Here is a 57,671-nt window from a genome sequence, read left to right as displayed (position 1 = left end):
TCTTTACATAACAAAATCTATCAAAAATTCATTGTATCAGCAAAATTAATGTCGTTTCCTGCGCTTTCCCGGGAAAGTTTTTTACAGCAAGTCCGACGAATCGTCGTAATCGAACCTTAATTCATCACGATCCACCGTCAATGTAGTATGTTTGCTCATTGCTTCCTCTGCTTTGCTCTGCAGCTTGCCCAGCACTTCCCGGTATTGCTTGACGTTTGAATCTTTGGCCTCCGCTTGAATCGCTAATTGCAAAGCTTGCTCGATCACGGCAATATCCTGACTTGTGAAGTTCATGCTGGCATCCCCCCTGAGCATCGTTTTTCACACCCAACTAGTATATCCCATATTGAGGATATTCATACAAAGAAAAGGCCGAATTACGGCCTCTTAGCCTCATTTTCTTTTAAACAAACGGCGGATCCCACACTTTTTTTCGCCATCCTAGGGATTGATCGACGACATTCAAATTACGGTCCAAGTATACATCGACTCCGAAAGGGAGCTGGTGATTATGCCAAAAGCGGACATCGCGCCACTTAACGACATATCCGTCGTTTTGCTCCGTACTGATGACATACACCCTCTGGGCAAAATGCAAAAAAGCTCTGACTCCGTCCGTCGACATCGTTGCCTGAACAATCGAATCCGCCGCATCTTTGCGATACACATCCTTGATCGACACAACACCCCGATGCAGCGTTCCTGTTGTAAAATGGCTCTCCGTTTCCACTACGAACTGCCACCGGTACCACAACATTCCGGGCAATACATGGCATACTCCGTCGAAGCCTACATGCCGGCGAACGACCGCCACCGCCTGACGATGCTGTAGCGTGCGCACCCCGATATACATGAAGGTCGCCGCATAAATCCCTGCAAACATCCAGCCGAATGGAATTCCCGGCACATTCAACAGCCACAGCAGCAGCCCTGCGAAGTGAAGCAGGAACAGCCCCGGCTCGAACAAAGAGAGCACGTCAAGATGGTGCCATTTTTGCGAAAAAGGCCGAAAGCACTGGACCCCGTAAGCGTTAAACCAATCCAGAAATACATGAAACACGACCGCGATAAAAGCCCAAAGCCAAACCAAATGAGCATGCTCCCATACCCCGAACACCGCAGTCACGGGAATGGAGAGGACAACAGGCCATATCAAAAGCGCGGGCAGCGAGTGGGTTATTCCGCGATGAATTCGTATATAGGCGGAATATCCTTTCAGACGGGCAATGGTATCGAAATCCGGAGCATGCGAGCCGATTAAGGTTGCCGCCATAATAGCATGACTGAGCTCGGGCTGATGGGCTATGACCGGATGAAGCGCAGCCAAGCCGGCCAGAGTCGCACCGAACAGCAAATGACTTCCCGTATCCATTGTCTTCCCTCCTAAGCTGAATGGGATGCTTGCTTGCCTTCCGTCCGGCTTTGCGTATTTCCCGGGGAGTTCCCGTTCGAATTATGGGCCGTTGGATCTTCCTGCCATCGCTCCTCCGCATTGAACCAATAAAACCATTGCGCCGGATAGCTGCGTATCACCTGCTCCATGAATCGGTTCAACAGCTTGGTAGCTTCCCTTCTCTGAGTCTTCTGGTAGGAAGCATACAGATGCAGCGGCTGCTCGAAGGTCAGACGATGGACGAACCCTTTCTCCCTCCTGCCGTAAAAAGGGATTACAGGCACTTCGTCGCCGATCGCCAGCAAAGCAGCGCCCTCCGGTGTTCGTGTCACCCGTCCGAAAAACCGGGAAATCGGAAACGACTCGCGGTAAAAATCACCCAAAATAAAAACGACACCGTTGGCCGCTATATGTTGTCGAAGCTTTCGTACAAGCTCCAGCGGAGGCGTGCTGTCATAGTCCAGCCCGTCACAGCCCATATCCCGAAAGTGGAAATACAACGGACGCAGCTCAGGACTCCCGGCCGTTGCAATCGTTAATCCTGGATATTTTTGGCATAAATACCAATAGTAATAAAAGAAATTCCCTTCGTGAGGTGTATACACAATAGCACCGCGCCCCAGACGCAGCGCTTCCTCCAAATGAGCCTCGCCGTCGACGCGAAACCGCCAATCTTCACTGCCGCTGAGCCTGTGGGAATCGATGATGATTTCATAGAGCGTGATAACGAGATTTTGATAAAATTGAAACCGGCAGCTCGCGATTTCCTTCCTGGACCGATCTGGGAGCATATCCATCATGTTGCGTAAAATATTATCGCGAAGCCCTTTTCCCGCAGCCACAAACAGCATTATACCTACACAGCGGCACAGCAGCAGGATGACCGGACGCGGAATCAAGCGGCTCCAAGAAGCCATAGTTTGCAGCGCTTTTCGATTTCCGGTTATAGCTCCAATCCACTCGTACAAAGTCACCCTCCCCTTTTTCGAACATGGTATACGTTCATTGCCCGGTTTATCGCTTCAAAAAATGCTTCTTATATTTGCGGGTAACGCGATCCTTTTCCAAAACGATAAAAAAGTCAACCGTATCAAAAATAGCGTCGTAAGCCGGATCTCCGCCGATTTCAGCTCCAAGCCACTGATAGCCCTTCATAAGCGGGGGCAGCTTGCGAAACAGCTCTTTTTCATTCAAATCGCATTCCAATTGCTGTAACCCCTGGATCTGGTGTGTCGGATGCGGGTGGATCCCAAAACGATCTGTAATCACTTGTTTATGCTTAAGCAGGCTGTAGATGAAGTTCACTTCTTCCATAGACTGCATATGAACGCTGGCGCAGCCGATCAGGAACCGGTAATCATACTCGGTAATATAAGAAGCTATTCCTTCCCACAGCATCTGGATCGCTTTTCCGCCCCGGTACGCCGGATCGATACAGCTCCTCCCCAGCTCCAATGCATGTCTTTTCCATTCTTGAATGCCGGATAAATCAAATTCCGTCTCCGAATAAAAGCCAATGTTGCTGATAGCCCGCTCGCCTGGCAGCAAACGATAAGTCCCTACCACATGATCACTATCCAGATCTTTCACTATCAAATGATCGCAATAGGTATCGTACGGATCCTGCTCCAAGCCGTTCTCGTTCAGCAGCATCATGTTCCGTTCCTCTTCGACAAAAACTTGATACCTTAAGCGCATGGCCTGCTCTATTTCTTCCGAATTGGCAGCCAGCCTCACGCACAGGTTAGACTGCGAATGGCTTGCTTGAGTAGCCGTTTGAATCATCATCAACACGCCTTTCTCAGGGAAAGTGGAGTGGAATACCTTGTAAGCGTAGCAAATGATTATTATGATAACGTTTACGCGTTGTTAATGTTTTGTAAGGATTACGGCTGCTTGTCCAATCGGAAAATAGAAAAAACAGAGCGCCATGCACTCTGCTTTGAATAGTAATCATGTTATATTTGTAAACTGGCTTTAGAGTTCAATCCGATCGGTTAACGGAACAACGAGTAAAGCGGGATGAACAAAATGGATGTGATGATGGCGGCCGCTCCCATCGCAAACCCGCTGACACTGCCCTGAAGCTCCGAATCGCGTATGATTCTGGCCGTCCCGATTCCATGCGCCGCGGTGCCGATAGCCGTACCAATCGATATGTCGTCACGTACACCGCTCAGCCTTAATAACGCGGGGCCGAACATGCTTCCAATTAAGCCGGTTAACACGGTCAGCACGGCTGTTAATTCGGGAATTCCCCCGGACTGTCGGGATATTTCCAAAGCGATCGGTGACGACACCGATTTGGGCATCATCGTAAGCATCAATTCTTTGGAGCCGCCGAGACTCCATACGAACGCCGCAGACAGAATAAGCGCGCTGACGGATCCGACGGTGATGCCGCCCAAGATGGCAGCCAAATTGGTTTGGATGCGCCGGGCATTTTTATACAGAGGGATTCCAAGCGCAACCGTTGCTGGCCCCAGGAAGAAGATCAGCATGTCTCCTCCGACCCGATAAGCTTCATATGGGATGTCCCCTGCCAGCAAGAACGCGATCACAAGCCCTGAGCTTAAAAATAACGGATGCAGCCACCGCCGTTTGCGATTGACAATCAGCGCTATAGAATAGCAGATCACGGATAGTGCAATTCCGAACAAAGGCTGTGCGACAAATTCATCGGGACTCATGCTGCTCGCCTCCTTTTCGTTTCCACAGCTTCACCGACCAGCCGGTGACTAGGAGTACTCCCGCTGTGCTGGCAAACAAACTGACAAGCAGCTGCACGGCATAGACGCCTATGTAATGAAAAAAAACCATCGTGCCCACGACAAAAGGAATAAAGAAGAGCAGCATATGCTTAATCAGAAATTGTCCCGCATCCTCCACCCATTCGAGCTTCACCAGCTTCAAAAACAAGCTCGCGGTAAATAAAATCAGTCCGATCACATTGGCCGGAAGCGGGATATGAGCTGCTTCGTGCAGAATTGATCCGAGCAAATAAAACCCGATCAATATGGATAAACCGATCATTCGTTCCCCATCCTTCGAAAGATTATGATCCATCATGAATAATTTCACTTCCCGTGAGGGATTGTAAACCTTGGCGAACGGCATATAGCCGTGTGTCCGATGACTTACTATATGAATTAAAGGAGCTGTTAACCACCATGGCCAAACCGGACAATCGTGCAGACAATGTAGAGCATTTGCAAAAAAGCATCGACAACACCATTGAAAACATGGAAGAGGCTGAACAATACTTAGCCGAGCATGCCGACGAAATCAGCCCTCAAGAGAAGCAAGACATTGAAACGAAAAATGAACGCAGAGAAAAAAGCCTAGATTCCTTCCGTCATGAGATTAAGGACGAAGCTAATCAACAAGAGTAGCCTTAGTTGTATCATAACGAAGCCGCCCCGTCCTTAAACAGAACGGGGCTTTTTCCTGCAAGCACTTAGTTTTCAAGTACAGCATGTCTCTTCCTTGGTACTTCAAATGACCATAAATCCCGCGCCAAATAGGTTTCGGCATGGATCTCTTTCGCCTCATCCACCAGCAGCTCCGCCTCATCCTTCTGATAACGCGAGCTGATATGCGTAAGGATTAATGCTCCAACACCGGCTTCATTGGCGGTTCGCGCCGCATCCTTCGCCGTAGAATGGTCGTACGCCACGGCCAGATCTTTTTTCTGTTCCGCAAAAGTTGCCTCATGCACGAGAACGTCGGCATCTACCGACAGCTTCAATGAATACTCGCACGGCTGCGTATCGCCAAGTATCGTCACGATTCTGCCGGGGTAAGACGGACCGATAAACTCGCTCGCCTTAAGCTCTCTTCCGTCGTCCAGCACGACATCGATCCCTTGCTTGATCAAGCCGAATACAGGTCCGGAAGCGAGCCCCAGCTCCTTGAGTCTCTCTACCTGAAGTCTGCCGGTTTGCGACTTCTCCGCGATCCGGTACCCGTAGCTCTCGACCCTATGGACCAGAGGTGCAGCCGTGACGATAAACTGCTCGTCTTCGAACAGCAGAGACTCCTCCTGGACGCTGAATTCTACGATTTCAAGCTCATATCCGAGATGAGCCTGGCTTACCTCTAACGCGGTCCGTACAAAGCGCTCCGTCCCTTTGGGGCCGTAGATCGTGAAAGGAGTTCCTGTATCACCACCCTGATAAGAGCGGCTCGTCAGCAAGCCGGGCAAGCCGTACAAATGGTCGCCATGCAAATGCGTAATAAACAGCTTCTCCAGCTTGCCTATTCTGATAGGCGACCGCAATACTTGATGCTGCGTCCCTTCGCCGCAATCGAACATCCAGTACGAGTTCCGTTCGGACAACAAGTTCAGGACGACGGATGTAACGTTTCTTTCTTTGGAAGGCATGCCTGCCCCCGTACCGAGAAAATATAGCTCCACTACCGCTTCTCCGTTTCATCACATTCTAAGTTTATAGGGAAAGAGCGGAGTCCGATAGGAACTCCACTCTAATAAGATGCCTAACTTTTATCAACATTAAAATAACGTGCCTGCGGATGGGCAAATACGATGGCCGAAACCGATGCTTCCGGCTCCATCATGCTGCCTTCCGTTAGATGGACTCCGATATCTTCCGGGTTCATTAAGGCAAACAGCTGCTGCTGATCGTCCAGATTCGGACATGCCGGATAACCGAAGGAGAAACGCTGTCCGCGATATTTCGCGCCGAAACGCTCCTGCATGGTCATCTCCGCTGGATCCGGGAAGCCCCATGTGTCGCGCATCATTTCGTGTACTCGCTCAGCCAGCGCTTCAGCTGTTTCAAGAGCTGTTGCCTGCAGAGCATGCGAGCGAAGATAATCGCCTTTCTCGCGCCATTCGGCCGCTTTCTCGCTGATTCCATGGCCTGCCGTTACAACCAGGAAGCCGATATAATCCATCTCTCCGCTGTCGGTCGATTTCAAGTAATCCGCAAGACACAAATACGGTTCTGTGGTTTGCCGCGGGAAGGAGAACTTCTGGAGCGCCTTGGTGACATCATTCGGGTCATACACGATAACATCGTTGCCTGACGATTGCGCCGGGAAGAAACGATACATACCATGCGCTTTGATGATGCCTTCCTTTTGGGCTTCGGCCAAGATTTGATCGACCGTTTCCTTCAATTGTACGGCTTTCGGATCCTTGTCCGCCAACAGCTTCTCGACTTTGCCTTTCAAGCCGAGATGGTGTCCGAGCAGCATTTGCATGTTGATGTAAGGCATCACATGGCTGATCGGATAGTCGCGGATTACACGGCGCTCCAGATCCGGAGGAACCTGAACCGGCAGCGTACGGTCGACAGTCGAGGTTCTGACACGGGTCAGCTCCGGCATTGAATCTTCTTTCTTGCCGGCCTCCATCACGTCGGATTCCATGCTTTCACGCAATTCCCTCACAAGCTGCTCCCTCTGTTTAGGGTCGCTCAGCTTATTCGCGATATCCAGCCCGTCCATCGCATCTTTTGCATATAATACAAGGCCTTCATACTCAGGGGCAATCCGTGTTTTCGTAAATTTACGGGTAAGCGCCGCTCCGCCAACCAGAATCGGCACGTCGATGCCGGCATTTTTCAAATCCTGAGCCGTCACGACCATTTGCTGAGCGGATTTTACGAGCAGACCGGACAATCCAATAGCATCTGCCTTCTCCTTGCGGTACGCCTCGATCAGCTGCTCCGGCGGTACTTTGATACCCAGGTTAATAATTTTGTAGCCGTTATTGGACAAAATGATTTCCACCAGGTTTTTACCGATGTCGTGAACATCGCCCTTAACGGTGGCGAGAATGATTTTACCTTTCACGGCGCTCTCCGACTTCTCCATGAATTGCTCCAGATGAGCAACCGACGCTTTCATTACTTCAGCGCTTTGCAGAACCTCGGCGACAATCAGCTCGTTGTTATTGAACAAGCGGCCGACCTCTTCCATCCCTTTCATCAACGGTCCGTTGATAATATCGAGAGGAGCATACTTCTTCAATGCTTCGTCCAGATCCGGAATGAGACCTTCCTTCGTTCCCTCGACTACATAGGACCCGAGACGTTCTTCCAAGGTCAAATTCGAGATGACTTCCTTTTTCTCCACCTTCTTCTCGCGGAAGTGGGCTACGAATTCGGCCAAAGTCTCGTCGTTCGTATTGAAAATCAGCCTTTCGGCAAGCTCTCTCTCGTGCTCCGGAATGGAGGCATAGCGCTCGAGGTTTTGCGTGTTGACGATCGCATAATCCAAGCCGACCTTCGTACAATGATACAAGTAAACCGAGTTCAGAACTTCGCGTCCTGCTGGCGGCAAGCCGAAAGATATGTTACTTAAGCCGAGAATGGTCTTACATTCAGGATATTTCTCCTTAATCATCCGAATGCCTTCAATCGTTTCGACAGCCGATCCGATATATTGAGGGTCACCGGAGCCAACCGGGAACATATTCGGGTCAAAAATGATGTCCGACGGATTCAAGCCGTGCTTCTTGGTAAGAAGCTCATACGCCCGGTCCGCCACTTCCATCTTGGCCTGCCGCGAAACCGCCTGGCCCCGCTCGTCGATCAAGATCATGACTACCGCTGCGCCATATTTATGAATAAGCGGTACGATGTTGTCGAACTTCGTTTCTCCGTCCTCAAGGTTAATGGAGTTAATAATCGCTTTCCCTTGGGAATATTTCAATCCAAGCTCGATGATATGATCGTAGGTCGAGTCAATCATCAGCGGAACCTTTACTTTTTTGACGACTTCCTTCAAAAAGTTTTCCATGGTATACGCTTCATCGATATCCGTATCCTGTACGTTAATATCGATAACCGCCGCACCGTTCTTCACCTGAGCTCGGGCAATTTCTGAGCCCTCTTCGAATTTGCCTTCCTTCATCAGCCGCTTGAACATCCGGGAACCGGAAATGTTCGTACGCTCCCCGACCATGTATGGGCGGTTGGCATCTTCGAGATATACCGTTTCAATACCGGAGACGGCCGGCAAATGGCCTTCGGACTTGACTCTCGGCTTGTACTCAGATAATGTCTCAGCCATTGCCCGAATGTGATCCGGCGTCGTTCCGCAGCATCCGCCCGCAATGTTAAGCCAGCCTTGCTCTGCGAAGCCGGCCAGCTTCTTGGCAAGCGATTCCGGCGATTCGTGGTATTTCCCGTTCTCATCCGGAAGTCCGGCGTTCGGATAACAGCTTACCGCTGTTGTAGCTAGCTCGGACAAAGTACGGATATGATCGCGCATAAATTCCGGCCCTGTAGCACAGTTAAGACCGATGGAAATCGGCTTCAAATGCTCCAAAGAAATATAGAACGATTCGATATTTTGCCCTGCGAGCGTCGTTCCCATAGGCTCAATCGTGCCGGAAATCATGATCGGAAGCTGAATTCCCAGCGTGTCCATAGCTTTACGGACACCAATACTGCCTGCTTTAACATTCAACGTATCTTGGGAAGTCTCCAGCAAAATGGCATCTACCCCGGACTCAATCAATGCCAAGGTTTGCTCGTAATAGCTGTCGACCAGCTCGTCAAACGTTACACCACCTGTAACCGAAAGCGTCTTCGTTGTAGGACCCAAAGCACCGGCAACATAACGCGGCCATTCCGGCGTGCTGAATTTTTTCGCAGCATCTACAGCCAATTTGGCAGCCAGCAGGTTGATTTCACGTGCGCGATCTTGTAGATCGTATTCAGCCAATACTACGCTTGTTGCTCCGAACGTGTTCGTCTCAATAATATCGGCGCCCGCGGCAAAATACGCCTCGTGAATCTTGGATATAACATCGGGCCGAGTGACAACAAGGTATTCGTTACAGCCGTCCAGATCCTCTCCGCCAAAATCTTCGGCGGTCAAATTTTCCTGTTGGATCATCGTACCCATAGCGCCGTCCAAAATCATAATTTTCTTCTCTAACTGTTCCTGCAATGATGTTTTACTCATCCCAATCTTCCTTTCACCGACGCCCTTCCAATGAATATCTTGGATGTATGGCCCATTTTCCTATATATACACCACAAAAAGTCGAATATTGTAAGCTTAAGTTTACCAGAAACATTACCTATTGAAAAGCAATTCCAACCGTTTTCCTTTGAATAATCTTTATAATTCCTATTGGTTTTGTCGTGAATAGGCCATCGACAGAAGCTGTTATTTCATCTATAATAAAAGAAGCAACTATTTTTATTCGAAAGAGGGATTAGCATGGCAGAAATTCGCATTCGCAACACCAACGAGCGCATCTCCGGCGAACAAAATGTAAAAGCATTTTTGGACAAACAAGAAGTATTGTATGAGCACTGGGATGCCAACAAGCTTCCTGCATCGCTGCAAAATAAATTCACATTGTCTGACGAAGAAAAAGCGGAAATTTTGGCAACCTTCGAACCGGAAATCAAAGATTTGGCAAGCCGCCGCGGCTACTTGACTTGGGATCTGATTGCCTTGTCCGATGCTACTCCTAACTTGGATGAACTGTTGAAAAAATTCGAACAGGTTCATACCCACACTGAAGATGAAGTTCGCGCAATTACGGCTGGTAAAGGCATTTTCATCATCAAAGGTACGGACGATGTTGGATACTTTGATGTTGAGCTGGAAGCCGGCGATGTGATCTCCGTTCCGGAACATAAACCGCACTTTTTCACACTTATGGAAAATCGTCAAATCGTTGCCGTTCGTTTGTTCATCGAAACCGAAGGCTGGATCGCTCATCCTTTCGCGGATCCAAACTTCCAACAAGCCTAATCGTACAAAAGACCCTCTGCTTAGTCGTAAAGCGGAAGGGTCTTTTTCTTAATCTTGTTAGCTTAAATCTATTATTTAACTGTATTAATAGAATGATTAATAGTATCAATAACACCTTGGATTTCTCTAAGGTTCGTTATTTCATAAGCCGGAACGATTTCATCCGTCCGGGATACAGCATGACGATTGATCCACATGTTAGGCATGCCTACTCGTCCGGAGCCCAGTATATCCGTTGTCAGCTTATCCCCAATCATAACCCCTTGCTCAGGAGTAATACCGAGAAGATCCATAGCATGATGGAAAATCGACGAAGCAGGCTTTCCTTCACCAAAGTTCCCTGAAATAACAATATGATCAAAATAAGGAGCAAGATCCGGAACTCCAGCCAATTTTTCCTTTTGCAGGTCAGGTGAACCGTTCGTGAGCAGAAGCAGCTTGTAGTTCCCCTTCAGCTGCTTCAACACCTCGAATGTCTCCTCATATACAAAAGGGCGCTTCCGGCGTTCTGCCGGGAACAACTCACCGAGCTTGTAGCCGAGCTCCGCATCGTCGATCCCTAGCGCTTTAAGACCTAGAGTCCAGGATTGCGTCCGATATCCTGGCGCAAGCTGCTCGAGCTTGCGGAAATTGTCATTCTCCCCTTCGGTGAAGTTAGCCCAAAGGCCTTCAAAAGGGTTAATTCCGATCATTTGGGTGAACGGAAACGTTTCATATGACTCATACAGCGCGCGAGCTTCTATGCGTACCGCCGTTTCCAGCTCCGACGGGTCAATATCGTAATATTTTGCAGCTTCTTCGCAAGTAGCCTGAAACGCTTCCTTCACACTGCGGTCATCCCACAGCAATGTATCGTCCAAATCAAAAAGTACCGCTTGTATGCTCATTCTCATTCCATCCTTTTCCCATGAAGTATGATACGGCCATGTTGTCCGATCTTTAACTTATCTTTAGCTTTACGGCATTATGTTCAGCGAATTCCTGCAGATGCTCTGTCAGTGCTGCCATATCGAATCGGTGATACAATTTCGTGAATACCCATCGGGTTTTATTGGTTGAAATGACAACCGCGTCTTTCAATATCTCAATCTCTTGAATGTGTGCGGCATCGACTCTTTTATCCCCTGAGAATCTGCGCGACACTAAATAGTTTTTCCCGATTCTTAAGAATGGGCGGCGAACAAAAAAGATGAACAAACCTAGAGCCATGTAACTGCCCCCGGTTACCCAATACAAATTATCGCTCTGGTAAGTGTCCCTGAATGCAATGTAACAAAAAATCCCTATGCAAAACAGTACGATCGGCATTACCCAGCTTCGTCCGCGGATAGTCACCGTGCCGTCGGATGCCGTTTCGTTTACCAGCGGCTTGCCCTGCTTCGTTCTTACTTTATTGGCAGCTTTGGAGTTTTTCTGAACCATTCGTTCCCACTTTCGAGACATGCTTGTTATCTCCTTATAGAAGTCTTTACGACCCTCATTATACTCGACGTGCGAATTTCTCAATAAAACGGTAAGGGTAATCGTCTTCCAACGCGCTGACCCGGTCGAGTCTTGTCCAATGTTCGTCCGTGAGTCTCCAGCCTACGGACCCCATATTCTCCTCGAATTGCTCGAGTGTGCGGGCGCCAAAGATCGGGGATGTTATGCCGTTCTTATTAATCAGCCAGTTCAGCGCCACTTGAGCGGGAGTTTTGCCGATTTCATCGGCAATAGCGGTCACCTCGTCCAGGATGCGGAAGTTTTTATCCGTATTTCGGAGCTCCCATCGGCTCTCCCCGGCCTTAGAAGATAACCTTCCCTCAACCGGCTCCTGGCCTCTTACATATCTTCCGGTTAGAAATCCGCCGCCGAGCGGTGCCCATGGAATGACACCAACCTGTTCCTCAAGACAGAGCGGAATGACTTCACGGTCCATTTGACGGCTAACCAAACTATATTGCGGCTGAATGGATATGAATCTGGCATATCTTGCAAAATCACTATAGCTTAATGATTTCATCAGCTGATACGCCAAAAAGTTGGAGCAACCGATGTATCTGACTTTACCAGATGTCACCAGGTCATCCAACGTTCGAAGCGTTTCTTCAATCGGTGTAATTTGGTCCCATACATGCAGCTGATACAAATCGATGTAATCCGTATTTAAACGCCGCAGGCTCGCTTCTACACCATCCATAATATGTTTGCGCGATAAACCGACATGGTTCACATTGTCACCGGTAGCAAACCGAACCTTTGTAGCCAATATAACATCGGAACGGCGCTCCTTTATCACTTTGCCAACAATGACTTCCGATTGACCGGAAACGTAAACGTCTGCAGTATCTATGAAGTTCCCTCCGGCATCCAGAAACCGATGAATCATCTGAATGGAGTCGGACTCGTTCGTGGTATTACCGAAAGTCATTGTCCCCAAGCACAGCTCGGAGACGGCAATGCCGCTTCTCCCCAAAACCCGATACTGCATTATACTCTTCTCCCCCGATTACTGCTTGTTCTCATCGTCCACAAATTTAATATTATCCAGCTGATTGCGGAGATTGCTCTTGAAAGCTTCTATATAACGCTTTCTTAATGTGTTGCGCTCTTCAATCTCTTCTTCAGTCAGTTCAGACGACTTCGCTTTTCGTGCCAGTTCATTAATTCGCTTGATGTATTGATCGTGTTCTGATTCGTTCATTCCAATCCTCCTGGTTATCGCGTGTCTGGTACATGAAAGCACAAGAACAGACAGCGCCAAATGCATCAAATTATACTTTGACATTACAGGATTCGATTGTCAAGAGCAGGAACAGATCCGTACTCAAACGTTAGGGTAAGACGAGAATTTGTCCTTCATGCAGCACATTCGATTTAAGCTGATTCACTCGCTTCAATTCATATATGTATTCCGAAACATTCTGCCCTTGCTCAAGGTGCTCGTTCGCGATGCTCCAGAGCGTGTCGCCTCTATCGACTTCTACCGTCGACTTCAACGCGCTTCCGTTAGCCGCGGCTAACGCGTCTTGATCTCCACCGAACAGGGAGATAAAAAGACTTAGTATGATTATCAACAGCCCTGCGGCCAGCAAAGCGCCTAGCCTGGCTAGCTTTACTTTATTCATAGACTTCTTATTTGCCTTATGGTTGCGGTTGTGAGTAGATACCGTGCTGCGGATTAATTGTTCATTCATATACATGTTCAACGACCCCCAAACATTTGTTCTGGTATTAAATTAACACGAACAAATGTTTGTGTCAACCGTTTTTTTCGAACTTATGTTTGTACGAACTCCGGTTCTGTGTTATACTTTGGATAATAATTACCAATACTGGAGTGATCGTGATGAGCAAACTATCCAATCGGCAGCTGGCGATACTGGAATTTATAAAGAATGAAGTAAAAGATAAAGGATATCCGCCTTCCGTTCGAGAAATCGGTGAAGCCGTCGGACTTGCTTCCAGTTCTACTGTGCACGGACATCTGGAGCGTCTTGAGAAGAAGGGCCTCATCCGCCGCGATCCAACTAAACCGAGAGCCATAGAGATCACTGACGGCTCCTCTACCGAAGGCAGCCAGTTCGACCTGTCCGTTGCCCGGGTGCCATTGATCGGACGCGTCACGGCCGGTGTACCGATTACAGCTACGGAGAACATCGAGGACTACTTCCCTCTGCCAAGCCACTACGTCGGCGACCACAATGTGTTCATGCTCAGCGTTATCGGCGATAGTATGATTGAAGCCGGGATCCATAACGGAGACTACGTGATCGTGCGCCAGCAGCAATCTGCGAACAACGGTGACATTGTAGTAGCCATGACGGAGGATGATGAAGCAACCGTGAAACGGTTCTACAAGGAGAAGGATCATTTCCGTTTGCAGCCGGAGAATCCTACCATGGAACCGATTCGCTTGAATCAAGTTACCATACTGGGACGAGTTGTCGGAGTATTTCGCGACATCCATTAACATCAAACAGCCGGGATTCACGGAGCCTTCGCTCCTGATCCCGGCTGTTTTTTCTTCTTTCATAAGCATTACCGTTGCTGCATCCTGCTTATTAACACACTCAACCTTTAGACAAAAAGAAAACCCGGCGCCATCCGGCACCGGGTCGTTCCTTATTAATACAGAGTCAAATACTGCTCGCGCTCCCAAGCATGGACTTGCGTGCGGTAAATGTCCCACTCGATTTCTTTAAGCTCTACGAAATGCGCCAGAGCATGATCGCCCAAAGCATCGCAGATCACATCGTCTCGCAGAAGCTCATCCAGGGCCTGCTTCAAATCAACAGGCAAGCTAGGAATGCCTTGCTCCTCGCGCTCTTCCTCGGACATCACATAGATGTTTCTGTCTGTAGGAGGAGGAAGCTGCATTTTATTCTTAATGCCGTCCAATCCCGCTTTCAGCATAACGGCCAGAGCCAGATAGGGGTTCGCCGCCGGATCCGGGTTCCGCACTTCTACACGCGTGCTCAATCCGCGGGAAGCAGGAATACGGATCATCGGGCTGCGGTTGCTCGCAGACCATGCAACGTAGCATGGAGCTTCGTAGCCTGGAACCAGACGCTTGTAAGAGTTGACCGTCGGGTTCGTAATCGCTGCGAATGCGCGGGCGTGACGCAAAATACCGGCCATATATTGTCTTGCTGTTGCGCTTAGGCCCAGCTTGTCGCTTTCGTCATAGAACACGTTCGTTTTGCCGTTGAACAGCGATTGGTGGCAGTGCATACCCGAACCGTTCACGCCGAACAAAGGCTTCGGCATAAAGCTCGCATGAAGACCGTGCTGTCTGGCTACCGTCTTAACGACCAGCTTGAACGTCTGGATTTGGTCAGCCGCTTTGATCGCACTCTCGTATTTGAAATCGATCTCGTGCTGACCTGGAGCTACCTCGTGATGGGAAGCCTCGATCTCGAAGCCCATTTCCTCCAAAGTCAATACGATTTCGCGGCGGCAGTTCTCGCCCAAGTCCATTGGAGCCAGGTCGAAATATCCGCCTTGGTCGTTCAATTCCATTGTCGGATTGCCGTTCTCGTCGGTCTTGAACAAGAAAAACTCCGGCTCCGGTCCGACATTCATATCGGTAAAGCCCATTTCCTCGGCTTCCTTCAGCGCAGCTTTCAGAATGCCGCGCGGGTCCCCAGGGAACGGACGGCCGTCCGGCAAGTAAATATCGCAGATCAGACGGGCTACGCGATCCTCTGTTACCCATGGGAATACGACCCATGTGCTCAGATCCGGATACAAGTACATGTCGGATTCTTCAATACGAACGTAGCCTTCGATGGAGGAGCCGTCGAACATCATTTTGTTATCCAATGCTTTCTCCAGCTGGCTTACCGGAATTTCCACGTTTTTGATCGTGCCCAGCAAGTCGGTAAACTGAAGTCGGATAAAGCGTACATTTTCTTCCTTCGCAATGCGTAAAATGTCCTCTTTTGTGTATGTTTTATCTGTCACGGTCGATTTCTCCTCCTTGGTATCACTAAAATGACAGAGCATGTTCGAAAGACGAACTTAACCCTTGCTCTGATGAAGCCTTTTCATTTCTTGAAGAAACGTGAAAGCTCTCCTTGAATCAAAGATACTTGCCCCCGCTTACCTCCGCCCAGCAGCTGCTGTTTCAGCATACGGTGAAGTTGGGAATCAGTCATCTCTCTTCGCTTCACTTCCGATTGCTCGTTGAGGACCGTTGCTTCCTCGGAGTCTTTGGAAACCGGCAGCAGCACTTGCTTGATGCCCGCTATGTTAACTCCCTTTTCGATCAAATCTTTAATCTCCAGCAGCCGTTCCACATCGTTAAACGAATAGAGCCGCTGATTCCCGCCGGTTCGGGCCGGAATAATAAGTTCATGCTGTTCATAATACCGGATCTGTCTTGCCGTCAAATCGGTAAGTTTCATTACAATCCCAATCGGAAACAGTGCCATATTGCGGCGAATATCATCACTCATGACCTTTTCACCCCTGTTAACAGAAAACCTAACCCCATTGTAACCTCGCTACATAAACGTGTCAAGTTATGTTAGGTTTATGCGATGTATAGGGTGCTACAGCAAACCGCGATCGATCATGTTCTGCAGTGCTGTCAGCACGCCTAACTTGCAGTGGGAATACGTTAATCCGCCTTGCATATAGGCGATATAAGGCTCGCGGATCGGCGCATCGGCAGACAGCTCCAGGCTTCCGCCTTGAATAAACGTCCCTGCCGCCATGATGACCGGATGCTCGTATCCCGGCATATCCCACGGCTCGGGAACCACATGAGAATCAACCGCGGCCGCCTGCTGGATACCCTGTACGAATGCAATCAGATGCTTATCGCTCGTGAAGCGGATCGCCTGAATCAGATCGGTTCTCGGATCGTTCCAGTGCGGATGGGTGACGAAGCCCAGCTCTTCGAATACCGCAGCGGCAAAAATCGAGCCTTTGACTGCTTGTCCGACGAGATGGGGCGCCAGAAACAACCCCTGATAAATGCTGCGAGTCGTACCGAGCATGGCGCCTACTTCCCCGCCGATCCCCGGTGCGGTCAACCGGTACGAAGCGAGCTCGACGTATTCGCTTTTTCCAGCAATGTATCCGCCCGTGGCAGCAAGGCCGCCTCCCGGATTTTTGATCAGGGAGCCCGCCATCAAATCGACGCCGACCTGAGTCGGCTCTATAAGCTCAGTAAATTCGCCATAGCAGTTATCTACGAAGACGATGGCATCCGGCTTGATTTCCTTGACGAATCGGACCATCTCCCCGATCTGCTCGACCGTAAAGGAAGGTCTCCACGAGTAGCCGCGGGAGCGCTGGATACCGATAACCTTCGTCTTCTCGTTAATTCGTGAGCGGATCGCTTCATAGTCCGGCGCCCCGTCTTCTAGCAAGGCAACCTCGCCATAGGCGATGCCCCAATCCTGCAGCGAGCCCTTCCCGTCTCCAGGCTTGCCGATTACCTTGTGTAGCGTGTCGTAAGGCCTTCCCGTAATCATCAACAGCTCGTCCATCGGTCTTAGTACGCCGAAAAGCGCCGTTCCAATCGTATGAGTCCCAGACACAAAATGCGGCCGCACCAAGGCGGCCTCCGCTCCAAACACTTCTGCATACACCAGATCCAATACTTCCCGGCCCCGGTCGTTATAGCCGTAACCCGTAGAGCCCGAGAAATGATAGTCACTTACTTTATGATTTTGGAAGGCCCTAATGACCTTCCATTGATTTTGGTCGATAATGCGGTCGATTTCTTTGATTTTCCCCTCAATAACCTGCTCGGCACGCTCCATCCATGCCGTAATGCGTTCATTAAACATGCTCCGAATTCTCTCCCTTGATTTGTGCCTGATCCATGGCGTAAGCAGCCAGCAAATAGCCCAGTTTATCGTATTCCTTATTGTTTACTCTGACCTGAAGCAGCATATCGTCGCCGTCCACTTCGTTTTCCAGCACTTCGCCTACTCTGTAGACAAGCGATATGACATCGCCTTTTTCCGCCGGAATGCGGAACGTCTTGCAGTCCCCCATCAGCCGCGATTCGATAACCTCGCGAATTTTTTGCAGATCCTCTTCCCGGTAAGCGGAGATTTTCAAATAGTCCCCTTCGACAGTCAGCATCTCGATCTGTTCCTGAGAACACAAATCGATTTTGTTGAATAAAGTAATCTGCTCCTTCTGATGAGCTCCAAGCTCCTCCAGCACCTCGTCGACGACCTTCATTTGCGTTACCATCATCTCAGAGGAGCTGTCCACTACGTGCAAAATAAGATCCGCTTCGTTAGCCTCTTCTAGCGTGGCGCGGAACGCGGCGACCAGATCATGCGGGAGGTTTTGGATGAATCCTACCGTATCCGTCAACACGATCTCCTTGCCGCTTGGCAGCTCCAGCGTGCGGGAAGTCGGGTCTAAGGTGGCGAACAGCTGGTTCTCGACATACACATCGGCTTGCGTCATCTGTTTGAGCAGAGTCGATTTGCCAGCGTTCGTATAGCCTACCAGCGCGACCTGGAACACGCCTGTTTTTTTCCGGCGCTCTCTATGCAGATTGCGGTGACGGACAACCTCTAGCAGCTGCTGCTTCAGTTCGTTGATCCGGTTGCGGATGTGACGGCGGTCCGTCTCCAGCTTCGTTTCCCCCGGACCGCGGGTACCGATGCCTCCGCCGAGTCGGGATAAGTTTTTGCCCTGCCCCGACAATCTCGGCAGTAAATAGCTCAGCTGAGCGAGCTCGACTTGAATAATCCCTTCGCGCGTTTTGGCGCGTCCGGCAAAAATATCGAGAATCAGCTGTGTGCGGTCGATAATTTTTACATCGAGAAACTGCTCCAGATTGCGAACCTGCGCACCGGACAATTCCTGATCGAATATCGCCGTATTCGCATCATGCTGCTCGAGCAGCTGCTTCAGCTCCTCTGCCTTGCCTTTTCCTATAAACCATTTGGAATCTACGTTTTCTTTATTCTGCGTTAACGTATCCAATACCTCTACACCGGCCGTTTCGGCCAAGCTTACGAGCTCGGATAACGAATATTCCGGAGAATAGGCATCCTGCCTTTTTTGCAGAGGGGTAACAAGGCTGACTAATACAGCCCGCTCCTGCTCGTGTTCAATCGTGTGCGTCGTTGGTTTCATAAAGTTTTGTATATCTCCTTTGCAGGTTTTCGCTCCAGCTTTACATCCTCGGGACGAAGGTTCATCAAATCCTGTTTGCTCGGCTGCTGCGTATGCTGATTTAATAGACGAACCGCATGGTTGCGCATCGCCTTTTCGATGAGATTACGGACATAGCGCGCATTGCTGAACGCCGTTTCCGGATCGCTCTGCTGCTTCTCCGTCATAATTTGCTGTCTGATTTTCATCTCTGTCTGAGGCATCAGAGCGTATTCCCGTTCCTTAATCATGATTTCCGCTATTTGCATCAATTGATCGACCGTATAGTCCGGAAAGTCGAGCTGAATGGGAAAACGGGACGGCAAGCCCGGATTCGTATGGAGAAACAGCTCCATCTCCTGTGAATATCCCGCCAGGATAAGGATGAACTGATTCTTGTGGTCCTCCATCGCCTTCACCAGCGTATCGATCGCTTCCTTGCCGAAATCTTTCTCGCCGCCGCGCGCCAAGCTGTAAGCCTCGTCGATAAACAGCACGCCTCCCAGTGCTTTTTTCACAAGCTCTCGCGTCTTCAATGCCGTATGACCTATGTATTCGCCTACCAGATCGGCACGCTCGACTTCAATCAAATGACCTTTACTTAGCACACCCATCGTCTGCAGCAGCTTCGCGATGATTCGTGCTACCGTGGTTTTGCCCGTACCCGGGTTGCCCTTGAACACCATATGATACACCTGACTATTGGCCATTAAGCCAACTTCAGCCCGGAATCCGCCGATGCGCAGCAGCGCATAAATCTCGAATACGAGCTCCTTCACGTTGTCCAAACCGACCATCCGATCGAGCTCCTTCATGATTTCCCCGAATTGTCCTTGCTGGGACAACGGTTTGCCGCGATAATGGGGCTCCGCCTCGGCGCTCATGCTTACCGGATCCGGATTACGCAATACCACGTTCAATTGGTTGGCATTTTTCGTAATCTGTATCTGATCTGTCGGTACGACACGTCCACTCATGCGTATCACCTCTTTACTTGGTGTTAGCAGTATACGCAAGTGCCCAGTCGAATGTGCTCTTTTTCTTATCTTATTGTATAGCCATTTCATGAAATTTCAAAATCAGCTTCGTAAAGTGGGAGGTATGGGCGCTCATTGCGCAGGAACTAAGACGACCTTGTGTCTTATTATAAAGGAGTTATGAGAATTAGTAGAGGTAGAAAATAACTGTAAGGCAATATTTCTAAGGAGAAAACGGGCAGCATCATAATAATGCGATGCCGTTTCATAGGAGCTATCCCCGGCTACCCGCAATCCGCTCGAACACGGTATCCAACGGCATATCGGCCATGGAATCGAGCCGCAAATCGAACTCGCCGAACTTGAGCTGACGAGTAACGGAATTTGGAACAATGACGCAATGCATACCCGCCCGTTTGGCCGCCAGCGCACCGTTCGGCGAATCCTCGAAGGCTACCGCTTCATGAGGCTGCGCTCCAAGCGTTTCAAGAACGCGCAAATACAGCTCCGGATCCGGCTTCGTCTTGGCTACATCATCCCGGGTACGGACACAGTGAAAAGAATCGGTAAGCCGATGCTCCGTTAAATAGCCGGTAACCCACGCTCTAGAGGAACTGGATGCGAGTCCGATGCCGATATTCAACGCCTTGCCTCGTACCAAGTAATCGGCGACGCCCGGGCGAGGAAGCTCTCCTCGCATCCGCTCGGCATACCTTTCTCTGCGCAGCAAGCGAGCGCTCTCCCGGTCAATCGGCTTGCCGATACATTTCTCCAGATATTGATAGGGCTCGAATAAGGAGCCGTCCGTTCCGATATGTCTTCCCCATACCTCTAGCGGCAATTGGGCACCATGCTCTTGATACATGGCCTGAAACGATTCATACTCCGGTGTCTCCGTATCTAGAATCAATCCGTCAAAGTCAAACACAATCGCTTTGATCAACCCGTATTCCCCCATCCGAAAATCATTCATATCCTTAATCATTAGCGGCATTGAGCATGAACGAAGACAAGCCCCTTTTCGCTCAAGCGGCTTAGACTAATTGCAGCTGCTCGAGCAAAAGGAGCCTATTCAGCTTAACCGTCTGCGAATTTACACAGCAGCAGAACCATCCGCTTCCATATTATACCACGGCCGGTTCGTAATTGGGGAGTCCATCTTGGAATGAGCTCCAGTCTGCCGTCATTTCAGCCTCAGTAAGAAGACAGTCATCTAGCGAAGCGATCAGCTGCTCTTTCTCCATGTCTATTCCGATAAACACAATTTTATTGATCCTATCACCAAACTGCTCGTCGTATTCGGACCTAAGCGCAGGATCCTCCTCAAGCAAAGCACTGCGCTCTTCTTCGCTTAACGCGGCTACCCAATATCCTGCCGGCCCGAACTGAATGGACGGTCCCGCTTGACTAATGCTCTGGGCAAACGTGTTGCGGGTAGCCAGCCATACGATGCCTTTGGCACGTACAATTTCCGCAGGCCACATTTCCATCCACTCTTTAATCCGGCCCGGATGAAACGGACGCTTCCGCTCATAGACGAACGAGGAAATACCGTACTCCTCCGTTTCCGGAGTGTGTTGCGCGCTTTGCAGCTCTTGTATCCAACCGGGGGAATGGCTCGCTTCGTCGAAGTTGAACAGGTTCGTATTCAAGATATCGCGAGGGTTTACTTTGCCTTCCGTTGTACGGATCAGCCTGGCTCTAGGCTGCAGTTTGCGCAGCACCTGCTCCAACTGGGCGAGCTCCTCTTCGTCAACAAGATCGCATTTATTGAGCAGAAGCACGTCGCAAAACTCAATCTGACTGATCAGCAAATCTACAACATCGCGAGTATCGTCTACTCCAACCGCCTGCTGCCTCTCGAGAAGGGTCTCTCCCGAGCTGTAGTCATGCCAGAAACGATTGGCGTCTACAACAGTAACCATGCAGTCCAACCGGCAAAAAGCGGACAAATCTATTCCATGCTCCTCATCGATATAAGTAAATGTCTGAGCAACTGGCACCGGCTCTCCAACCCCAGTAGACTCGATGAGGATATAGTCAAATCGTCCATCCAGCGCAAGACGCTCTACTTCCTTCAACAAATCCTCACGAAGCGTACAGCAAATGCAGCCGTTGGACATTTCTACAAGCTTCTCCTCCGTACGAGACAAACCGCCGCCATTCCGTACAAGCTCCGCATCAATGTTCACTTCACTCAAGTCGTTAACGATAACGGCGACTCTCAACCCGTCCCTGTTCGACAGGACATGGTTCAGAACGGTTGTTTTCCCCGCTCCCAAATAACCGCTTAATACAGTGACAGGAATTTTGATCTTGCTTTGAAGCTGATTCATTAAAAAGCCCTCCATTTTATATGTAATTTTTACGATAAAACAACTTATCTAACCGTAATCATTACGCTTTTATTCCGTAGTCTATCCAGTTTGGTTTAATGGATAGCTCCTTTTAATTGTAATAATTACGTTTAATCAGTTTACTACTCCGTTTCCCCCTTGTCAACCACATTGTGAAATGCTGTAACAGGAGGCGGTTTAAATAATCTTCATAATTCGGCGGATAAAAAACGATTGACCGTAGAGCCAAAATGATGTATTTTTATTCATAAATTTGGTTATTTATTCGTAAGTAAGAAAGGATGTCCCGCGTATGCCAAAAGAACAAGATACTCCATTGACAACCGATTCGTGGAATCTCATCAAGCTGATTGAGCGTCTCGCTTTCCGCACTTGGCCTGCCGAAAAAACCATCGAGTGCGGAGACTTTGTATTTCGCGCCTCGCAAGGGATAACGAAGAGGGCCAACAGCGTATGGACATCTACCGGCAGCCCGTTTCCCGAAAGCAATTGGCTGGAACAAGCGAAACACTTTTATGAACGGCACACTCTCCCTTTGCTATTCCATATTAGCAACGTATCCCCGCCGGGGCTGGATAAGCAGCTGGCCGATGCAGGATATATAGTGGAAGCCCCCTGTTCGGTACTTACCGGTGAGACGGCTATAGTCATCGCAAATACGCCGGACCGTGACTCTTCCGATGACGAATGGGAAATCACGGTCACGCCTCATGCCAATTCCGCTTGGATCGACGAGTTTCTTCTTGCAGAACAATTCGACGCATCCAAACGGGCGTTTTATGAAAAGGTGTTAAACCGCATTCAGCCGCTCAAGGGCTTCTTCTCCTTCAAAATCAACGGTCAATGCGCCGCTGTTGCAACCGTCGTACTGGAAGAAGGCTGGGCGGGCATTACCAATGTCGCTGTAGTTCCCGAACGGCGCGGTCAAGGAATCGGACGCGTGCTGCTGCATGAGTTAGCACTTTGGTGCAAGGATCAAGGCGCGCATCACCTGTATCTGCAAGTTGTTCAAGATAACATTCCGGCGTGGAGGCTGTATACGAAGGCCGGTTTTACTCCCTTGTACGAATATCATTACCGGCGTGAACCATTGCAGAGCTGAACAGTCTCAACCTTCACTGCGTGTTCGCGTAAGAAAAAAAAAAGCCGGTGAAGCTCTCCAATGAGGAGCTTCGCCAGCCATTTTATCCTTTGAATTCCACCGTCAACAGAAGCTTATCGAGCGTCCATTTGGTCCATGCCAATGTCTCCCGGCTCTTATGCCATGACATCATAAGCACCTTACTCGTTACAGGAGCCGCTGCAGGATGCTCGTAACCGAGAAATTCAGCCATATCCAAAGCACGTGCAGCATGATATTGATGCGTAATTATGACCACTTTCCTCCAATGATGTTCTTGAACGATGGACTTGCTGAACAATAAGTTTTCGTAGGTATCGGTCGACTGATTTTCCATCCAAATGACATCGCGCGGAATCCCTTGCTCCAGCAAATAATTTCTCATTCCTTCGGCTTCCGTTAGCCTGGATTCTCCAATCTCTTGAGCGGACCCGGCTCCTCCGGAAACGATCAGACCGGGAATACGTCCCGTCCGGTACAGCTCTACCGCCTTGTCCAACCGTTCCCGTAAGCCGGGGCTCGGCTTATCCCCCCACAAAGCGGCGCCAAGCACGATACCGACATCCCCTTTTGTTTCCGGATTGTCAGTCAGCGAGCCCATCAGCCATAGCAAATAGCCGATCCATAGCAATGCTGCGCAGCATAAGGCGATCACGATTCGCGCTAGCGTCCGTTTCGCGCTTTTTCGCTTCATCGTTATGTCCACACCTTCATTCTTTCAGCCAATGAGCCGGTAAACAGCTCCAGCTCGATTCCGTCAGGATCAAGGAAATTGATGCTCCAGCCGCCCCCGCGATATACAGGGCCTCGGACAACAGAAACTCCGGCATCCAGCAGCTTCTTGGACGCTTCATGGAAATCCGCTTCTTCTATGGAAAAGGCCATATGATCCATTCCGGCCGTATTAACCGATTCAGCCGAGCGCGGTGAAACAGGGCGTTCCAGCAAGCAGATCCATGCGCTTCCCCATACCAGATATACATCCTTGCTGCCGCGATGAACTAGGGACATACCGAGAAAGTCCACATAAAAGGGCAGCGAACGCTCCAAGCTGGCTACCCGTAAAGTGGCGTGGTTTAATCCTTTTACCTTTATCATCGCAGTTCTTGCCCTTTCGAGAGACGATCGGAAGCCTGCAAAAGCCGTGCAGCCGTATCTTCTATATAGCTTCTCATCATAATAGGCCTGCGCCATGGTTCAGGAATCCCGTTAACCCCGTAGTAGGCACCCGCCAGCTGACCGTATATCGCACCGGTCGTATCCGCATCGTCTCCGAGATTGACCGCCATCAGACATCCTTCCTCAAAACTGCTGCTGTTGTAAAACGCCCACAGCGCAGCCTCCAGCGATCGCACTACATAACCGGACCCCTGGATTTCCGGAGGCTGCTTTGATTTGAACGAGCCATCGGCCACTTCACTGATTTCGGGTACAAGCCTTCTTCGCTTCCATAGGTCCGGAACAGGTGAATATAAGCTGGAGAGCAGCTCCTCCTTGCCTGCTCCTTGCAGAGCGCCGGCCAGCAGTCCTCCGAAGTAACGGCATGCATCTACGGCGATTATAGAGCCGTGGGTTGTCAAAGAGCTGTCGCCTGAGCGGGTGATAGCTTCCTGAGCATTCGCCGCGTAGTACATTGGGACCGGCGCCAGCCGCATTAAGGAACCGTTGCCGGAAGCCGCTCGCTTCAAGGAGCCGCTGAACGGCTCACCCGACTGCTCGAATCGTTCGAGCGCCATGCGCACCGTATTGCCGATATCAAAGCAAACGCCGGTAGAGCTCAAGTACCCTTCACGGTACCACTTGACGTACCGCTGTATTTGATCGAGCGGATGAAACGATTCGCAGGTCAGAAGACTTTCCGCCAAGCAAAGGGCCATCGACGTATCGTCGGTCCACTCGCCCGGCTCCAGCTGAAAAGGACCGCCCCCCTCCATATCCCGCAAAGGCTCGAACGAGCCCGGAGTCTTGAATTCCAGTGTTGTTCCCAATGCATCCCCGACGGCAAGTCCGAGCAAACATCCTTGATATCTATCCAATCTCGTAACATTCATCGTCATGCGAAATCTCCCCTTTCCCGCTATGCGATTGTATTCCTTCCCCAAATTCCCCTGCATCAGCCATACGAAAACCTTGCTCGTGAGAAAACCTCTATCGAGGCCTTTCAAAGATGAGCGACCGCGTTCAATGGTAGGTTTTATCGCCAATAGGAAAGATCTTTGATGCACTTTATCGCTTTACCGATCTTAAACTTTCCTATGTGGTCAATGAAAACAGCGTGGAATTACCACGCTGTCCGTCATCATTAAAATGTATGCTTAATCTTCGCAAGTCTTACGGCAAATTGCTCGCGTTTGCAGAAAATTATTTCTCTGTAATCGTCACGGACTGGATCGTTACCTTCTCCGTAGGGGAGCTCTTCTCTCCGGAGGCTCCTACGCTAACCGGCGTTGCAGCGATCTTGTTCACCACATCCATGCCTTCGGAAATTTTTCCGAAAATCGTATAGTTCGGCTGGCGATTTAAGCCCTTGCTGTCTTCACCGGTACAGATGAAAAACTGGCTGCCGTTCGTGTTAGGACCGGAATTGGCCATGGCAACGATTCCCGGCTCGTAGCTGTACGTTTTCTTCAGCTCGTCCTCGAATTTGTATCCCGGACCTCCGCGGCCCGTCCCTTCCGGGTCACCGGTTTGGACCATGAACGATTGGATAATGCGGTGGAACACGACATTGTTATAGAATCCTTCCTTAGCCAGGAACACGAAGTTGTTAACCGTTTTCGGAGCATCCTTGGCGAACAGGTCGATTTTGAACGTTCCCTTCGAGGTCGTCACCGTAGCTTGATATGTTTTGTTTTGGTCGATTTTCATTTCAGGCGGTGCAGACCAGCTCTTCTTGGCTTGCGGGCTGCTGGTAGGCGCCGGAGTTTGTTGGGATGCGGGAGGCTGACTTCCTCCTGCCGCATTGCTGTTTTCAGCGGGCTTGGTGCCGCAAGCGGAAAGCAGGAGCGTGCATACTACGGCTACGGCAGTCCATTTGGCGGTCAATGCTGCGAATGATGCTTTCATGATTATTACTTCAACTCCATTGTTCGTAATTTATGGACAAGTCCATATGAAGTATTATACTACGACAGGGGAAAAATTAACAAAACCTGCCTCAGCATCCGGCGATGGAACAACGCAAGAACATGCGCTGCGGATGGCCATATGCGGCCAGTGAGGTGCATGCATAAGCTTGCGCAGCTGACTGATAGCGCAGCTGCAAAAGCAAACAGGGCGGCGGGGATCGATCATGATCCCCGCCGCCCTGCCATAACCGACGCGCTGAGCGCTCCGCTAGCGCGTACCGGCAGCACCGCCGTCTGCGGGTTTCCCCGCAGACGTATCGGTGCTGCCCGGCACGGCGCCCGCTCCGGCGCCGCTGCCGCCTCTAGGCGGGGGCGTACTGCCGGCCGCCCCCGTGCCTTGCTGGCCATTACCAGGCGTTGCTCCGCCTGGTAATGGCGTGCCGCCGCTGCCCGTGCCCGGGGCAGCGGGGTTGGTTCCGGTACCGCCGTCAGGCGCTCCGGTACCGCTGCCGTTGCCCGTGCCGGCGTTATTGCCGGCACCCGTGTTTCCGGTGCCTGTGCCGGCACCGCCGGTGCTGCCGTTGTTACCCGGCTGGCCATTGCCTTGCCCCGGCAGGCTGCCGTTGCCCGTGCCGCCGTTGCCAGTCCCGGTACCATTGCTTCCGGTACCGTTCCCGCTGCCGTTGCCGCTGCCTCCGGCTCCGGTACCGCCATTTCCCGGCTTGCCGTTATTCGATCCGTTGCCGCTGCCATTCTGGCCCTGCCCTTGGCCCTGACCCTGTCCTTGACCTTGGCCCGGCTGCTGGCCAGAACCATTTTCCTCCGATGGTACGGTTACCGTGGCAACGTTCGACTGCGCGCCGGCGTTTCCGCTATCGGAGTTGACGGGAACAACCATATAGCTGTACGTTCCCGGAGCTACAATATCCTGCGTCTCCGTTCCCGCCGACATGAAGGTCGGCTCCGCCGGGAAGTCTTTATCCTGCTCTCCCTTACGGAATACCTGGTAGGAGACATTGTCGCCTGCCCCGGTCCATTTCAGCACTACGGAACGTTTCTCTTTCACGTATTCCGCCTTCAAATCGGCGATCCCCTTCGGAGGCGCTCCGAGCTCCGGAACATTGTCCGGCTTCTTGAACTGCGTCATCGGCTTTTTCGCTAGAGCTTTTTGCATAACCTCTTTGAAAATAACCGCCGGCGCACCGCTGCTCATGGTCACATAATGCTTCGCGTCATTTTTATCGAATCCAAGCCAGACCGCCGCGCTCCATTCCGGCGTGTACCCGGTGAACCATAGGTCGCGGTTATATTTCTCCAGCCCTTTGATGACGTTCTGTGTCGATCCGGTTTTCCCGGCGACCGGCCGGTCGAATCGGGCCGCCGCCCCTGTACCGCCAGGTTCTACGACGCCTTGCATCAGCTTTGTCATGTAGTATGCCGTTTTCGGGCTCATGACCGATTTCGTTTCCGGCTTGAACGTATGAATGTCCTCGCCCTTGCCGTTTTGGATTTTCACGATCGAATGCGTTTTGTTCAAATTCCCGTTGTTGGCGAAAGCGGCATACGCCGTTGCCATCTGTACGGGACTCGCTCCGCGAGTCAATCCGCCAAGAGCGATAGCCAGGTTCCGGTCCTTTTGCGGATCCAGAGGAATGCCCATATTGATGGCAAAGTCCATTGCTTTCTTAATGCCGATATCGTTCAAGAGCCAAATGGCCGGAGCGTTGATCGACAGCTTGACAGCCTCGAGCATGCTCACCTGACCGCGGTAGACGCCATCGTAGTTTCGAGGAGAATACCCGCTGTATGATGTTTCCTTATCCTGCAGCATGCTGTATGGCGTTAAATTTTTGTACTCGATACCTGGTGCGTACGAAATGATCGGCTTCATCGAAGAACCGGGCTGCTGCGGCACCGTAGCTCGGTTCAAGCCCCGTGCGACATAATCCCGCCCGCCTATAATCCCGACGAGACCGCCATCCTCATTATTGATGATCGCCATGGCCCCCTGCATTTTTTGCTCGGGACCGTCCTTCTGGAACAGCTTGTCGTTGGCAAACGTCTGCTCCATTATTTTTTGCGCGTTGGCATCCATCGTCGTATAGATCTTGTATCCGTTGGTAAGCACATCGTCTTCCGTTAAACCATACATGTCGTTGGCTTCGTCCAACACATAATCGATAAAGGCCAAATAATCGTTATTGCTTCCCGTCGGCGCCTTCGGCGGCACATAATCTACAGCTTCAGCCTGAGCGCGCTCGGCTTCGGTAATATAGCCTTGATCCAGCATCAGCTTCAATACGACGCTTCGCCGTTCCTTCGATTTCTCCGGATTCGATATCGGATTATAAGTGCTTGGCGCTTTCGGTATAGCCGCAAGAGTCGCCATCTGCCATACTTCCAGCTTGTTCAGATCGGATACGTTGAAATATTTTTTGGCCGCCACCTTCACGCCGAAGGCACGATTACCGAAAAAGATCCGATTCATATACATCGTCAAAATCTGGTCTTTCGTATAATTGTTCTCCAAAGCCACCGCTATCGACATTTCCGTCGCTTTGCGGAAGAACGTTTTGTTGCTGGACAAGAAGACGTTTTTCGCCAGCTGCTGGGTTATCGTACTGCCGCCTTCAACAGCGCTTCGCGCGATAACATCCTTAACCAGCGCCCGGCCGATGCCGAGGAAATCAATCCCGGAGTGCTGTCCGAACCGGCGGTCCTCCGTCGCGATGAACGCTTCTTTAAGCTTTTGCGGTATGTCCTCCGGCTGAACCACCTCGCGGTTTTCGCGGGATAAGGTCGTGATTTCATTACCCGCCGCATCGTAAATATGGGAGGCTTCGAACATATCGAGCTTGTTGATGTTTTCCTTCAGCAGCTTTTCACCGTTAATGATAATAAAAATGTAAACGCCCATTGCACATATCAGAGCCATTACGGCTGCTATAAAGACGAACATAAACGCTTTTCCGGCACTAAATTTGCTCTTCTTCTTTTTCTTCGGTTTCCCCGAGGTCGGTTTCTTCGCAGTAGACATTCTCATCTGTCACCCCTTTACTCTCTCTAGAACGCTTACGGCCAGTGCATGTTCAGGTTTCAAATGGAGCAGCGCTAACGAGAAAACCTCTCACGTCTGCCAGATGCTTCTCTCTAAGTACTTCTACAAAAAGAACAACCCTAAGGGAACGGGTTGCTCTTATGGACGTTATTTAATTAGACGGGAGATGGAGCCAAAATGTTGCGGTCAGAGCCCGGCTCCTTCCGTCAAGATATTAACCTTCCGAGCTGTTATCCTGCATTAATGAAACGGCCCGCTGCGGCGTAAAGGTCGAAATCGCATGCTTGTAAACCATTTGCTGACGGCCTTCGCTATCGATGATGATTGTAAAATTATCGAACGCACGGATGACTCCGCGGATTTGAAACCCATTGGTCAGATAGACGGTTACCGGAATGGTTTCCTTGCGCAGCTGGTTCAAAAATGTGTCTTGAATATTGATGGTTTTATTCATCATGGGCCCCCTCAATGATATTGACGTTCGATTTTTAGCTTATCTGCTATTATAGCATGAATCTGGTCCAAGTGGGCAGAAAAATTTCCCAAATCGGTGACATCCACCCACTCAATATCTTTCATGTGGCGAAACCACGAGAGCTGGCGTTTGGCAAATCGCCGCGTATCCTGTTTAAGCTGTACAATCGCTTCTTCCAAGGTCAGAGCTCCGTCCAAATAGCCCAAAATCTCCTTGTAGCCCAGCCCTTGCATGGATATGTGCTGCAACCCGTAGCCCATTTCCTTCAGACGGCGGACTTCCTCTACAAGGCCCTGCTCGACCATGAGATCGATACGCTCTTCAATACGTTTATATAGTAAAGCTCTGTCCATTGTCAACCCGACGATACATAGTTCGTACGGGGACTGTTTTTTTTGTACCTTCAGCTGCTCGGAGAGCCGCTGTCCGGATAAATGGTATACTTCCAATGCCCTAATAATTCGGCGTTGATCGTTCGCATGCAGTCTGTCGCCCATCTCCGGATCTACCTCGCGCAGCCGCTCCAGCAGCGCTTCGTTCCCATGAAGCTCGGCATACTGGCGCATCTCTTCCCGGAAAGCCTCGTCCGACCCATGCTCGCTGAATTGAAAATCGTAGCATAGCGACTCAACGTAAAGTCCGGTGCCTCCCACGAGAAACGGCAAATGGCCGCGGTCATGAATTTCCGTTATCAGAGAACGCGAACGCTCTTGAAATTCAGCAACCGAAAACGGGTGATCCGGCTCGTGGATGTCGATCAGATGATGAGGGATGGCCTCCCTCTCCTCCAAAGTCGCCTTAGCCGTGCCAACATCCATCCCGCGGTAAACCTGCATGGAGTCTCCCGAAATAATTTCGGCGCCGTATTCCGCCGCCAAGCTTAGGCTAAGCTTCGTCTTGCCGACCGCCGTCGGTCCGATCAGGACGAGCAGCTTCGGCTTACTTAAAGCTTGAGTCACAATCTTATCACTCCGTAAGCAATTTTCGTTGTAGATCGGTGAACCTCGTGAAAGCCTAACCGTTCGAATTCTCCGCTGTCCCTGTGCTCCTTCATCACTACGGCGCGCCGGGCTATCTTCTGAGCCAGCTTGACCGCTTCCTCCGTTAATGCCCTGGAGTCGGCAAGCCCCCGAATCGAACGAATCGAGCTGGATTCGTGGATCGGCTTGCGGAACATCGGGTCGAAATATACGACATCGAACGATCCCGGCTCCTGCTGACGCAAATACGTCAGATGATCCTGATGCAGCACACGGATTCGCCGCATAGCGGCTTCCAATCCGGGAATATCCGATTCATAGCTGCGCAATCCGTTATGAAGCAGCATATACGGGATGGAACTTGTTTCCAAAGCGGTTACACTTCCGGCTTCACCCGTAGCAAAAGAGAACACGATGGAGTCGGATCCTAGACCCGCCGTACAATCCAGTACGGAATCCCCGGCTTCCAAGCCGGCAAACTCAAGCAGTGTATCCTTCTCGCCGTTTATCAATCGTTTGACGCGAATAGCCGCCGTGCTTGGATGGAAGAACAATGCAGGCTGCTGTTCATGATAATACTCTATTCGCTCCCTGGATACAAGCAGGATCTGTGAGTCCCCGTATCGATCGCGAAGCTGGGGCAGCGACAATTTCCCCCGCCTTACAATTCGTGCCGGCGTCTCCATTTCCTCCAGCGACTGAACCTGCTCCATGAGTGTCGAAGCAAGCTCGAGCTGCCAGGAAAGCGGTTCATAGGAGGTCGTTATCAGCAACTACATCACCCGCTTAAACATTTTTTCCAGCTCGTAGGTGGAGAAGCTGATGACAATCGGCCGCCCATGCGGGCACGTGTACGGGTTACGGCATGCCGCCAGCCGGTCCAGCAGCCCTTCCATCTCAAGCGTACTTAGGCTTTGATTGGCTTTGATCGAGGCTTTACAGGAGCACATGATCGCCGCCTTCTCGCGCATTTTTCCGAGATCGATGCTTTTGCGCTCGGACAGAAGCCATTCGGTCATTTCTTCCACCAGCGCTTTCTCTTCCCCTTGGGGGAACCAGTGCGGATATGCTCTGACCAAATAAGCATTGCCACCAAACGGTTCCATATATACCCCAGCTTGCTCCAGCAGAGGCACCTTCTCCTTCAATCTCTCCGACTCGGAAGGAGTAAATTCCAGCGTTATCGGAACGAGCAGCTCCTGGCTGGCCTCGGCAGGCTTGCCGAACTTCTCGTAGTAATATTCATAATTAATGCGCTCATGAGCCGCATGCTGATCGATTAAGAACAAGCCCTCTTCATTCTGGGCGACGATGTACGTGCCGTGCATTTGTCCGATCGGAAACAGCTTCGGGAACGCGGGCAACGAAGGAGGAGCTTCCTCTTCGTCAGGAATAGCCGAACGGAGAAAGGCGGCATTCGAAGCGGCCTGCTCTTTAGGCGATTTCTCCCGCTGGCGGTAGTCTAAGCTATCCGCCCGCTTGGACGAATTGCTTGCCGGCGGCCCGGAGGCACGCGTCTGTCCAAATTCGGCGCCGTCCGGAGGCTGCTGCTGCGGCGGCTGATAAGAATCCATAGAGCCTATGGAATCGTATAAGCTTCGGAGTGCCCTATCATCGCTGTACGAGGACTCACGCTGTTGTTCATAGGAGCGAGCCGTAGCTTGCGACGGTTCATTCCGCACAGCATTGTCCCCTGCCGATGCGGATAATTCGTCACTATCTCCGTACGAGCCCACTCTATGCGAATTGGAAGGCGAAGCTTGATCCCGCTGCGGCTCCGCTGCCTGCGCTGCGGGACGGTACAGCTCCAGCTGCTCTTGGATCAGCGCCTCTTTCTTGGGCTTCGCCTGCGCCGCCGACGGAATCAGAATCTGACGGTTCAGCACTTGACGAACCTGCTGCTCAACGAACTGGATGAGCTCCTGCTCCTTGCTGAATCGTACTTCCAGCTTGGCCGGATGCACATTCACGTCTATCAGCGTAGGATCCGTCTGAATATGAAATGCCGCGATCGGATATCGGTTGATCGGCAGCAGTGTATGATACCCCTGAAGGAGGGCATGGATAAGAGTGTAATTGCGGATATACCGCCCGTTGATAACCGTGGATATCGCGTTGCGGTTCGCACGTGTCGTCTCCGGTTTGCCGATATAGCCGCGGATCGTATAATCCAGATGCTCTCCTTCGATAGGAAGCATGCCCTTGGCGACAGCCGTACCGTAGATTGCCGCGATGACCTGCAGCATATCTCCGTTGCCGAGCGTCTGAAAGAGCTGGCTTCCGTTATGCTTGAGCGTAAACGCGATTTCCGGGTGCGCCAGGCTGAGACGATACATATAATCCGAGACGTGGCCAAGCTCCGTCTGAATCGTCTTCATATACTTTAAACGCGCCGGAGTATTATAAAACAGCTCCCTTACCTGGACGTCCGTTCCACGGGGAGAAGCCGTGTCCTCAAACGTCTTGACGGTGCCGCCTTCAATGACCATTTTGTAGCCTAGACCGGTCTGCTCGGTAGAAGTGACGCAGGTCACCTTGGAGACGGCGGCAATACTCGGCAGCGCCTCTCCGCGAAAGCCGAGCGTCCGGATAGAGAACAGATCCTGACTGCTTGCGATCTTGCTCGTAGCATGACGGAAAAATGCAACCTCGCAATCGTCCCGCTCCATGCCTGAGCCGTTATCCGTAACGCGTATGAGCTCGAGCCCGCCCTCTTCAATCGCAACGTCGATGCGCGTGCTCCCGGCGTCGATCGCATTTTCCACCAGCTCCTTGACAACCGAAGAAGGGCGTTCCACCACTTCCCCCGCTGCGATCTGGTTCGCTATATGCTCATCCAATATTTTGATTCTGCCCATCGTTCATTACCCCTTTGAAGCGCTCAAATCGACCTCTACTCCGTTGTCCGACCATTTCAGCTGCGGGAAGGCTTCCTTAAACTTGCTTATGTTCAAATAGCTTGTACCGTTTTTCAGTAAGACACTGCCGTCGGAGGTCCGGTAAGTATGAGTCTCCCCGGCAGCGGTCACTTCAATGGCTTCAGCCTCGCCATTCCAGCGGATAAGTCCGTCCACAAGCGTGCTCAGCAGTCTTGACGGCACATAGAGATCGCCTTGATCGCGAATGACATCGAAATAGTCCTCAACATACATTTGGTTGACGGATACCCCTTGCCGGTCCAATCCTACCTTGATTTCTTTGATCCCCGCTTCATGGAGCGCCGTTATGAGCTGCGACAGCTCCCCTTCCACCTCGATATCGGGCTTCAAGCCGATATGGTTCACTTTGCGCAGCTTCGGCGTCAAATACTCCTCAATCGTAACCTTCAACGCTCCGCCGCTGGACAAAGGAATGAGGGATTGCACGCTGCCCTTGCCGTATGTATTGGTCCCGATGACCTTGGTAGCGACGTTGTAATCCTGAAGCGCTCCGGTCAATACCTCGGATGCGCTGGCACTGTATTCATTTACCAAAATATACAGAGGGAACGGCTGCGTCGTACCGCCCGAAAATTTGACCGGTACATCAACATTGTTCTTGTCCTTCGTATGAATAAGGATGCCTTGCTTGACAAACAGCTTCGCCATATTGATTGCCGTTTCATTCAGACCTCCGGGATTGTAGCGCAAGTCCAATACGAGACTTCCGATCCCCTGCTGCTTCAGCTCAGCCAGCTGCGCAGCCGTCTGTTCGTCCGCTTCGCTGGAGAAGCTGGTTACCCGGATGTACCCTACGTCTTTGCCGAACAGCTTGTGAGTGACTACAGGAGCCTGATACGTTTGTCTCGACATGCTCAATACGACGTTCTGTCCGTCGCGTTCAACCGTGACGGATACTTTCGTTCCTTCGGGACCGATGATTTTTCGGGATATCTCATCAATGGTGAGCCCTTCCGTCGACTCTCCGTTCACCTCGATAATACGATCGCCCGGCAGCATCCCCGCTTTTTTGGCCGGACCGTCGAACACTTCGTTGATATAAGCGCCGTTGTTGAAGGCTCTTACCCGTACACCGATGCCGACGTAATAATTTTCAAGACTGTTGGAAAATTTCTTGTAATCCTCCGGCGTAAAATAGACGGTGTACGGATCGTCTAGCGAGCGGACCATCGATTGGATGGCAATATCCGTCAGGCTTTCCCTCGACGGAGCGCTGACATGATATTGCTCGATCAAATCAAGAACCTCGTTCATCCTAGCCGAATCGGCGTCCGGCTTATCGGCGGCCAGAACGGCAGTAGCCGCCGGAAACAATAAAGAAAGAGATAGTAGAGCGGAAGCGGTTTGCCGGATCACTGCACGGTAGCCGTTCTTTTTCATCGAAGGTTCATCCTTTCGCATTTGGAAGCTATCCTAATTGCTTTTTCAATTCAAATAAAAAGTTCATCGCCATCATCGGCGTCATATTCATTAGATCGGCGGATTTCACCTGCTCTGCTAGCTGCTCCAGCCGAGGATCTGATTTCTTCTTCGACCGGTCGGATGCAGGCTCGGCTTCCTGGAACAAGCTCAGCTGAACGTAGGCCGCCGTTTCCTTGACTTGATCCGGCTGACGCTGCTCCGATGACCGGCTGTTCATAACCGGCTGAGGCTCCTGCTTCGATTCTTCGGTCTCCGGAGCGTTAGCCTGTGTGACCGGGGGCTGGGCTTCATCTACATTGTTCGAAGCTGCAGGCCGCTCCTGAACCGGTGAAGCTTGTCCGGCTCCTGCCGGTCCGCTGCCGGCTGCAATCTGATCCGTGCCCTGCAGCAGCTCGGCCCGCGCTTCAAATGCGCTCAGCAAATCGTAGGAGCGGTCGATGATGTCTCCCGGCAGACCTGCGATTTGCGCGCAGTAAATCCCGTAGCTGGTGCTCGCTGCACCAGGTATCAGCTTGCGCAAAAACGTCACCTGGCGGCCGCTTTCCTTGACCGCCATGCAGCAGTTGCGCAGGCCGGAGAGCGTCTCTTCCAGATGCGCCAGCTCGTGAAAATGCGTCGAGACCAGCGTTTTGCAGCCGATCCGGTCATGGAGAAACTCGATAACCGCCTGAGCGATCGCCATCCCTTCGCCGGTGGACGTACCGCGTCCCAGTTCATCGATGATGACCAGACTCCTGTCCGTCGCTTTCTCGGTCATGACCTGAATGTCCATCATTTCGACCATGAAGGTGCTTTGTCCACCGATCAAATCGTCGGCTGCACCGATTCGCGTAAAGATCCGGTCGAGGATAGGCACCTTCGCCGACTGCGCAGGCACGAAGCAGCCGATTTGCGCCATAAGGCAAATGATGGCTACTTGCCGCATGTAGGTGCTTTTTCCGGCCATGTTAGGCCCGGTTATAAGCAGCATGCTGCCTTCCTCTGCACTCAGCTTCGTATCGTTAGCGATGAAGACTCCATCGAGCATCACCGCCTCCACAACGGGATGGCGGCCTTCCTCGATCATCAGCTCGTAGAACTCTCCGATCTGAGGGCGCGTATAGCGGTTTGCCGCACTGACGGCCGCCAGCGACTGATAGACGTCGATGGTTGCGATCAGCTCGGCCAGCTGCTGCAGCCGGGAAATATGCACGGACAGCTTCTCGCGCAGCTGCATGAACAGCTCATACTCCAGATCGACCATCTTCTCCTGAGCCTCGAGAATCAAGCCTTCCTTCTCCTTCAGCTCCGGCGTGACGAACCGCTCGGCATTGGCGAGCGTCTGCTTGCGCTCATAGCGGCCTTCCTCCAGAGAAGGAAGATTCGCTTTGGTCACTTCAATATAGTAGCCGAACACTTTGTTATAGCCGATTTTCAGCGACTTGACGCCGGTTCGCTCCCGCTCCTGCCTCTCCAGCTCGGCAATCCACTGTTTGCCGTTCGTGCTGGCTTCGCGCAGCTGGTCGAGGTAATCGTGGTAGCCCGCCTTAATCATCCCGCCGTCGCGAATCGAGACGGGCGGCTCCTCCGTAATGGCGTCCTCGATCCACGCCATAATATCCTGGCACGGGTCGATCCGTGCCGTAAGAGCCGACAGCGTCGCGGAGCCCGACGCCTCGCATATTTGCTTCAGCTGCGGCACCTGCTGCAGCGACGCCTTCAACGCGACCAGGTCGCGGGCATTGGCGTTGCCGTAGGCAATACGCGCCACGAGCCGCTCCAGGTCGTAGACTTCCTTCAGCGACTGCTTCAGCTCGTCGCGTACGATCAATTGATGGTACAGCCGCTCCACGGCTTCCAGACGCTCTTGAATCGCCGTCTCGCTCATCAGCGGCTTCTCAATCCACCGGCGCAGCAGACGTCCGCCCATGGCGGTAACCGTCTTGTCCAACAGCCACAAGAGCGAGCCCTTCTTGGCTCTGTCGCGCACGGTTTCCACCAGTTCCAGGTTGCGGCGCGTGAACGGGTCCATAATCATATACTGGTTCTGCTCATATACGCGTATATGCTTAATGTGGGACAGCGAACGCTTTTGCGTCTCCTGCAGGTACGACATCAGCTGCTGTACGCACTCCTTGCCCTCACCGTGCAGAGCGGCCAGCTCCGTCTCCGCAAAATAATCTCCAAGCTTCACGTTCGTATGTACGTTGCGATCGGACCGCGGCGTCACCACAATGGTACCGGACCACGCGGCTGCCGTATGCTCTTGAAGCTTGCTCAGCAGCTCAGGTGCGGCCAGAAGCTCCGACGGATGATACACGTTCATCTCGTCGATCACTAGCGCCAGCGTTCCTTCGAGACGGGTGACGAACAGCTCCCCCGTCGAGATGTCACATGCGGCGAAGCCGTAGGTGCCGCGTCCGGTATCCGTCACCGATACCATATAATTGTTGCTGGTCTCTCCGAGCGACCTGGCATCCATAACGGTTCCGGGTGTAATAATCCGGACGATTTCCCTCCGGACGACGCCCTTGGCCTGCGCCGGATCCTCCACCTGCTCGCAGATGGCCACCTTGAACCCTTTTTCTATTAAACGGGCAATATAGTTATCTGCCGAATGATAGGGTATTCCGCACATCGGAATCCGCTCCTCGGCTCCCCCTTCGCGTCCGGTCAGCGTTATTTCCAATTCCCGCGAAGCGTTGATTGCATCTTCAAAGAACATTTCGTAGAAATCGCCCAAGCGGAAAAATAAAAAAGCGTCCTGCACCTCCGCCTTGATGGCAAGGTATTGCTCTATCATCGGCGTATATTTGGCCATGCTTGCTCCTCCATGCTAATTCGTATATGCCTGTGAGGAAAAAAAACGCGAACCTTCAAGCAGAGGAATGAACCGCAGCGTTTTGCTATCCGTTATCGACTGTAGGAGCCGGGATCCTCTGACCCTCTGCGTCCAAGCCAATATCCGGCGACGGGTCCATTCCTTGCTTGCCAGCCGCAACTATGATTTCCTCTATCATTTTGTCTATTATATCACGAATTAACAGGCGATTCTTCTTTTCTATGAAAAGGCCCTATTTTCCAATTGCGGCGTATATCTTCCTGTTCGTTCCAGGATTCCATGCGGAGCAGCCGGTTTTTGAGCGGAATCAAATAGGGCTCGTATTGGCGAAAATCACGGAGCCTTACGAGGTCTCCCCACAGGCTCGGAACCAGGGGGCGTATCGCTTTCTTATCTCCAGCATAATAAGCCTCCTGCATATCCTGCTCATCGAGCGGTCTTGCCGGCAGGTGGCGGTAATGATCGGCGATCAGCTTCGCCATTGTAAGCACGCCTCTGGCAATGGAGGGAGAGATCATCCAGCTCGGCAGTACGCGGTATTCGAAGCCGCCGTGACGCTGCCTCCGAAAGTCGCCCAGGAAGCCGTATTGGGGCTTGCGGTTACCTGTCGTCGCATCCTCCAGCAGCACCAGCGGAAGCGCCAAGTAATTGTCCAGCACCCGCAGCAGCTCGCCGCTTAGCGGGATTCCGCTGAAATGAATATGCCCGCCGAGCGGAAAGCCTCTGACCGGCATGCCTCCCGCAATCCATTCCAGCGAGCCGTCCGTAATGCGGCGCGAGGCCATTTGCATCGTCCGGTGCAGATTGATGATCATCTGCTTAATGTCTTTGCTCGGTTCCGGGCGAAGCTCGGCCAACGGATAAATTTTGCGAAAGCTCGGGAGTACGATCGCATCGCAGCCGATCGGCCCTTCCTTTTCCATATAATTGGAAGCAAAGACCACTTTTCCTCTTTCGTTGCGAAGCAAAAATTCAGGATCCGCCCCAAGCATCGCTTCCTGCCGTGACTCCGGATCGTCATGGGCCAGCTCCTGCTCCAGCTGATGCATCGCTTCGGCAAACAGCTCCGCAAGCCGGTCGGTAAGCTTCGGCACGGCATTCACCTCAAGAACGACGAGCTCGCCGTTCGGGAGCACTCCAACCTTCACAACGCCGTAATCCAGCCCAAGCGCATAGATGGCCTTAACTGCCTCACGCTTTGCCCGAACGGCATGATAAGACGGCGTTTCCGCCAATACTTCCGTAAAATCGGGCTCCTCGGCCTTTTGCAGCGGCCGCTTGCTGCCGAAGAAGACCGTTTGTGATTTTTGAAACAGCGCCAGTGCTTGCAGATGAAATACGGGGATTAAATACTCATATGAGAAACGCAGCGAAGGCTTCTCGGATTCCGACGCCAGGTGAATTCCGTGAAGCTTCAGCAATTCCGCGGATTTGCGGGGGCTGGCCGCGCGGAGCATGCATTTGACCGGCTGAAACGACAGCCGGCCCGCCTTCGCCGCATGAAAGCAGCCCCAATGGATAATGCAGGATTGAGCGTGTTGAGCAGGCAGCTGCGTTCCATGCGGCAGATGGATCCGCTCGAGCAGCAAATGCAGGGTCGGTTCATTGGAATGCAGCAAATAAACGCGCATCTTGAGTGCAGCCCCCTTTACCATCGGATAATTTGGCCCGGGATGGCCAAGAGCCTATTTTCAGGCGAACAACCATTTGAAACAAAAAAGAGGGCTGACGCCCTCTGCCGAATTGAACCTTGTTGGCATATACTAAAAGCAGAAATCAGTTCAAATCGTCATCCAAGAGATCGGGATCGAGATCTTCATAGTCGCCGTCGTCAACGCTCGCCAAGTCAACCTGCTTATCGTCGAAATCACCGCAGCCGTTCGCGCACACCACTACGCAAACTTTGGTCTCAGCGATCATTTCCACCTTGAATTCGCGCTCCACGCGAATCACTACACTATCCCCGCGTGAGGAAATGCTGGCTTCCACGCAGTTAGGCTCCTGGGTGGCGAAAGCCGTCACCTCGGCTGTCGACGGTCTGTGCTTCTTATCGAGATAAGAGAGCCCTACCGCCTCAACATAAGAAATCGTTTCTTTCGCAACATCCGTTTTGGTATTTTTGTCGTAAGAATACCAAATATTGATGTCGTAAGTACCTACTACTTCCACATGCTCTCCCGACTTCACCGCATCATACTGGTTGTTGATAATCCAAGCACCCAAAATACTCGTCGGAGCATGAGGCGGAGTGACCGTATTAGTTACTTGCGAAAATTTACGTCCTTTGCCGCATACAGCCTTCGTATAGATCTCTCTGCACTGCAAATCTTTATCTAATGACATCTGTTCAACCTCCTCCATACAATCATTCATTACATTTGTATGCAGGACATAGGCAAATGTTGATAAAACAAATTCACGTGAATTAATATTATTCGTAAATGCTTTGTGAAATGCCTGTTTCCAAGCATAGAAATTAAAAGCGATTAATAGAATCCATTCCTTAGTGACCGGGATGGGCTTCTTTTTGCTTTTTCCTTCGTTTGGCAACCGCGAGGTAAGCCTTCAGCTCCATCATCAGCTGCAGCAGAGCGGAACGGACTTCGAACTCTTCGCGGCTGTCGGGCAGAGGCATTTGGCGAAAGCCCACCTCTAGTGACTCCAGCGCCTTTTCCGCACGGCCCGTGTAATAATCCACCTTCACATCCTCGCTCAGCCCTTCGAATACCGAAGCAAGCAGCTCCCCGTGAGGAAGCGTCTGATATACCTGGGCAACGAGCTGAATCATGCGGTCGATCGATTCCATCTGCTGCTTGCGCATCAAAAAGTAGACCGTCCATAGCGGATCATCCTGAAGGAACAGCGCATTCTCCTTGGACCGCTCGGCTTCCTGCAATCCGCATCGGATCAGCTCTTGACCCTCCAGCAGCTCGCTGCCGCTCCATATGTAGTCGGGTTCTTTCAAATGCCGGGATATTTGTACGAAGATTTGTGAAAAGCACGCTTCAAGCTTTCCTTTCAGCTCCATCAGCTTCTTGTCCGCTCGCGGCATATAGATGATGTTGATAACGGTAGCCGTCCCGAGTCCGACCAGAAGAAGCGAAACCTCGTTCAACAGCTGAGCCGCCGATAATTCATGGGCAGTATACACGTGAAACATGACAACCGAGCTTGTGACGACCCCTTCCTTCAATTTCAGCCGCGTCAATACCGGATATAAGATAAGAATACATAAGCTTATGACTTCAATGCGAAAACCGAGCAAGCCGAACAGGAACGCGGATAATACCAGTGAAATCATCGACGCGGCAATGCGTTGGATCGAAGTTCGCAATCCTTTCTTCTTGGTCACATCGATTCCGAGAATAGCCAGCAAGCCTGCGGACAAAGGAGATGGAATGCCCAGCAAGCCGGCCAATGTAATCGATGCCCACACGGCAACGGCTGTTTTGATGACGCGAATCCCCATAGTCAAACCCCACTTTAGTTAGTTCCTTGGTAAATGTATCCCTATCTTATCTTCTTTCGATTCATTCGACAATATTCTCCATGCGGATGATCATGAGCCTTCACACAGCTTGTCCAATAGGAAAAGAGGAAGCACGAAGCTTCAGATAGAAGCTTCATACTCCCTGCGAGACTTAATTCCTTTTATTACCTATCAATTTGCCTTCCAGATAAGCGACCGCCTGGTACATGACCGTAGCCGCAACGGCAATCAGCAGGACACTGCCGATAACCAGCGTAAAATTAAATACCTGGAAGCCGTAAATGATTAAATAGCCCAGTCCTTCCTTCGACACCAGAAACTCGCCTACGATTACCCCTACCCATGAGAGGCCGACATTCACTTTCAGCGTCGATACAATCGTCGGGTAGGATGCCGGCAAAATCACTTTCTGAAACACGGTGCTCTTGCTTCCGCCGAAAATTCGAATGACCTTCGTATAATTCGCATCCACTTCCTTGAAGCTGCCGTATACGGTCAAAATCGTAATAATAACCGTTATCGACAAGGTGGTTGCGATGATAGACAAAACACCGGGTCCTAAAGCGACGATAAAAAGCGGACCTAGCGCCACTTTGGGTAAGCTGTTGAGAACGACGATATACGGGTCCAGTACTTTGGACAGGAACGGCGACCACCAGAGCATTGTTGCCACGGCCGTTCCGACTAGGGTACCCAGGAGAAATCCGACCACCGTCTCCCACAAAGTGACCCCGACGTGAATGAGCAGCGTTCCGTCCACCCACTTCGAATACAGCAATGCGCCGATCCGGCTCGGGAAGCTGAACAATAACGCATCGATCCACTGATTTCGCCCCGCTACTTCCCAGAGCGCGAGAAACAAGAGCAGAATGGCCGCTTGGGTCAGCCGCACTTGATGCGTCGTTTTACGCTCTGCCTTCAAGAAGCGGTCGTATTCCTTCTGTGCAAGCTGCTGCGAATGCAGCCCTCCTGAAATCGTAACCGTCCCTTCGGCTTCCATAGTCTTCGATTCATCCATTGGTGCTCACCCCATCCCCGTCCATCTCCTCGAACAACCCCCACAATCGATGGAACAAGTTATGAAACCCCGCTTCCTCCCGCGCTTTCAGCGGGATAGCCGAACGAATCGGCTCCGGTACGTCGACGGTTGCCCGGATGCGCCCGGGTCTCGGCTGCAGCACGACGATACGGTCGCTCATGGCGATAGCCTCCGAAATATCGTGCGTCACCAGGATCGCCGTCTTGTTGCGGGAGCGGAGCGTTACCGCAACGAGATCCTCCAATTGGAGCTTTGTTTGATAATCCAATGCCGAGAACGGTTCATCCAGCAGCAAGATGTCGGGCTCGGTAGCAAGAGTGCGCACCAGAGCCACACGCTGGCGCATTCCCCCGGACAGCTGCTGAGGATAGCTGTCGGCATAATCGGACAGCCCCATATCGTCCAGCAGCTCCAGCACGAAGGAACGGGCGGCCGGATCCTTCCTGCCCATCAGCTCAAGACCGATCGATGCATTCTCATAGATGGTGCGCCATGGAAATAAGTAATCCTGCTGCAGCATGTACCCTACCTTCGGTGTCGGGCGCTTGATGAGTTCGCCTGCAATACGTACGGTTCCGGCCGTAGGCGTCAGCAGACCGCTGATCAGAGACAAGAGTGTCGTTTTGCCGCACCCGCTCGGTCCGATCAAGCTGATAAACTCCCCCTGCATCACCTGCAAGCTGATTTGCTCCAGTGCAAGCGAAGCGCCGCGCCCGTTTACATAAACATGGGTAAGATCTTGCAGCTCCACCACCGTTTGCATTGTAGAACCCCCTTCCGGCTTACGGTTAGATTCCGAACTGTAACATCCTGCGTATTATTTGACCGATTGCTTCGCTTTCTCCGCATACTGGTTGTTCACGAGTGCCTTATAATCCGCCCGCTGCTTCAATTCTCCTGCACTTTCCATAACGTCCTGCAGATTGTTCCATTCCTGCTCGTCGATCAATCCGTCGGTAGCGAACGAGCCTTGATCTTTATAGCGCTTGACGACATTTTTAATGATTTCTTTATCCGTATCCTGGAAGAACGTTATTACGGCATCCGTAATCTCATCTACGCTAGCCGTCTGAACCCAGTTTTGCGCCTTTTGAACGGCATTGGCGAACTTCTGGACCGTTCCGCTGTTTTTATCCATGAAGCTTTTCTTGGACATAAATACGGTGTAAGGAAGCTTGCCGCTTTCGACTCCGAACGAGGCGATAACGTACCCTTTGCCTTCCTTTTCAATTACCGTTGCCTGCGGTTCAAACAGCTGGACATATTCGCCGGTTCCCGAGGCAAAGGCCGACGTGATGTTGGCAAAATCGATGTTCTGGATCAAATTCATATCTTTTTGCGGGTTGATGCCATGCTTTTTCAATGTAAATTCTCCCGCCATTTGCGGCATCCCGCCTTTGCGCTGCCCCAGGAACGTCGTCCCCTTCAGCGTGTTCCAGTCGAATGTGCCTGTGACCGGCTTGCGGGATACAAGAAACGTGCCGTCCGTTTGCGTCAGCTGCATGAAGTTGATTACCGGATCGCCGCTGCCTTGCTGCGTTACGTATATGGATGTCTCCGATCCGACCAATGCCACATCGATGCCCCCGGACAACAAAGTCGTCATCGTCTTGTCGCCGCCGGCGGTTGTAGTCAGCTCCACATCCAGCCCTTGTTCTTTAAAGAAGCCTTTGGAAATCGCCACATATTGAGGAGCGTAAAAAATCGACCGTGTTACTTCCCCGATGCGAACCTTCGTCACTTCCTCCTTCTTGCCGGGTCCGCAGGCCGTCAGCATCAATGCCATGGCTAGCAGAACGGCGACAATGCGGCCCCACTTGATCCTTTTCATAGCAAGTCCCTCCATTTGTTTTCGTTGATGCGATAGTCTATGCGCCAGCCCAGAGAATGGTGAGAGCGTCATGCCGCAGCCGTCAAAGCATCAAGCGAAAACGCAAAAAAGCCGTCTGCTTCCAGACGGCTTTTACTTCATAATTTTACGCTATGGTCGGGACACGGGAAGGGGCTTCCTTCTTCGGCTCCGGCTTACTCTTAGCCTCTACCGCTTGCTCAAGACCTACGGTTCTGCCCTTGCCGTACGGGATGATCAGAGGCGTTCCGTAAAACGGATCCTTCAGCACCTGGCTCTCGAGATCGAACACGGAACGGATCATCGACTCCGTAACGATATCCTCCGGCTTTCCTTGCGCCCATATCGCGCCGTTCTTCACTGCGATCATATGATGGGCGTACCGGCACGCCAGGTTAATGTCGTGAAGCACCATGACGACCGTCCGGCCTTCTTTCTCGTTCAGCTCATACAGCAAATCCAGCACTTCGATCTGGTGCGTCATATCCAGATACGTTGTCGGCTCATCCAGCAGCACCGTATCCGTGCCTTGAGCCAGCGTCATAGCAATCCAGGCTCTTTGCCGTTGTCCGCCGGACAAGGCATCGACGGTTCGCTCGGAAAATTCCGTCATCCCCGTTTCCTCCAACGCGAGCCGCACCATCCGTTCATCCTCTTCCGACCATTGCTGGAGCCAACTTTGGTACGGATAACGCCCCTGTTTTACCAGCTGCAGCACCGTAAGCCCTTCAGGGGCGGTCGGTCCTTGCGGCAAAATCGCCAATTTCTTGGCAATTTCTTTGGTAGGAAGCTTGGCTAGCTCATGACCATCCAGTACAATCGTGCCGCGCTGCGGATTCAACAATCGGGCAAGCGAGCGAAGCAGTGTAGATTTGCCGCAGCCGTTGCTGCCGATCAGTACCGTAATTTCTCCTTTTGGAATGTTCACGCTCAAATCTTTAAAAATGGGCACGGCTCCATAGGATAAGCTTAAGCCTTTCGCTTCCAAAGCGTACATCCGAAGTCATCTCCTTCAATATCATCATGCATGACGGTTTTTGTATAATAAATAGACGAAAAATGGCGCTCCGATAACGGCCGTAAATACGCCTGCCGGTATATCTAATGGGGTAAAAAGCGTTCTTGCCGCCAGATCGGCGACCAGAAGAATGAGAGATCCGATCAACGCGGATACGGGCAGCACGCCACCAAACGCGGGACCGACCAGCTTGCGGGCAATATGCGGAGCCATAAGACCGATAAATCCGATCGCACCTCCGATAGCTACCGCCGCTCCGGCCAGCGCAACGCTTAGCAGAATCAATAATGCGCGCTTGACTTGAACGGCGCTTCCTACTCCCGCCGCAATATCCGTCCCGAGCTCCTGCACGTTCACTTCCCTGGCCATTAGCAGTGCTAACGGCAGCAGGATAAGAACCCAAGGCAGCATGACCAGCACATCTTTTTCCCAAGAAACGCCGTAGATGCTCCCGGTCATGAACGTCATCGACTTGTTAGCCAAAATAATTGGACCGGATATCATCAGCATATAAGAAATCGAGCTGTAAGCGGCCGACATCCCGATTCCGATCATTACCATTCGTAATGGGGATACGCCTTTCTTCCAGGCGAGCAAATATATAATCAGCGTCGAAACGAACGCTCCGATAATGGCGCACAACGGCAGCCATGTAATGCTGATGGCGCTCCCCAGAAAGAAGAAGAAGCAAACTGCGCCGAGCGTTGCTCCTCCCGTAATCCCTACGATATCAGGAGAAGCGAGAGGGTTGCGTATGAGTCCCTGCAGTATCGCGCCGGAAACCGCCAGCGAGCTCCCAACGAGCACCGCTACGATCATCCGCGGCAGCCGCAGCGTATTCACGATGACCGTATGCATCTCGGAGCCGGTACCGAGCAGGACTTTAATAACCTCCACCGGCGTGACCTTCACCGAACCGATACCCGTACCGACAATGAAAACGGCGGCATTCACGATAAGCAGGCCTGCTATAACCCAAAGCATCTTTTTACTGATTAGAAACGAAAACCAGGAACTTTTCCCGCGAACTGTCAAATACTTGCTCATCCTACGACTTCGCTCCTTTCCGTGCTATATACACGAAGAAAGGAACTCCGAGCAATGCGGTGACTACTCCAACAGGCACTTCCTTCGGCATCGCGATAAAACGGGATCCTACATCCGCCAATAGGATGAGGATGGCTCCCAAGACCGCGCAATAGGGCACAATCCAACGGTAGTCCGTGCCTATCAGGTATCGCGCGATATGCGGAATGATAATGCCTACGAAGACAACCGGCCCGGCAACCGCAACGGATCCGCCTGCCAAAAGCACGATGACTACAGCGGCGCCAAGCTTTATGTATGCTGTTTTTTGACCCAGGCCCTTGGCCACATCATCGCCCATAGCCAGAATGTTGATGTGCCGGCTCAGCAGCAGGGCACCGATCATCGCAAGGACAAGGTACGGAGCTACGGCGAGAAGCATTTTCAGCTCACGGCCCGCAACCGATCCGACAAGCCAGATCAACACCTGATCGAACGCCTTGCCGTTCGTCAATAATACGCCCTGCGTCATGGAGGAGAAGAACGCCGTGACAGCCGATCCGGCCAGTGTGACCTTCACGGGAGTCAAACCGTCTCTCCCAAGCGAACCGAGCAAATAAACAATGCCTGCGCTCATTGCCGCGCCAGCGAATGCGACCCAGGTTAACGTCATAAGCGATGCCGAAGACCCGAAGGCTACCAGCAATACGATCAAAAATGCGGCTCCCGAATTGACGCCGAACAAGCTGGGCGATGCCAGCGGGTTCCGGGTGAGCGCCTGCATGAAGGCTCCTGCAACCGCCAGGCTCGCTCCTACAGCGATGGCAATGAATGCGCGGGGGATCCGCGCCGTCTGAATGATCAGATGCTCATTCGAGCCGTTAAACGCCGTATACGCGTCGATGACGTCCTGAATGGAGTAGTTGTTCACTCCGAACATGACGCTGCAAGCAAAAGATGCCGCACATACAATAACGAAAAAAATAAGACCCCAAATCTTGGCTTGATTTGATGAAAGTAAAGCTTTCATATGACCTCTTCTGCTTTTCTAGCGATTGATAAGTTGATAAAGGAATTAAAGTACTTTTTTATTCTATGAGAATCGTTATCAGTTGTCAACGATTTTGAAAATCATTATCAATAATTTATCGAAAAAAAGCCCCGGGAACGCGAAACCGATCGCTCCCAAGGCTTTTCATCCTAGCTCCATTGAATCGTGTATCAGCTTACAGCTTGTAAATATCGCTGTACTTCTCCTTCAAATATTGCACCAGATAGTCCGGATTCAGCTCTTCTCCGGTCACCTGCATAATAATCTCGTTCGGTGTCAGCTGCTTGCCGTATTGATAAATTTTATCCGTCAGCCACTCCTTGATCGGCAGCAAATTGCCGCTTTCGATCAGCTGATCGTACTCAGGCAGTTGGCCGCGGAGCGTCCGCGTAATTTGTGCGGCATACATATTCCCGAGCGCATACGAAGGGAAATAGCCGAATGCCCCTCCGGACCAATGTACGTCCTGGAGCACCCCTTCCCCGTCATTGGCGGGAACGACGCCCAGGTACTCCTTATACTTCTCGTTCCATACCTCCGGAAGATCGGCCACTTTCACCGCTTCGCTGAACAAGGCTTTTTCAATCTCATAGCGCACCATAATATGTAAGTTGTAAGTCAATTCATCCGCTTCGATCCGAATAAGCGACGGCTTGACTTCATTCGTCGCACGGTAGAAGTTTTCCACCGGAACCGAATCGAATTGCCCTGGATAATTGTTTTGCAGATCGGAGTAATACCGTTTCCAGAACGGACGGCTTCTACCGATCATATTTTCCCAGAATCGCGATTGGGATTCATGAATCCCCATCGAGGTCCCGGTGCAGAGAGGCGTTCCGATAAGCTTCTCGGAAATGTTCTGCTCATACAAGGCGTGTCCGCCCTCGTGAATCGTTCCGAACAAGGCGCTGTTCACATCATCCAGCAAGTAACGCGTCGTAATCCTTACGTCGCCCGGGTTCAGCCCCGTTGCAAAAGGATGGACGGTTTCATCCAATCGTCCCGCTTCAAAGTCGTATCCCATTTGCTTCAGGATGAACAAGCTGAATTGCTTCTGCTTCTCCTTCTCGAACGTTTGACGAAGAAATCCCGTTTCCGGTTTGTCGGGAGAAGCTTGAATGGCGGCCAACAGCGGAACGACTTTCTCTCTCAAGGCGCCGAACACTTGGTCCAGCTTGGCTACGGTCATTCCCGGCTCATACATGTCGAGCAGCGTATTGTATTTATGCCCTTCGTATCCCCATAAGGAGATGAACTCCAGATTGGTCGCTACAATTTTCTCCAAGTAAGGCTGGAATCTCTTATAATCGGAAGCTTCCTTGGCTTCCTCCCATATCGACTCCGCTTGCGAGGTCAGCACGACGTATTCCTGATGCAGCTTCGGAGGAATTTTTTTGCTGCGGTCGTAATCCTTCTTGCATTCGGTCACGATCACGCGGTCAACGGCGTCAAGCTTGCCGAACGTTTCCGCTTCGGTGAAATAGTCCAGCATCTCTCCCATTTGCTCGGAAACCGCCATGGCAAAATGCTCTCCCGACAAGACGCCAACGACCTCGGACCGGGTAGCTATCCCCTTCTTGGGCGCACCGGTGCGCATATCCCAATACAACAATCCGATAGCTTCCTCATAGCTTTTCATTTTTTTCAAATATTCCTTGAAATCTGTCAGCTTCTGCTCGAACGATAGTGCAGTCATGAATGGCACCCCTTTCCAGGCGAATTACTTAAATCATACTTCGTCCGGAATAGAGAATCAAATGACATTTGAAAATTATTGTGTGGTATGATGAGGAGTGCATAACAGAGAGACAAAGGAGAGGACATCCATGCATATTACATTTACAGAACAAGCGACAGAACAGCTGCATAAGCAAACGTTGAACGGGAATGAGGAGTTGAAGCTTGCCTTTGATTCGGAGGGGTGCGGATGCTCGGTTAGCGGAGTGCCGACATTGTGGATTGTAAGCGGCGCTGGAGAACGCGATTTACGCGCTTCAGGAGAGCCGTTCTCATTATTGTACGATAAGAAGGACGAGATTTTTTTCGAGGATCGGATGACGCTGGACTACCGGAGCGGCAGCGGGTACGTACTGAAGAGCAGCGGACAAATCTATAATGCCAATATGAGGTTAGTCGATAAACGAGGATAATCTTGGAACAGCCGGCAGCCTGCACGACCAGTCTCCCCGGCAAATACCGGATGCCGAGGCTGGTCGAGCTGCCGTATTACTCGTGAATCAATCGGCCGATACTACATCCAGCTTGCCGGTAGCAGGGTCAATGATCAAGCCGTGTACCGGAATGTCCGGAACCAGCGGATGGTTTTTAATGACGTTGACGCTGTTTTTCACGCTCTCCGCCACATCGTCAAAGCCTCTTAACCATCTTTCGATATGAAGCCCCGAATATTCAAGTGTCTTAATCGTTTCTTCCTTAATGCCGCGCTCAATGAACTTCTGCTTCGTCTTCTCCGGATTCAGGTGGCTCATCCCGCAATCGTGGTGTCCAATAACGAATACCTCGTCCGCACCCAATTCATAAATGGCTACGATGATGCTTCGCATAATGCCCCCGAAAGGTGTCGAAACGACGCCGCCCGCAGCTTTAATAATTTTGACGTCACCGTTCTTGATGTTCATGCTGGCTGGCAGCAGCTCGATCAACCGGGTATCCATGCAGGATAAAATAACGAACTTTTTATCCGGAAATTTCGAGGTCAAGTACGGCTCGTATTTCTTTTCTTCGACAAAATGACGGTTGTACTCCAAAATATCGTTTAGTAATTTGCTCATGGCAATCTCCACCCTTCGATGCTCTCTCTTTTTGAATCTGTATCAAAAAGGCTCTATGCAGCTATGTACTATCAACATAACCCGCTAGAGCAACTTTATCTTTTTTTTCATTTTTTTTCAACACTATTTAGTACAAACTCTTGTTAGTTTCTTACTCCGGCGGAACGGCAAGCTTCCCTTCGAGAAGGCGGATCAGCCTTTGTTCCACATTGTTGGCACGTCTTTGATCCGCATTGGGAACCAGGGTCGGACCCGATTCCGGCGCATCCCTAGGCACCATATCCGGATCTCCTGCCTCATGCTCGAGACGCCGTTTCTTTTGAAACTCTTGAACCATCCTCTCCCGCTCCTCAGCGGTAAGACCTTCCGGCTCCTTCTTCTCCATCATAACACGCATCCGGGTTAGTATACGATCTCGATACTCGATGACGAACTTCTTTTGCTCCGTGGTCAGCATGGCAATGATTCGCTGCTGGTCCCCCGCAGTCAGCTCACCTTTGCTGCTATTGCGCTTTACAACAGGCAGCATAGCTTCCGCCTGCGTCTTGGTTATGACGAGAGCCTGCTGCTTGTCCAGCTGTATCAGGCCTTGAAACAGGATCACCATATCCCGCTCCGTCTCCCTCTGGATTTCATCTTCCGCTGGCGCTGGCGCTGCCGCCGGTGGCACAGGCTGTGGAGGAACGGTCTTCACCGTATTGCACCCGCCAAGCAAAAGACTTGATGCGATTGTAATAGTACCACATGCTATCGGCAATCCGCGTCTCACAAGCCAACCTCCCCTGCGTCATAAGCCGCTTCCCGAAAAAGAGAAGAAGCACTCCGTCTCTATTCGTATAGTGACAGAATACTTCTAAACTTTGAACCATTGATGAGTCTTTTGTAAAAAAAGTGTAAAATCATTCCTCAGGCAATCGGAGAGGAAACGTGAGTACAAACTGAGTTCCTTTGCCGGGCTGGCTTGTTACCGATATCGTGCCTTTCATCCCGCTAACCAGATGCTTCACGATGGTAAGTCCAAGCCCCGTCCCGCCGGCAGTATGATTCCGCGAATGCTCCACCTTGTAAAAGCGGTCCCATATCCGCTGCAGCTGTTCCTGCTCCATGCCAATCCCCGTGTCGCTAACGGAGATTACAGCCTGGTCACCGTCTTGGTGAAGTCCTATAGTGATTGTCCCTCCGGACGGCGTGAACTGGATGGCGTTATAGATTAAATTTTGCATGATTTGGATGAACCGGTCCGTATCCAGGTCGGCGGCGATTGTTTCATCGTCATCCGGCAGCTTCTCCAGCAGCGCCAGACCTTTTTCATGAATTGGCGATTTCATTAACGCCAGCACTTGCTCGAGCAGCTCCTTGAGCGGCACGGGATCGAACTTGAATGCGTCGGCGCCGTTCTGGATACGGGCCAGATCAAGCAGATCATTCACAAGACGCTGCAGCCGCTGCACTTCATAATCGCATATTTTCAAATAATGCTCATACTTGTCCTCGGGAATGACCTTGTCGTTCATTGCAATTATGAAGCCTCGCAGCGTCGTCAACGGCGAGCGGAGCTCGTGAGAGACGTTAGCCAAAAAGTCCTGGCGCGCATCCTCCCACTGCACCAATTGGTCAATCATAAAATTGAAGCTTTTGGCCAGCTCTCCGACCTCATCCTCCGATTTCACCGGCACCCGTGTCGTGAAATCCCCTCCGGCCACTTCCAGCGCCGCCCTGCTCATTTGCTGCAGAGGCCCTGCGAGCTTTCGGGACAGAATGAATAGAATAATGGCGACCGCAAGGAGCGAGAACAGTAACGGGACGATAATATTCCATCGAACGGCGGCCAACGCTTGACTCACTTCAAGTACAGGCACGTTCAAGAAAATAACGATCGGCTGCCCGTTCATTTGGGCGGGGGCATAGTACGTGAGCAGACCTTCTCGCGGCCTGTCCTCAAACTTGTATTCGCCGACAACGAAGCCTGTCTGCCCCTTGAGACCGTCGATGAACAGCTCGTCCATCGCGTTCGGAATCACGGTGCCTTCCCGCTCGGAGGAGCCGTTCAGCACGTTGCCTTTGGCATCAATAAGCCAAATTTGCCCGTTAATGCCTCTTGCTATGATACGGATCCCGAAACGCAGTTCTCTTGTCGATATGGTTCCTTCCTGAACGGACGGCAGCAGCTTGGCTACCTCGACCAGACGGGAGGAGAGCAGCTCTTTTTTATCCTTATAAAATAGATCTGTAAAATAGTTGTTCCAAAACAAGGCGAGTCCGAGGAAAAACAAAATACATGTCGCCAAGAAGGATAAAAAGATCTTCAAATAAAAGCTGGTGTACCACCGCTTAAGCATGCCGGGATACCTCGAAGAAATACCCAATGCCCCATAACGTCTGGATCGCCCATTCGGTATTGGCTCCCAGCTTTTTCCGCAAATTTTTCACGTGTGCGTCCACCGTTCGGGTTCCACCGCTAAAGTCAAAGTTCCACACATAGCCGAGCAGGTCCTCCCGGGAGTACACCCGTCCAGGATTGGAAGCCAAAAAATGCAGCAGCTCCACCTCTTTCGGCGTCAGATCGATCCGTTCGCCTTGAATTGCAACTCTGTATTGCTCAGGGTCGATCATAAGGGAGCCGATGCGGAGAATGCTCTTGACCGTCTTCACTGCAGCCGCGGCGGCGGGCAGGTTCTGCTGCTGGCTCGTTCGGCGCAGAACGGCTTTGATCCTCGCTATTAGCTCGTTAGGATCGAACGGCTTGACGATATAATCGTCTACGCCCAGATTGAAGGCGCGCAGCTTGTCTATCGACTCGCCTTTCGCTGTCAGAAAGATGATCGGAGTCTGAGATATCGGCCCGCTCTCGCTGCGAATGGCGCTGCATAACTCAAATCCGGAGCAATCGGGCAGCATCACGTCGAGCAGCACAAGGTCCGGAGCTTCGTTCCGGATCATGTCCATCACTTCGTTGCCTCTGTATACGATAAAAGGCTCGTATCCCGCATGCTCGAGATACAGCCGGATCACTTCCACAATGTTCGGCTCATCGTCGACGACGACCACTTTCCCCAGCTTCGCAGCGCTTGTCATGGCTCCATCCCCCGCTGCTCAGCTTTGCGGAGCCGGCTCTGCTCCCGCTCGTGCAATACCGAGCTGCGGTCTCGCAGCCGGTGCTTATGAATCAGAAACGTGTCGCTCGTATCGATCGAGCCCAGCCATGTCTTGCCTTTTTGGGCGCATTCAGCCATGCAGGCCGCTGCCAATCGCGGATCGGACAATGGCAGGTTCATGTCCTCGTATACGCTGTCAGGCTGCGACAGCTGCTCCAAACGAGCCGCGATCCTGGTGCGCAGCTCTTCCGAATGAATACCGAGAGAGTTCATACCGGTGTCGGTCAAATTGTTCAAGGAGCTCGCCAGCATCTTCTTGGCGCCCGTAAGATTATTTCTCCGATGGTGATACAGCGCAACCGCGATCTGGATCAATCCTACATAATTCGAAGCCAGAGGATCGCCGGGATGCTCCTTCCAATATTCCTCCATCACCTCGTGGCATTCGAAATAATCCCGCTCCGCGTGAAAATAAACCAAATAATCAATATAAGCCTGAGGGTATGCTGACATGAAAGTAACCGCCTCTATTAGATACATAATTTGATTTTCAATTTTCTTTGTATCTATTGTATCAAGAAGGGATAAAAACTGAAACCTTTGTCTAAGTTATTCGTAGTAACTTTTAGCATCGCTATATTTTATTATGACTTGGAGGGTCAAGACAATGTTGAAACGATTATCTATCATCATGATGGCTTTTGTCATCGCCTTCTCTTTCAGTGCCACCGGTGCCGGCGTTGCTGATGCGAAAGGCTACAAGTCGTCGAAGAAAAGCTTCAATCCTAGCAGCAATACCACTCAGACTCCTAACAGCGGTGTCAATAAAGCGGATCCTGCTGCAGCGACCAAGACGCCTGGCGCAACGAATCCGACTACGGCAACGAAGCCGGGATTTTTTAGCGGCGGTTTGATGAAGGGCTTGCTGATCGGCGGTATCGCAGGTATGCTGTTCGGCGGCTTGTTCGGCAACTTGGGCATGCTCGGCAACATCCTGGGCTTCCTGATTAACATGATGGCGATCTTTGCCGTAGTAGTCCTGGTCATCAGACTCGTTCACTATTTCAGAGAGAAGCGCAAGTTCAAGGAAGAGCCGAAACGATTCTAATGAAGATACAGAGGGAATTAAGAGATGAGATTAACCGAGCAGGACATTATTAACGCGATTTGCCTGCACATGGGCGAACGCAAGCAGCTTCATCCGAGTCAAGTCGAAGTGGAGCTGATGTGGGACGAAGACTACGGCTTCTCCGCAGAGGTTCATGCCGAAGGCCGCAGCCAGATCATCATCGCAGCGAATATGCTGGAAGCCATCGAGCGATATTTGCTGACACAAATGAATATCCGGGTGTTCCGCGACCAGATCCACCTGAAGCTGGAAGATGAAATCGTTGCGGATATCGCCTAATAAAGTAAAGCCCCCTGAAGTCGGAAAAATCCGCACTCCAGGGGGTTTTTCCTATGAAATCACCCTGATATCGTACATTCTCTTGTTCTTTTAAAAGCTTAAGTCTATTTTCTACTATTTTCCTTCGCAACTATATTGTTTTTTTTGCGTTTAATAGGATAGATTTAGTAGAAAGAGGCTGATGCATGTTGAATCGCAAAACCGTAATGATAGTATCCATCATGACGCTGCTCCTCTCTTCCGGCGGTTCGGCTCTGGCCGCGGACAAAACGTCCAAATACCGCGTCTATCAAGATAATCATATTTTGCTGGAAACGTCGGATTACAAATCGGCGGAAAATTACGCCAAACAGTTTGCTAGCAGTCATGTCGAGGAAATCGCCACGCGCAAATGGCTGTGGAACAATTATCCACGGTATAAGGTATTCCAGAACGGCTACAGCAGCTCCGCATGGGAATTCGCAACGCTGGATCAAGCTATCCGCGAAGCAAGCCGGTGGGGCCATGCCAGCATTCGGGATCTTCAGTCAGACGGCTGGGTATGGGACAATTATCCGAATTATCGAGTATACCAAGGTGACGCAACGCTTCCTTCTTGGGATTTCGCTACTCTAAATGAAGCCAAGGCTGAAGCGGCCAAATGGGGCAACGCCCACATCATCGATCTTAACACCCATCAATGGGTGTGGGATAACATTCCGGCAGGGACCAAGGCCGAGCTGAGGGCTTCCCGGAACAACACGTATCAGGTGTACCAAGGAACGTTTACGAGCGACAGCTGGTCATTCGCTTACCTTGAGGATGCTGTCAACGAATCTCTCAAATGGGGCAATTCTACGGTCAAAAGCACCGAGAAAAGCAATGAGGTCGTCTTCTCGAACGTGAAGTCTTACCGGGTCTATCAATACAACAAGCCTTTGGACTCCTTCCTTCATGTGGATGAAGCGATCGCTTATGCCAAGCAGTTCGATCATACAGCTATTTATAACGAGAGCCCGAACGGCGGCAAATCGTTATCCCTATGGACTAATTATCCTTATTATCAGGTGTATCAGAACGACAGCTGGATCTCCGACTTCTCTACCATCCCGAATGCCCTGAATTATGCAATGGGCTACAGTAACGCATCGATTCGTCCTTTGGGCGGGAACAGCATTCTGTGGGACAATTTCAGCAAGCTGCAATTTTGGGGCTGGAACGGAAGCTCTAGCAACGATACGATCCGCTCACAGGTGAACAATACAGCAGGTCTGGATGTCGTATCGCCTACGTATTTTACTTTGGCGGATGCGAGCGGCGCTTTGACGGATACTTCGAATAAGGATACGGTAGCTTGGCTGAAGCAGCAAGGCTATTCGGTACAGCCGCTGGTAAACAATCAGTTCGATGCGGCATTGACCTCCGCCTTTCTGTCGAACGCCGAAGCACAGACCAAATTCATTGAAGCACTCGTTGCAAAAGGCGCTGCGCTCGGCGTCGACGGGTTGAACATGGACTTCGAGAGCTTGGCCGGCAAAGACCGTGCAGCCTATACTGCATTTATTACGAATTTGACGAAAGCAGCGCACGACAAAGGGCTGCTGATCTCCATCGATCTGCCGCGAGGCAGCGTCAAATGGAATGCGCAAACCGCCTATGACCATGAAAAGCTCGGCAATATCGTCGACTACATTATTACAATGACCTACGATCAGCATTGGAAAGGAAGCACGGAAGCCGGTTCCGTAGCGGGATTGCAATGGGTTGAGGAAGGTGTGAAGGAGTTCCTCTCCTACGGCATTTCGCGAGACAAATTGATCATCGGCATTCCGTTCTATGTCCGCGAATGGCAGATAGACGGCTCCGGCAATCTCGTGAGCAACCGGGCGCTCCTGATGAAGGATTTGCCTGCGCTAATTGCGAGTAAGAACGCAACCAAGACATGGGACGCCAACTTCAATCAATACCGTGTGGAATACAGTCAGGACGGGTACAACTATATTTTCTGGCTCGAGGATGAGAGCACGGTGAAGGCGCGTCTTGATATAGCCAAGAAGTACAATTTGGCTGGCGTGGCCGCTTGGAGATTAGGCTACGATTCAGCCGATTTATGGAAGATGATGATTCAGGAAAAATAAGCTAAGAAACCGCAAAATCCCCGTACAACCTGCTAGGTTAAACGGGGATTTTTCTATTTGCTTCCCTACACTCCATGATGATGTATCGCCAGTTCATCGGTCTCTTGCAGCCACTGCTTCAGAGCGTTTACGTCTCTTGGAGGCGTACAGTCCCTACGAAGCCTCTCCGGCAATGAATTCCATATATCAAGAACGATCGGCATTTCCAGGCCCATTGCTTGAAGCTGTCCCTCATCGTTGAATACTTCATAGGGTGTGCCTTCCTTCACACACTGCCCCCGATCCATAACAAGGATCCAATCCGCCCATGCATAGGCCAAGTTCATATCATGCGTAGCCATAACAACCGTGATCCCTTGCCCGTGGATTCGATCCAGCTCCCGAATGAGCTGCTGCTCCGAGCGCCGGTCCAAGTAAGCTGTCGGCTCGTCAAGCAGCACGACCTCTGGTTCTAGCACCAGTACCCCTGCGAGCGCCACCCGTTTCTTCTGCCCGAGACTCAGATGATGAATAGGAGTATCGGCCAGCTCCTCCAGCCCCATCGTCATGAGCATCTGTGCGGTTCGTTCCTGCAATTGCTGCTCGGGCACTCCGGCATTGCGCAAGCCGTAAGAGATATCTTCACGCGGCGTAGTAAGGATCAGCTGCTGCTCCGGATCCTGGAATACGAGTCCTACCTGCTGCCGCAACGTTTTTAACGAATGGCGGTCATAGGACAAAGGTTCGCCCCGCCGGAGCATCGTTCCTTCATCCGGACGATGAATGCCGATAGCTTGCAGGAAGAGCGTCGATTTTCCCGATCCGTTATGCCCGCA

55 protein-coding genes (1 of these 55 only partly in view) are annotated in these 57,671 nt (G+C 51.4%); 8 read left to right on the top strand and 47 right to left on the bottom strand.

Features of this window, described 5'->3' with window-relative positions:
* Positions 1-81 precede the first annotated feature (81 nt).
* The 6 genes from ACFQ88_RS01465 to ACFQ88_RS01440 form a co-directional block, all read right to left on the bottom strand.
* Entirely contained in the window at positions 82-294 is a 213-nt protein-coding gene (locus ACFQ88_RS01465) for a hypothetical protein (RefSeq protein WP_239634576.1), read from the bottom strand.
* 109 nt (positions 295-403) lie between these two features.
* On the bottom strand, positions 404-1,372 hold the full coding sequence (locus tag ACFQ88_RS01460; RefSeq protein WP_379451392.1) for a metal-dependent hydrolase: 969 nt from the start codon (positions 1,370-1,372) through the stop codon (positions 404-406).
* Positions 1,373-1,383: 11 nt separating this feature from the next.
* Entirely contained in the window at positions 1,384-2,361 is a 978-nt protein-coding gene (locus tag ACFQ88_RS01455; protein WP_379451391.1) for a lysophospholipid acyltransferase family protein, read from the bottom strand.
* A gap of 46 nt (positions 2,362-2,407) precedes the next feature.
* Positions 2,408-3,181 carry a GNAT family N-acetyltransferase gene (locus ACFQ88_RS01450; protein ID WP_379451390.1) on the bottom strand — a complete coding sequence of 258 codons (774 nt, stop codon included), beginning with the start codon at positions 3,179-3,181 and terminating at the stop codon, positions 2,408-2,410.
* 209 nt (positions 3,182-3,390) lie between these two features.
* Complete coding sequence (locus tag ACFQ88_RS01445; RefSeq protein WP_239634568.1) at positions 3,391-4,083, bottom strand: LrgB family protein; 693 nt, start codon at positions 4,081-4,083, stop codon at positions 3,391-3,393.
* Positions 4,070-4,462, bottom strand: a complete 393-nt coding sequence (locus tag ACFQ88_RS01440; protein WP_379451389.1) for a CidA/LrgA family protein — start codon at positions 4,460-4,462, stop codon at positions 4,070-4,072. The genes ACFQ88_RS01445 and ACFQ88_RS01440 overlap by 14 nt, the downstream gene beginning before the upstream one ends.
* Before the next feature lie 101 nt (positions 4,463-4,563).
* Between ACFQ88_RS01440 and tlp the strand changes: the two genes are divergently transcribed.
* Positions 4,564-4,785 (top strand): small acid-soluble spore protein Tlp, encoded by a 222-nt coding sequence (tlp, locus tag ACFQ88_RS01435; protein ID WP_239634555.1) that lies wholly within the window; start codon positions 4,564-4,566, stop codon positions 4,783-4,785.
* A 65-nt stretch (positions 4,786-4,850) separates the two neighbouring features.
* Here the strand turns inward: tlp and rnz are convergent, their stop codons facing one another.
* Positions 4,851-5,810 carry a ribonuclease Z gene (rnz, locus tag ACFQ88_RS01430; protein WP_239634554.1) on the bottom strand — a complete coding sequence of 320 codons (960 nt, stop codon included), beginning with the start codon at positions 5,808-5,810 and terminating at the stop codon, positions 4,851-4,853.
* Positions 5,811-5,890: 80 nt separating this feature from the next.
* The gene (gene metH, locus ACFQ88_RS01425; protein WP_379451388.1) at positions 5,891-9,334 is read right to left on the bottom strand and encodes a methionine synthase; all 3,444 of its coding nucleotides are present in this window, start codon (positions 9,332-9,334) and stop codon (positions 5,891-5,893) included.
* A gap of 261 nt (positions 9,335-9,595) precedes the next feature.
* On the opposite strand from metH, the gene ACFQ88_RS01420 reads away from it, so the two are divergent.
* Positions 9,596-10,138: a 1,2-dihydroxy-3-keto-5-methylthiopentene dioxygenase gene (locus ACFQ88_RS01420; protein WP_239634552.1), complete on the top strand. Its 543-nt coding sequence runs from the start codon at positions 9,596-9,598 to the stop codon at positions 10,136-10,138.
* 71 nt (positions 10,139-10,209) lie between these two features.
* On the opposite strand, the gene ACFQ88_RS01415 is transcribed toward ACFQ88_RS01420, so the two are convergent.
* The 5 genes from ACFQ88_RS01415 to ACFQ88_RS01395 all read right to left on the bottom strand — a co-directional run bounded on the left by ACFQ88_RS01415 (position 10,210) and on the right by ACFQ88_RS01395 (position 13,320).
* Complete coding sequence (locus tag ACFQ88_RS01415) at positions 10,210-11,025, bottom strand: HAD family hydrolase (protein ID WP_379451387.1); 816 nt, start codon at positions 11,023-11,025, stop codon at positions 10,210-10,212.
* A 52-nt stretch (positions 11,026-11,077) separates the two neighbouring features.
* Positions 11,078-11,581 (bottom strand): hypothetical protein, encoded by a 504-nt coding sequence (locus ACFQ88_RS01410; protein WP_379451386.1) that lies wholly within the window; start codon positions 11,579-11,581, stop codon positions 11,078-11,080.
* 37 nt (positions 11,582-11,618) lie between these two features.
* A complete protein-coding gene (locus tag ACFQ88_RS01405) occupies positions 11,619-12,608 on the bottom strand; it encodes an aldo/keto reductase (protein ID WP_379451385.1) in 990 nt (329 codons plus the stop codon).
* An 18-nt stretch (positions 12,609-12,626) separates the two neighbouring features.
* On the bottom strand, positions 12,627-12,821 hold the full coding sequence (locus ACFQ88_RS01400; protein ID WP_239634548.1) for a DUF896 domain-containing protein: 195 nt from the start codon (positions 12,819-12,821) through the stop codon (positions 12,627-12,629).
* Positions 12,822-12,951: 130 nt separating this feature from the next.
* Entirely contained in the window at positions 12,952-13,320 is a 369-nt protein-coding gene (locus ACFQ88_RS01395; protein WP_239634547.1) for a LysM peptidoglycan-binding domain-containing protein, read from the bottom strand.
* 146 nt (positions 13,321-13,466) lie between these two features.
* Here ACFQ88_RS01395 and lexA point away from each other — a divergent pair, with 146 nt between their 5' ends.
* Entirely contained in the window at positions 13,467-14,090 is a 624-nt protein-coding gene (lexA, locus tag ACFQ88_RS01390) for a transcriptional repressor LexA (protein WP_239634546.1), read from the top strand.
* Between the two features lie 155 nt (positions 14,091-14,245).
* On the opposite strand, the gene glnA is transcribed toward lexA, so the two are convergent.
* The 7 genes from glnA to ACFQ88_RS01355 all read right to left on the bottom strand — a co-directional run bounded on the left by glnA (position 14,246) and on the right by ACFQ88_RS01355 (position 22,067).
* A complete protein-coding gene (glnA, locus tag ACFQ88_RS01385; RefSeq protein ID WP_239634545.1) occupies positions 14,246-15,625 on the bottom strand; it encodes a type I glutamate--ammonia ligase in 1,380 nt (459 codons plus the stop codon).
* Between the two features lie 41 nt (positions 15,626-15,666).
* Positions 15,667-16,077, bottom strand: coding sequence for a MerR family transcriptional regulator (locus ACFQ88_RS01380; protein WP_239634544.1), 411 nt, complete (start codon positions 16,075-16,077; stop codon positions 15,667-15,669).
* Positions 16,078-16,173: 96 nt separating this feature from the next.
* Positions 16,174-17,421 carry a methionine gamma-lyase family protein gene (locus ACFQ88_RS01375; protein ID WP_379451384.1) on the bottom strand — a complete coding sequence of 416 codons (1,248 nt, stop codon included), beginning with the start codon at positions 17,419-17,421 and terminating at the stop codon, positions 16,174-16,176.
* On the bottom strand, positions 17,414-18,736 hold the full coding sequence (gene hflX / locus ACFQ88_RS01370) for a GTPase HflX (protein ID WP_379451383.1): 1,323 nt from the start codon (positions 18,734-18,736) through the stop codon (positions 17,414-17,416). Before hflX ends, ACFQ88_RS01375 begins: the two co-directional genes overlap by 8 nt.
* A complete protein-coding gene (locus ACFQ88_RS01365; protein ID WP_379451382.1) occupies positions 18,733-19,731 on the bottom strand; it encodes an AAA family ATPase in 999 nt (332 codons plus the stop codon). Before ACFQ88_RS01365 ends, hflX begins: the two co-directional genes overlap by 4 nt.
* A gap of 274 nt (positions 19,732-20,005) precedes the next feature.
* A complete protein-coding gene (locus ACFQ88_RS01360) occupies positions 20,006-20,674 on the bottom strand; it encodes an HAD family hydrolase (protein WP_379451381.1) in 669 nt (222 codons plus the stop codon).
* 181 nt (positions 20,675-20,855) lie between these two features.
* Entirely contained in the window at positions 20,856-22,067 is a 1,212-nt protein-coding gene (locus ACFQ88_RS01355; protein ID WP_379451380.1) for a GTP-binding protein, read from the bottom strand.
* 313 nt (positions 22,068-22,380) lie between these two features.
* Here ACFQ88_RS01355 and ACFQ88_RS01350 point away from each other — a divergent pair, with 313 nt between their 5' ends.
* Complete coding sequence (locus tag ACFQ88_RS01350; protein WP_379451379.1) at positions 22,381-23,190, top strand: GNAT family N-acetyltransferase; 810 nt, start codon at positions 22,381-22,383, stop codon at positions 23,188-23,190.
* Between the two features lie 82 nt (positions 23,191-23,272).
* On the opposite strand, the gene ACFQ88_RS01345 is transcribed toward ACFQ88_RS01350, so the two are convergent.
* From ACFQ88_RS01345 to ACFQ88_RS01245, 21 genes are all read right to left on the bottom strand, one after another.
* Positions 23,273-23,902, bottom strand: coding sequence for a YdcF family protein (locus ACFQ88_RS01345; protein WP_379451378.1), 630 nt, complete (start codon positions 23,900-23,902; stop codon positions 23,273-23,275).
* 2 nt (positions 23,903-23,904) lie between these two features.
* Positions 23,905-24,303 (bottom strand): VOC family protein, encoded by a 399-nt coding sequence (locus ACFQ88_RS01340; RefSeq protein ID WP_379453528.1) that lies wholly within the window; start codon positions 24,301-24,303, stop codon positions 23,905-23,907.
* The gene (locus ACFQ88_RS01335; RefSeq protein ID WP_379453526.1) at positions 24,303-25,259 is read right to left on the bottom strand and encodes an ADP-ribosylglycohydrolase family protein; all 957 of its coding nucleotides are present in this window, start codon (positions 25,257-25,259) and stop codon (positions 24,303-24,305) included. Before ACFQ88_RS01335 ends, ACFQ88_RS01340 begins: the two co-directional genes overlap by 1 nt.
* Positions 25,260-25,569: 310 nt before the next feature.
* The gene (locus ACFQ88_RS01330) at positions 25,570-26,274 is read right to left on the bottom strand and encodes a peptidylprolyl isomerase (RefSeq protein ID WP_239634536.1); all 705 of its coding nucleotides are present in this window, start codon (positions 26,272-26,274) and stop codon (positions 25,570-25,572) included.
* A 270-nt stretch (positions 26,275-26,544) separates the two neighbouring features.
* On the bottom strand, positions 26,545-29,313 hold the full coding sequence (locus ACFQ88_RS01325) for a transglycosylase domain-containing protein (RefSeq protein WP_379451377.1): 2,769 nt from the start codon (positions 29,311-29,313) through the stop codon (positions 26,545-26,547).
* Between the two features lie 235 nt (positions 29,314-29,548).
* Positions 29,549-29,788 carry an RNA chaperone Hfq gene (hfq, locus tag ACFQ88_RS01320; RefSeq protein WP_239635382.1) on the bottom strand — a complete coding sequence of 80 codons (240 nt, stop codon included), beginning with the start codon at positions 29,786-29,788 and terminating at the stop codon, positions 29,549-29,551.
* An 11-nt stretch (positions 29,789-29,799) separates the two neighbouring features.
* Positions 29,800-30,771 (bottom strand): tRNA (adenosine(37)-N6)-dimethylallyltransferase MiaA, encoded by a 972-nt coding sequence (gene miaA, locus ACFQ88_RS01315; protein ID WP_379453524.1) that lies wholly within the window; start codon positions 30,769-30,771, stop codon positions 29,800-29,802.
* Positions 30,765-31,562 (bottom strand): class I SAM-dependent methyltransferase, encoded by a 798-nt coding sequence (locus ACFQ88_RS01310; RefSeq protein WP_239634534.1) that lies wholly within the window; start codon positions 31,560-31,562, stop codon positions 30,765-30,767. Before ACFQ88_RS01310 ends, miaA begins: the two co-directional genes overlap by 7 nt.
* The gene (gene mutL / locus ACFQ88_RS01305; protein WP_379451376.1) at positions 31,563-33,647 is read right to left on the bottom strand and encodes a DNA mismatch repair endonuclease MutL; all 2,085 of its coding nucleotides are present in this window, start codon (positions 33,645-33,647) and stop codon (positions 31,563-31,565) included. It lies immediately after the preceding gene.
* A gap of 6 nt (positions 33,648-33,653) precedes the next feature.
* Positions 33,654-35,108, bottom strand: coding sequence for a S41 family peptidase (locus tag ACFQ88_RS01300; RefSeq protein WP_379451375.1), 1,455 nt, complete (start codon positions 35,106-35,108; stop codon positions 33,654-33,656).
* 28 nt (positions 35,109-35,136) lie between these two features.
* Entirely contained in the window at positions 35,137-37,950 is a 2,814-nt protein-coding gene (gene mutS, locus ACFQ88_RS01295; protein WP_379451374.1) for a DNA mismatch repair protein MutS, read from the bottom strand.
* A 212-nt stretch (positions 37,951-38,162) separates the two neighbouring features.
* Complete coding sequence (locus tag ACFQ88_RS01290) at positions 38,163-39,602, bottom strand: putative amidoligase domain-containing protein (RefSeq protein ID WP_239634530.1); 1,440 nt, start codon at positions 39,600-39,602, stop codon at positions 38,163-38,165.
* 145 nt (positions 39,603-39,747) lie between these two features.
* Positions 39,748-40,314, bottom strand: coding sequence for an outer spore coat protein CotE (locus ACFQ88_RS01285; RefSeq protein WP_239634529.1), 567 nt, complete (start codon positions 40,312-40,314; stop codon positions 39,748-39,750).
* Positions 40,315-40,474: 160 nt separating this feature from the next.
* Positions 40,475-41,440 (bottom strand): aromatic acid exporter family protein, encoded by a 966-nt coding sequence (locus tag ACFQ88_RS01280; RefSeq protein ID WP_239634528.1) that lies wholly within the window; start codon positions 41,438-41,440, stop codon positions 40,475-40,477.
* A gap of 172 nt (positions 41,441-41,612) precedes the next feature.
* On the bottom strand, positions 41,613-42,479 hold the full coding sequence (locus ACFQ88_RS01275; RefSeq protein ID WP_379451373.1) for an ABC transporter permease: 867 nt from the start codon (positions 42,477-42,479) through the stop codon (positions 41,613-41,615).
* On the bottom strand, positions 42,472-43,263 hold the full coding sequence (locus tag ACFQ88_RS01270) for an ABC transporter ATP-binding protein (protein WP_379451372.1): 792 nt from the start codon (positions 43,261-43,263) through the stop codon (positions 42,472-42,474). Before ACFQ88_RS01270 ends, ACFQ88_RS01275 begins: the two co-directional genes overlap by 8 nt.
* Positions 43,264-43,317: 54 nt before the next feature.
* Positions 43,318-44,331 carry an ABC transporter substrate-binding protein gene (locus tag ACFQ88_RS01265; protein ID WP_379451371.1) on the bottom strand — a complete coding sequence of 338 codons (1,014 nt, stop codon included), beginning with the start codon at positions 44,329-44,331 and terminating at the stop codon, positions 43,318-43,320.
* Between the two features lie 145 nt (positions 44,332-44,476).
* On the bottom strand, positions 44,477-45,346 hold the full coding sequence (locus tag ACFQ88_RS01260; RefSeq protein WP_239634524.1) for an ABC transporter ATP-binding protein: 870 nt from the start codon (positions 45,344-45,346) through the stop codon (positions 44,477-44,479).
* Between the two features lie 24 nt (positions 45,347-45,370).
* Positions 45,371-46,414: a FecCD family ABC transporter permease gene (locus ACFQ88_RS01255; protein WP_239634523.1), complete on the bottom strand. Its 1,044-nt coding sequence runs from the start codon at positions 46,412-46,414 to the stop codon at positions 45,371-45,373.
* A gap of 1 nt (position 46,415) precedes the next feature.
* On the bottom strand, positions 46,416-47,423 hold the full coding sequence (locus tag ACFQ88_RS01250) for a FecCD family ABC transporter permease (protein WP_239634522.1): 1,008 nt from the start codon (positions 47,421-47,423) through the stop codon (positions 46,416-46,418).
* A 196-nt stretch (positions 47,424-47,619) separates the two neighbouring features.
* Positions 47,620-49,140, bottom strand: a complete 1,521-nt coding sequence (locus tag ACFQ88_RS01245; protein ID WP_239634521.1) for a carboxypeptidase M32 — start codon at positions 49,138-49,140, stop codon at positions 47,620-47,622.
* A 130-nt stretch (positions 49,141-49,270) separates the two neighbouring features.
* Here ACFQ88_RS01245 and ACFQ88_RS01240 point away from each other — a divergent pair, with 130 nt between their 5' ends.
* Positions 49,271-49,594 (top strand): iron-sulfur cluster biosynthesis family protein, encoded by a 324-nt coding sequence (locus ACFQ88_RS01240; RefSeq protein ID WP_239634520.1) that lies wholly within the window; start codon positions 49,271-49,273, stop codon positions 49,592-49,594.
* 87 nt (positions 49,595-49,681) lie between these two features.
* Here the strand turns inward: ACFQ88_RS01240 and ACFQ88_RS01235 are convergent, their stop codons facing one another.
* The 5 genes from ACFQ88_RS01235 to ACFQ88_RS01215 all read right to left on the bottom strand — a co-directional run bounded on the left by ACFQ88_RS01235 (position 49,682) and on the right by ACFQ88_RS01215 (position 53,844).
* Entirely contained in the window at positions 49,682-50,236 is a 555-nt protein-coding gene (locus ACFQ88_RS01235) for a beta-class carbonic anhydrase (RefSeq protein ID WP_239634519.1), read from the bottom strand.
* Positions 50,237-50,387: 151 nt separating this feature from the next.
* Entirely contained in the window at positions 50,388-51,005 is a 618-nt protein-coding gene (locus tag ACFQ88_RS01230) for a hypothetical protein (protein WP_379451370.1), read from the bottom strand.
* A 130-nt stretch (positions 51,006-51,135) separates the two neighbouring features.
* Entirely contained in the window at positions 51,136-52,575 is a 1,440-nt protein-coding gene (locus ACFQ88_RS01225; protein ID WP_379451369.1) for a sensor histidine kinase, read from the bottom strand.
* Positions 52,568-53,311 carry a response regulator transcription factor gene (locus tag ACFQ88_RS01220; protein WP_379451368.1) on the bottom strand — a complete coding sequence of 248 codons (744 nt, stop codon included), beginning with the start codon at positions 53,309-53,311 and terminating at the stop codon, positions 52,568-52,570. Before ACFQ88_RS01220 ends, ACFQ88_RS01225 begins: the two co-directional genes overlap by 8 nt.
* On the bottom strand, positions 53,308-53,844 hold the full coding sequence (locus ACFQ88_RS01215) for a DUF309 domain-containing protein (protein ID WP_379451367.1): 537 nt from the start codon (positions 53,842-53,844) through the stop codon (positions 53,308-53,310). The genes ACFQ88_RS01220 and ACFQ88_RS01215 overlap by 4 nt, the downstream gene beginning before the upstream one ends.
* A 154-nt stretch (positions 53,845-53,998) precedes the next feature.
* On the opposite strand from ACFQ88_RS01215, the gene ACFQ88_RS01210 reads away from it, so the two are divergent.
* The 3 genes from ACFQ88_RS01210 (at position 53,999) to ACFQ88_RS01200 (ending at position 56,856) form a co-directional block, all read left to right on the top strand.
* On the top strand, positions 53,999-54,439 hold the full coding sequence (locus tag ACFQ88_RS01210) for a hypothetical protein (RefSeq protein WP_239634514.1): 441 nt from the start codon (positions 53,999-54,001) through the stop codon (positions 54,437-54,439).
* A gap of 24 nt (positions 54,440-54,463) precedes the next feature.
* Positions 54,464-54,739, top strand: a complete 276-nt coding sequence (locus ACFQ88_RS01205) for a YxcD family protein (protein ID WP_239634513.1) — start codon at positions 54,464-54,466, stop codon at positions 54,737-54,739.
* Between the two features lie 185 nt (positions 54,740-54,924).
* A complete protein-coding gene (locus tag ACFQ88_RS01200) occupies positions 54,925-56,856 on the top strand; it encodes a glycosyl hydrolase family 18 protein (protein WP_379451366.1) in 1,932 nt (643 codons plus the stop codon).
* Positions 56,857-56,921: 65 nt separating this feature from the next.
* On the opposite strand, the gene ACFQ88_RS01195 is transcribed toward ACFQ88_RS01200, so the two are convergent.
* Positions 56,922-57,671 carry the 3' portion of an energy-coupling factor ABC transporter ATP-binding protein gene (locus ACFQ88_RS01195; RefSeq protein WP_239634511.1) on the bottom strand. Its footprint extends 141 nt past the window's final position, so the window shows 750 of its 891 coding nt (coding positions 142-891); its start codon lies off the right edge, out of view; its stop codon occupies positions 56,922-56,924.

The sequence above is a fragment of the Paenibacillus sp. NPDC056579 genome, assembly GCF_042793215.1.
Classification (GTDB): domain Bacteria; phylum Bacillota; class Bacilli; order Paenibacillales; family NBRC-103111; genus Paenibacillus_S.
The sequence above is the reverse complement of the archived record's forward strand: the minus strand, read 5'-3'. Positions and strand labels throughout refer to the sequence as shown.

What these genes read in the sequence shown, in the direction of transcription:
- ACFQ88_RS01465 (WP_239634576.1), bottom strand. Translation starts at nt 294, where the DNA reads ATGAACTTCACAAGTCAGGATATTGCCGTGATCGAGCAAGCTTTGCAA.
- ACFQ88_RS01460 (WP_379451392.1), bottom strand. Translation starts at nt 1,372, where the DNA reads ATGGATACGGGAAGTCATTTGCTGTTCGGTGCGACTCTGGCCGGCTTG.
- ACFQ88_RS01450 (WP_379451390.1), bottom strand. Translation starts at nt 3,181, where the DNA reads ATGATGATTCAAACGGCTACTCAAGCAAGCCATTCGCAGTCTAACCTG.
- ACFQ88_RS01445 (WP_239634568.1), bottom strand. Translation starts at nt 4,083, where the DNA reads ATGAGTCCCGATGAATTTGTCGCACAGCCTTTGTTCGGAATTGCACTA.
- ACFQ88_RS01440 (WP_379451389.1), bottom strand. Translation starts at nt 4,462, where the DNA reads ATGATGGATCATAATCTTTCGAAGGATGGGGAACGAATGATCGGTTTA.
- tlp (WP_239634555.1), top strand. Translation starts at nt 4,564, where the DNA reads ATGGCCAAACCGGACAATCGTGCAGACAATGTAGAGCATTTGCAAAAA.
- metH (WP_379451388.1), bottom strand. Translation starts at nt 9,334, where the DNA reads ATGAGTAAAACATCATTGCAGGAACAGTTAGAGAAGAAAATTATGATT.
- ACFQ88_RS01420 (WP_239634552.1), top strand. Translation starts at nt 9,596, where the DNA reads ATGGCAGAAATTCGCATTCGCAACACCAACGAGCGCATCTCCGGCGAA.
- ACFQ88_RS01415 (WP_379451387.1), bottom strand. Translation starts at nt 11,025, where the DNA reads ATGAGCATACAAGCGGTACTTTTTGATTTGGACGATACATTGCTGTGG.
- ACFQ88_RS01410 (WP_379451386.1), bottom strand. Translation starts at nt 11,581, where the DNA reads ATGTCTCGAAAGTGGGAACGAATGGTTCAGAAAAACTCCAAAGCTGCC.
- ACFQ88_RS01405 (WP_379451385.1), bottom strand. Translation starts at nt 12,608, where the DNA reads ATGCAGTATCGGGTTTTGGGGAGAAGCGGCATTGCCGTCTCCGAGCTG.
- ACFQ88_RS01400 (WP_239634548.1), bottom strand. Translation starts at nt 12,821, where the DNA reads ATGAACGAATCAGAACACGATCAATACATCAAGCGAATTAATGAACTG.
- ACFQ88_RS01395 (WP_239634547.1), bottom strand. Translation starts at nt 13,320, where the DNA reads ATGTATATGAATGAACAATTAATCCGCAGCACGGTATCTACTCACAAC.
- lexA (WP_239634546.1), top strand. Translation starts at nt 13,467, where the DNA reads ATGAGCAAACTATCCAATCGGCAGCTGGCGATACTGGAATTTATAAAG.
- glnA (WP_239634545.1), bottom strand. Translation starts at nt 15,625, where the DNA reads ATGCTCTGTCATTTTAGTGATACCAAGGAGGAGAAATCGACCGTGACA.
- ACFQ88_RS01380 (WP_239634544.1), bottom strand. Translation starts at nt 16,077, where the DNA reads ATGAGTGATGATATTCGCCGCAATATGGCACTGTTTCCGATTGGGATT.
- ACFQ88_RS01375 (WP_379451384.1), bottom strand. Translation starts at nt 17,421, where the DNA reads ATGTTTAATGAACGCATTACGGCATGGATGGAGCGTGCCGAGCAGGTT.
- hflX (WP_379451383.1), bottom strand. Translation starts at nt 18,736, where the DNA reads ATGAAACCAACGACGCACACGATTGAACACGAGCAGGAGCGGGCTGTA.
- ACFQ88_RS01365 (WP_379451382.1), bottom strand. Translation starts at nt 19,731, where the DNA reads ATGAGTGGACGTGTCGTACCGACAGATCAGATACAGATTACGAAAAAT.
- ACFQ88_RS01355 (WP_379451380.1), bottom strand. Translation starts at nt 22,067, where the DNA reads ATGAATCAGCTTCAAAGCAAGATCAAAATTCCTGTCACTGTATTAAGC.
- ACFQ88_RS01350 (WP_379451379.1), top strand. Translation starts at nt 22,381, where the DNA reads ATGCCAAAAGAACAAGATACTCCATTGACAACCGATTCGTGGAATCTC.
- ACFQ88_RS01345 (WP_379451378.1), bottom strand. Translation starts at nt 23,902, where the DNA reads ATGAAGCGAAAAAGCGCGAAACGGACGCTAGCGCGAATCGTGATCGCC.
- ACFQ88_RS01335 (WP_379453526.1), bottom strand. Translation starts at nt 25,259, where the DNA reads ATGAATGTTACGAGATTGGATAGATATCAAGGATGTTTGCTCGGACTT.
- ACFQ88_RS01330 (WP_239634536.1), bottom strand. Translation starts at nt 26,274, where the DNA reads ATGAAAGCATCATTCGCAGCATTGACCGCCAAATGGACTGCCGTAGCC.
- ACFQ88_RS01325 (WP_379451377.1), bottom strand. Translation starts at nt 29,313, where the DNA reads ATGTCTACTGCGAAGAAACCGACCTCGGGGAAACCGAAGAAAAAGAAG.
- hfq (WP_239635382.1), bottom strand. Translation starts at nt 29,788, where the DNA reads ATGAATAAAACCATCAATATTCAAGACACATTTTTGAACCAGCTGCGC.
- mutL (WP_379451376.1), bottom strand. Translation starts at nt 33,647, where the DNA reads ATGGGCAGAATCAAAATATTGGATGAGCATATAGCGAACCAGATCGCA.
- ACFQ88_RS01300 (WP_379451375.1), bottom strand. Translation starts at nt 35,108, where the DNA reads ATGAAAAAGAACGGCTACCGTGCAGTGATCCGGCAAACCGCTTCCGCT.
- mutS (WP_379451374.1), bottom strand. Translation starts at nt 37,950, where the DNA reads ATGGCCAAATATACGCCGATGATAGAGCAATACCTTGCCATCAAGGCG.
- ACFQ88_RS01290 (WP_239634530.1), bottom strand. Translation starts at nt 39,602, where the DNA reads ATGCGCGTTTATTTGCTGCATTCCAATGAACCGACCCTGCATTTGCTG.
- ACFQ88_RS01285 (WP_239634529.1), bottom strand. Translation starts at nt 40,314, where the DNA reads ATGTCATTAGATAAAGATTTGCAGTGCAGAGAGATCTATACGAAGGCT.
- ACFQ88_RS01280 (WP_239634528.1), bottom strand. Translation starts at nt 41,440, where the DNA reads ATGGGGATTCGCGTCATCAAAACAGCCGTTGCCGTGTGGGCATCGATT.
- ACFQ88_RS01275 (WP_379451373.1), bottom strand. Translation starts at nt 42,479, where the DNA reads ATGGATGAATCGAAGACTATGGAAGCCGAAGGGACGGTTACGATTTCA.
- ACFQ88_RS01270 (WP_379451372.1), bottom strand. Translation starts at nt 43,263, where the DNA reads ATGCAAACGGTGGTGGAGCTGCAAGATCTTACCCATGTTTATGTAAAC.
- ACFQ88_RS01265 (WP_379451371.1), bottom strand. Translation starts at nt 44,331, where the DNA reads ATGAAAAGGATCAAGTGGGGCCGCATTGTCGCCGTTCTGCTAGCCATG.
- ACFQ88_RS01260 (WP_239634524.1), bottom strand. Translation starts at nt 45,346, where the DNA reads ATGTACGCTTTGGAAGCGAAAGGCTTAAGCTTATCCTATGGAGCCGTG.
- ACFQ88_RS01255 (WP_239634523.1), bottom strand. Translation starts at nt 46,414, where the DNA reads ATGAGCAAGTATTTGACAGTTCGCGGGAAAAGTTCCTGGTTTTCGTTT.
- ACFQ88_RS01250 (WP_239634522.1), bottom strand. Translation starts at nt 47,423, where the DNA reads ATGAAAGCTTTACTTTCATCAAATCAAGCCAAGATTTGGGGTCTTATT.
- ACFQ88_RS01245 (WP_239634521.1), bottom strand. Translation starts at nt 49,140, where the DNA reads ATGACTGCACTATCGTTCGAGCAGAAGCTGACAGATTTCAAGGAATAT.
- ACFQ88_RS01240 (WP_239634520.1), top strand. Translation starts at nt 49,271, where the DNA reads ATGCATATTACATTTACAGAACAAGCGACAGAACAGCTGCATAAGCAA.
- ACFQ88_RS01235 (WP_239634519.1), bottom strand. Translation starts at nt 50,236, where the DNA reads ATGAGCAAATTACTAAACGATATTTTGGAGTACAACCGTCATTTTGTC.
- ACFQ88_RS01225 (WP_379451369.1), bottom strand. Translation starts at nt 52,575, where the DNA reads ATGCTTAAGCGGTGGTACACCAGCTTTTATTTGAAGATCTTTTTATCC.
- ACFQ88_RS01220 (WP_379451368.1), bottom strand. Translation starts at nt 53,311, where the DNA reads ATGACAAGCGCTGCGAAGCTGGGGAAAGTGGTCGTCGTCGACGATGAG.
- ACFQ88_RS01215 (WP_379451367.1), bottom strand. Translation starts at nt 53,844, where the DNA reads ATGTCAGCATACCCTCAGGCTTATATTGATTATTTGGTTTATTTTCAC.
- ACFQ88_RS01210 (WP_239634514.1), top strand. Translation starts at nt 53,999, where the DNA reads ATGTTGAAACGATTATCTATCATCATGATGGCTTTTGTCATCGCCTTC.
- ACFQ88_RS01205 (WP_239634513.1), top strand. Translation starts at nt 54,464, where the DNA reads ATGAGATTAACCGAGCAGGACATTATTAACGCGATTTGCCTGCACATG.
- ACFQ88_RS01200 (WP_379451366.1), top strand. Translation starts at nt 54,925, where the DNA reads ATGTTGAATCGCAAAACCGTAATGATAGTATCCATCATGACGCTGCTC.